The following is a 53,251-nucleotide window of genomic DNA, read 5'->3' as shown; positions in this document are numbered from 1 at the left end:
AGGGAATGACTGCTGTTATGTCCACGATCAAGCGAGTTTCTAACGATCCATACCAGTGGATCATTGAACCTGAGAATGTATCTCTCATCGCCAACCAGGCTAAGACAATTCCGCTTGAATGGATCACACCTGAGAAGAATGACGTCACACCTGAGATGGAAGCATATCTCAGACCTCTTATAATCGGCGAGGTTTCCCTTCAGTACAAGGATGGACTTCCTATGTACCTGCCGGTAAACCACCTGCTTTAAAGGATAAAATATCCCTAACACCTCAATATCTGTGGTATTAGGGATATTTTTTATAATTCACTCAAGGAACGAACCAAATACGTCTATCCTTTACTGTAGATTCGTGTATCCGAGCAGCAGCTCTTCTACTGCCATGGCGGCCTCGCGGCCTTCGCGGATGGCCCATACGACCAGTGACTGTCCTCTGTGCATGTCTCCGGCTACGAATACCTTTGGAACATTTGTTGTATATGAGTTTGGACATGGAGTCTTGACATTTGTTCTCTCGTTGAGTTCCACGCCAAAGCTCTCTGCCACATATGTCTGACATCCGAGGAATCCGGCTGCGATGAGTACCACATCACAGTCAACGATATACTCGCTTCCCTCTATCTCTGTCATAGTCATTCTTCCTGTCTCAGGATTCTTCTTCCAATCGAGCTTCACACACTTGGCTGCCTTGACATTTCCGTCCTTGTCCTTGATGAATTCCTTGACTGTAGTCTCATATATTCTAGGATCATGTCCGTATACTGCTATTGCCTCTTGCTGACCGTAGTCTGTCTTGCAGATCTTCGGCCATTCTGGCCATGGATTGTCTGGTGTTCTTGTATCAGGTGCCTTTGGCATCATCTCAAGCTGTGTAACGCTGACAGCGCCCTCGCGGACTGCTGTTCCCACACAGTCATTTCCTGTATCACCACCACCGATGACGAGAACATTCTTGCCTTTACAATTCACGAACTGCTTGTCAGCAAAGCCCGAATTTACAAGGCTCATTGTCGTAGTCTTGAGGAAATCAACAGCGAAGTAGATTCCCTTTGCATCCCTTCCAGGTGCTTTTATATCTCTTGGATTGGCTGCACCACAGGCAAGCACAACTGCGTCGTATTCCTTGAGCAGATCCTCAGCCTTCACATACTTGAGGTTCTTGTTCTTAAGATAACCTGTCATCTGATCATCCTTCGGACACACAGCCTTCGCAGATGCCTTTCCGGTTGCAACCTCTGTGTTCAGTACGAACTTTATTCCTCTCTTCTTCATGACATCTATTCTTCTGTCTATGATCTGCTTCTCAAGCTTCATGTTTGGGATACCATACATGAGAAGTCCGCCCGGTCTGTCACTTCTCTCATACACAGTCACGTCGTGGCCTCTGCCGATCAGCTGGTCTGCCACGGCCAGTCCCGAAGGACCTGAACCTATGACTGCCACCTTCTTGCCTGAGTGAACCTTTGGCTGTTTATCATTTACAAGGTCATTTGCAAATGCATACTCTATGATGGCTCTCTCGTTCTCACGGACCGACACTGGATCACCGTTTAAGTTACAGGTACATGCCTTCTCACAGAGAGCCGGGCACACACGGCTTGTAAACTCAGGGAAACAGTTGGTCTTGCTGAGTCTTGCAAATGCCTGCTCAAGATTGTCGTTATAGAGCATATCATTCCACTCTGGGATCAGGTTGTTCAGCGGACAGCCCGATGTCATTCCGCATATGTTCATACCTGCCTGGCAGAATGGAACGCCACAGTCCATACATCTTGCAGCCTGCTTTCTCTGCTCATCACGGCTAAGCGGAGTGTGGAATTCATTGAAATTCTTGATTCTGTCCTTAGGAGCAAGCTCTGCGCTTGTCTTTCTCTCATATTCTAAAAATCCAGTTGGTTTTCCCATTCCTACTTACCTCCGTTCTTAACCTTGTAGAATGCTTCGATAGCTGCCTTCTCGCGGCTCAGACCCTTCTCCTCAAATGCAACTATCATATTCATCATCTTCTTGTAATCCTTTGGTATGATCTTCTTAAACTTTGGAAGATATCCCTCAAAGTCCTCAAGAATCCTCTTGCCTATCTCTGAATTTGTATAATTTACATGATCCATGATGAGCTGCTTCAGCTCGCTCACCTCGTACTTGTCTGTCACAGCCTCTATGGATATCATCTCTTTGTTAAGTCTCTTGTACAGATCGTTGCCCATATCAAGTACATATGCGATACCACCGCTCATTCCGGCTGCAAAGTTCTTGCCTGTTGTTCCAAGAACTACTACTTTACCACCTGTCATGTACTCACATCCGTGATCGCCAACACCCTCAATGACCGCCGTGGCACCAGAGTTACGAACTGCAAATCTCTCGCCGGCAACACCGTTGATGAATGCCTTACCACTTGTGGCACCGTACAGTGCAACGTTTCCTATGATGATGTTATCCTCATGCTTGTACTTAACTGAACGAGGCGGATAAACTATCAGCTTACCACCTGACAGACCCTTGCCGAAGTAATCGTTGCTGTCGCCCACCAGCTCAAGTGTAAGTCCCTTTGGAATAAATGCTCCAAAGCTCTGTCCGCCGGCGCCGTTGCATTTGACGATGTATGTGTCCTCATCAAGTGACTCGCCGTACTTCTTTGTGATCTCTGAACCGAATATCGTTCCAACAGATCTGTCTGTGTTGACCACATCAAGCTCAACGCTCTTCTTCTGTCCCTTCTCAAGTGCAGGTCCAAGCTTCTTCATGAGAATTCTCATATCTACTGTCTTCTCAAGCTGGAAGTCATAGACATTCTTCTCGTGATACTTTACCTTGTTCTGTGGCATATCTATATAAGGATTGTTAATTATCTTATCAAGGATGACATTTCTCTCATCTGCTCTGTCGCTGCTCATGAGGAGATCTGAACGTCCAACCAGCTCATCGACTGTTCTGACGCCGAGCTTGCTCATGTACTCTCGAAGCTCCTCTGCTATGAACAGCATGAAGTTCTTCACGTACTCAGGCTTACCTCTGAATCTCTTTCTGAGTTCTGGGTTCTGAGTTGCTATTCCGACAGGACATGTGTCAAGGTTACATACCCTCATCATGACACAACCCATTGTTACAAGCGGTGCTGTTGCAAATCCAAATTCCTCAGCTCCGAGCATTGCAGCTATCGCAACGTCACGGCCTGTCATCAGCTTACCGTCTGCCTCAAGGATGACCTTATTTCTGAGATCATTCATGATAAGTGTCTGATGTGTCTCTGCAAGTCCAAGCTCCCAAGGGAGTCCTGCGTAATGGATGGAGTTGTTAGGTGCTGCTCCTGTTCCTCCGTCATAACCTGAGATCAGGATGACCTGTGCTCCGGCCTTTGCAACACCGGCCGCTACTGTACCTACACCAGCCTCAGACACAAGCTTTACTGATATTCTCGCATCACGGTTTGCATTCTTGCAGTCGTAGATGAGCTGTGCAAGATCCTCTATCGAATATATATCGTGATGTGGTGGTGGAGAGATAAGGCTTACTCCCGGTGTCGAAAGTCTTGTCTTTGCGATCCATGGATATACCTTTCCGCCAGGGAGATGTCCGCCCTCTCCAGGCTTTGCTCCCTGTGCCATCTTGATCTGTATCTCCTTGGCACTCACAAGGTATCTCGATGTAACGCCAAATCTTCCTGATGCTACCTGCTTGATGGCTGAGCATCTATTCTTGCCATCCTTGCCGATCGTAAGTCTCTCTATCGACTCACCGCCCTCTCCTGAATTGGACTTACCGCCCAGCTCGTTCATGGCGATGGCCATACACTCATGTGCCTCCTGTGATATACTTCCGTAACTCATGGCACCAGTCTTGAATCTCTTCACAATCTCGCTTGCAGGCTCGACCTCATCGAGTGGAACCGGCTTGTCAGCGAACTTGAAGTCCATGAGACCTCTCAGGTGGAATGGCTTCTGCTCATCGTGGAGCGCTGCTGTGTACTGCTTGAACAGCTTGTAATCGCCGCGCCTTGTAGACTCCTGAAGAAGATGTATAGTAACAGGATTGTACAGGTGCTCCTCCTTGCCGCTTCTGAACTTGTGTGCACCGATGCTTGTAAGGGCAAGGTTTGTGTTAAGTCCAAGCGGATCAAATGCTGATGAGTGAAGATCATCAACTGTCTTCTCAAGCTCCTTTATACCAGAACCGCCAACACGGCTTACTGTATTTGTAAAGTATCTGTCCACAACGTCCTTTGAAAGACCGATACACTCAAATATCTGTGATCCCATGTATGACTGGATCGTTGATACACCCATCTTGGATGCGATCTTTACTATTCCGTGACATATTGCACTGTTGTAATCATCGACAGCCGCATTGAAATCCTTGTTCAGCAGATGCGAATCTACCATCTGCTTGATCGTCTCTATTGCCAGATATGGATTGACTGCACATGCACCATATCCGAGAAGTGTTGCAAAGTGGTGAACATTTCTTGGATCAGCACTCTCAAGGATGATCGCAACCGCTGTTCTCTTCTTGGTTCTTACCAGGTGCTTCTGCATAGCTGATACTGCAAGGAGTGATGGTATTGCAACATGGTTCTCATCCACACCTCTGTCTGAGAGGATGAGGATATTTACACCGTCCCTGTAGAGCTTGTCGGCCTCGATAAACAGTCTGTCGAGAGCCTTCTCCATGGATGTATTCTTATAATAAAGAATAGGAAGTGTCGCAACCTTAAGGCCAGGAACATTCATATTCTTGATCTTCAAAAGATCCGTATTTGTCAGTATTGGATGGTTGATCTTCAGCACATGACAGTTCTCCGGCTTCTCCTCGAGGATGTTTCCGTCCTTTCCGAGATATACCGATGTGGATGTGACAACTTCCTCTCTGATCGCATCGATAGGTGGGTTTGTAACCTGTGCAAATAACTGCTTGAAGAAGTTGAACAGTGGCTTGTGGCTGTTCGAGAGAACTGCAAGTGGTGTATCAGTACCCATGGCACTGATTGCCTCTGCACCTTTCTCTGCCATAGGATATATGGTATTCTTGAAATCCTCGTAGGTATATCCAAATGCCTTCTGAAGTCTTGCTCTCTCCTCGTCTGTATACTCCTGAACTCTGATATTCGGAATCTTCAGATCAGCGAGATGTACAAGATTGCTGTCTACCCACTCTCCGTAAGGCTTTGCCAGCGCGTATTTCTCCTTGATCTCCTCATCAGATATAAGACGTCCATTCACTGTGTCGACAAGAAGCATCTTGCCAGGTCTGAGTCGGTCTTTCTTTACGATCTTGGATGGATCTACGTCCAGAACTCCGACCTCTGATGAAAGTACAAGGTAATCATCATCTGTGATATAGTATCTCGATGGTCTCAGTCCGTTTCTATCAAGAACTGCTCCCATGAGCTCACCGTCTGTAAATAATATAGAAGCAGGGCCATCCCAAGGCTCCATCATGGTTGCATAGTACTGATAGAAATCCTTCTTCTCCTGACTCATGGCTCTGTCGTTCTCCCATGGTTCAGGGATCGTGATCATGACAGCCATAGGAAGCGGTATTCCGTTGAGCACGAGGAACTCAAGACAATTGTCAAGTCTTGCTGAATCCGATCCATCCGGATCAAGAACAGGCATAACCTTGTACATCTCATCCTGCATGATGGTCGACTCCATAGTCTCCTCACGGGCGATCATCTTGTCCTCATTTCCTCTTATTGTATTGATCTCACCATTGTGGCACAGATATCTGTATGGATGAGCTCTGAGCCATGATGGTGTTGTATTCGTTGAAAATCTTGAATGAACAAGTCCTATGGCTGACTCATAGTCAGGATCCTGAAGGTCGTTGTAGAACTTTCTGAGTTCACCGACAAGGAACATTCCTTTATATACTATAGTCTTGCTGGAAAGTGATGGAACATACGTGTCATCATTGCTCTCCTCAAATATTCGTCTGACGAAGTAGAGCTTTCTGTCGAAGTCCATACCGGCCTTCACTGTCTCAGGTCTTCTGATGAATGCCTGCATGATGCATGGCATGACATCTATTGCCTTCTTGCCAAGGATTCCAGGTGTTGTAGGAACCTCTCTCCAGCAAATGAACTCCAGTCCTTCCTTCTCCACTATGACCTCAAACATTTTCATAGCCTGCTTGCGCGCCAGCTCCTTCTGTGGAAAGAAGAACATTCCTATTCCATAATCGCCTTCCTTTCCAAGGTCATATCCAAGCTCTGCTAAAGCCTTGGTGAAGAACTTATGTGATATCTGAAGGAGTATACCTACACCGTCTCCGGTCTTGCCCTCTGCGTCCTTTCCTGCTCTGTGCTCAAGATTCTCAACAATCTTGAGTGCATTGTTCACTGTGTCATGTGTCTTTATACCCTTGATATTGACAACGGCACCGATACCACAGTTATCGTGCTCAAAGCTTGGGTCGTATAATCCGGTATTCTCCGCTCTCTTATTCTCAATCATGTCCTGTTCCGTCCTTTCCATGTTTTTGTCATTCACAACGATATTTTGCTTTTAGCTTTTGTTTCTCAAGTAAATATTGTTATTTTTGTGTTTTTCTCAAGTCGTTTATCGTTTTTGATATATTACTACCATTTACACTGTTTGTAAACAACTTTTTTCAATAAATTATCTGACAGTTTTCGATTAAAAAACAATGATCTGTAATGTATATACAATTCTTTATGTTGTAGCCTTTCTTTAAGCATCGGATGTCTCATATCCCAATGTCTCCGATGCATAAAAAAAGGAAGCCCCATATCTGAAGCTTCCTTGCTTAATTATTATGTTTAGTTTTTTATTCCTCGACGATCATTCCCTTTGGAGGAGTTGTTATCGTCCTAAGATCTCCATCCTCGTCGCTTCCATCTGATATTCCATCACCCGGAGCCTCCGTCGTCACCTTGACCTTCTGTGACTTAACACCTGATATGCTCTCTATATTGCTGCTTATCTGCTTTACTGTGCCTGATATGACGTATTTGTCAGCACCATACAGATATTCATGTAATGCCTCCACATTGGATGCCATATCAGCAGCCACAAGGCAGTTACCCTTGTCCGAGAGTTCCTTTGCCTCATATGCAAATGGGAATCCTGCGGTATCTACAACCTTATATCCAGCCACACTCTTGACAAGAGCATGTATATCGTCCTTGTTAAGACTTGTTGATATACATTTAAATGAAACATCAACAAATGAATCAAGTGAACCTGTGTCTGCGCTAAGCAGCTTGTCTATAACCTTCATGAGGACTATTCTCTGTCTCTCGGTTCTTGTTATATCTCCCTGGCCAGTGGATCGTATTCTTGAATATGCAACTGCCTGCTGTCCATCAAGAGTATACTCTCCTGCCTCAGTTATTCCTGATGAATATTTGCCTGACAGGCTTATCTGCTCTGCAAGGTTCTTATTGAAGTTGTTCACCTCTTCATCAATGACCTTGACATCAACGCCTCCAACAGCATCGATTATACTTGCCATTGCACTGAAATCAACTGCCACATAATCTGTGATATTCAGGTCGAGATTGGTATTCAGTGTGTTGATGGCTGTAACCGCACCGCCGAGCTGGTATGCGTAATTCACCTTCTGTGTGGTATCCATGGAACCGCTTGCTATCTCCATCAGAGTATCTCTGTATACAGATACAAGCTTGATCTCCTTGGTGCTCTCATTGATGCTCACTATCATTATACTGTCACTGTTAGTTCCTGAATTCATATTCGAATCTCTGGAATCCACTCCGTAGAGTGCAATGGCACGATATCCCTTGGTCGCATCCTTGACACCGTCATTGACAAGTATCTGATCTGCACTTATCTCATTGATATCCATCTCATTGTACTTCATTCTGGCATAATTCTTGACATATATTATACATATGAGTATAAACAGTGCAAGCAGGACAAAGAACGCTATCGCCCACACTCTTGTACTGATGTTAAGCTTCTTTCTCTCCGGATTGACAACCTTTGGATCAGCCTCATCGAGAAGGTTCTCCCTGAAGAACTTTTCGCTGTCTGACTCCTCGTCCTCCTCAGGCTCTTCCTCATCATCCTCAAGCTCCACTTCATCGAAGCCCAATGCTTTGCCTATGTCTCCAAGTCCCAGATCAGCCGTATCTGATTCCGAATAACTGAGCTTATCCTCATCAATATCCTTCTCCATACGCTCAAGCTCATCCATGTCCAGCATGTCATCTGTTCTTCGGGATGATACTGTCGAAGCCTCTACCACAGGCTCTGCCTCTGCAGCTTCCTCGACCTCATCGTCAAGGACAGGCTCCGTATTCTTCTCCAGAATATCTGCCGGCTCAGTCTTCTGTTCATGCTCTTCTACTGGCTGTGTGGCAGTTTCTACAACTTCCGCATCACTCTCCTGCGGCTCAGTGATCTTGTTATCTTCCTCAACAGGCTCTTCCTTTTTCTCAGCTTCTTTCATCTGCTGGCGGCGCTCAAGCTCCTGCTGAACCTTAAGCTTTCTTGCCTCTTCGCGGGCATTCTGCTCTCTCTCGAGCTCCAGCCTCTCAACCTCAGCCTTTGCCTTTGCAACATTTCTCTGGGTGCGTTCCCACGCCTCACGTCTAAGCTCCTCATGTCTTGTCTGCACATCTGTCTCAATATTGTCAACTTCTCTGAGCAGATTGTCCACAGATGAGCTTCCTGTGCTCTGTATACTCCTGCGTGGTCTCTGGGCAGCTTTTGAAGGTCTCTGCACGGTACTCTGATTGCTCTGTGTCCTCGGTACAGTGCCCTGTGTCCTCTTCACCGGACCTCTGTCCACAGCTCTGTCTGCTACAGGCTGTCCGGTCTGTCTCTGCTTTGCCCGGGCCTCACTCTTCACTCTTCTTGCCCTGCTGTCCTCGTGATAATACTCGTCATAATTCTCTTCCGGCTTCACAGGTCTGGAAATATTCTTCTGAGTCTTCTTCTCCGGCTTCTTTTCCGGTCTCTTATCAGCCTTTCTCTCCGGCTCAGGATCACGCCTTTTTTCTTTCTTCTTTTTATCCCCGAACAACAATGATCCTATCAATCCACCATCATCAAGATAATCATCATCGTCATCCAGCCAATCCATGTCCTCATCGTACCTGGATCTCATTCCATTTTTCTTCTTATTATCCATTGGAACTCCTTTTTCAAATATCTAAAAATGTCGTTACCTCGCTCTATAATACATTATATTTTTTCCTTTTACAACATGTATTATATCTTAATTAGTATAAACACCTTCATATTAACACTATTTTATTTGACACATGATGTATAAAAAAGTATACTCGTATTAATAATGTCTAAATATCAATGCTTATTTTTTAAGGAGCAGGAAATGGATAATAACAATATTACTTTGTCGGTGGTTATGCCCGCCTACAATGAAGAACAGCACATCATAGATAATCTTCTTGAGACTAGCCGAATACTCAGCCGTTTTCTTCATCGTTATGAGATAATCGCTGTGAATGACGGCAGCAAGGACTCCACAGGCAAACTTATTGCCGAGGCAGCCGAAATGGATTCTCATATTGTAGATACAGGATATGATGTCAATCAGGGAAAGGGACATGCTATCACAACCGGAATTGCCAAAGCTTCCGGCAAATATATAGCATTCCTTGATTCAGACCTTGAACTGAGTCCATCTCTTCTCAAGCCATTTATGAAGCAGATGAGGGACACCGGTTCTGACATAGTCATAGGATCAAAGCTTCACCCTGAATCCAAGCTTGATTATCCTCCTATTAGAAGAGTCATGAGCTACAGCTATTATATTATGCTCAAAATGCTGTTTCATCTTGGTATCCATGACACCCAGACCGGTATAAAGCTTTTCAAAGCAGAAGTCATAAAGCCGATTGCCGAGAACCTTTCCATATCGGGCTATGCTTTTGATATTGAAATTCTTGTGGCTGCACACAGACAGGGATATTCGATATCCGAAGCTCCTATCGTCCTGAATTACAGCAGGGACGATGCAGCAGATGGAAGAAGGATCAAGATCAAGGACATTTGGAAGGTATTCACAGACACTATTGAGATCAAGAAGAAATATCATTAATTTAGGGATTATACACGGATAGAGAAAATAAATACAAACTACACATTTATTAAGGAGATTTTTATGAATTACGAAAACGCTTACAAGCTTCTCGAAGAAAAAGGACAGCTACACTTATTAAAGTATTATGATACTCTCAGCGAGGCTGAACAGGCAGCACTCATGAACCAGATCAGTGAAATTGATTTCTCACTTATCGATATGATCGGACACAATTCATCAGGAAGTGATTCTGATATCGCTCCCGTTGCAGCTCTCCAGATGGACAGCATTGCAGAAAAGTATGATATATACAAGAACGCAGGCCTTGAAGCCATCAAAGCTGGCGATCTGGCACTGGTCCTCCTGGCAGGTGGTCAGGGCACCCGTCTTGGATTCTCCGGTCCTAAGGGAACCTTCAACGTCGGTGTCACCAAGGATATGTTTATATTCCAGCTTCTCATCGAGCACACCCTCGATATTGTGAAGATGGCAGATACCTGGATCCATTTCTTCATCATGACCAATGAGAAGAACCACGATGACACAACATCATTCTTCAAAGAGCATGACTACTTCGGTTACAATCCTGAATATGTTCATTTCTTTAAACAGGAAATGGTTCCTTCAGTGGACTTCAACGGCAAGATATATCTCGAGGAGAAGGGAAAGGTTGCCATGTCTCCTAACGGCAACGGTGGATGGTTCTCATCCCTCTGCAAGGCAGGCCACCTCGACAAGCTCACGAAATACGGAATCAAGTATATAAATGTATTCTCAGTTGACAATGTACTTCAGAGAATTGCAGACCCAGTATTCCTCGGAGCAGTTCTCACAGAGGGCTTCCTCTCCGGCGGAAAGGTTGTCAAAAAAGCATACCCTGACGAGAAGGTTGGCGTCCTGTGTACTAACCACGGAAAGCCATATATCGTCGAGTATTATGAACTCACAGATGCCATGCGTGATGAGCGCGATGCCAACGGCGATTACGCTTACAACTATGGAGTTACATTAAACTATATCTTCCCGGTTGACAGACTGATGAAGATCATGAATGAAAGTATGCCTCTCCACATCGTCAAGAAGGCTATCCCTTATGTCGGTGAGGATGGAGAGATCGTCAAGCCATCAGAGCCAAACGGCTACAAATTTGAGACACTGGCCCTCGATATGATCGCTTATATGGGAACATGTCTTCCATTTGAGGTCGACAGAGAGAAGGAATTTGCTCCTATAAAGAATGCTACAGGAAATGATTCTATAGACTCAGCCAGAGAGCTCCTCAAAAAGAACGGCTACACACTTTAATCCATGAATATATAACAAAATAACAGGTCGATGGTATATGCCATCGACCTGTTATTTTTATTCTGCCTCATTCTTCTGCTGTTTTTCTTTTTCTCTTCGGAATATCTCATCTATCGCTTCCCTGACAAGCTCTGACATAGATACCTGTCGCACCGCCGCACATTCACTGAGCTTCCGATGAGTATCTGTATCTATCCTAAGTCTCAGGATCGTATCTTTTCTCTTTTCCGTCGGCCTTCCCGGGCCTCTCTTCTTATTGCCATCCGTCATTTCTTTTCTCCGCCATATAATTTATTCCTATCAGAACAGATATTTTACAACACCATTTACCGCATAACACATGAAGTAAAAGCAGCTTCTTATAACTCCATATCCAACTTTTCTGTATACGGCAAATGTCTTTTTTGCAGACGACAGTTTTGAACCAGACTTACTGTTTCTCATCTGCCTGTATAATAGCAACGGCTCATTTATCGCAACCGAGCTTCCGTATTCCTTCAGTATCTGCAACCAGCAAATATAATCCTCATGGATATCGTCGTTGCCCATCGGATATCTGAGTGCAACCTGTCTGTCCATCACAACCGATGAACAATTGATCACATTTCCTCTGAGCAGCATCTTATAGGTGACCTTTTCAGGAACTCCGATCACTTTTCCCGTTCTGGATCCGTCTTCGTTCACAAGCTCCCTGGCCGTAGAACACAGAACCGCACCTGTCTGCTCCATAAGCTTCAACTGTTTAGCCAGTTTATCAGGCTGCCACTGATCATCCGAATCTATAAATGCAACGTATCTGCAAGTTGCAGCCGCAACCCCGCGGTTACGCGAAGCTGCAACTCCCATATTTTTTTCATTTCTGATGATATTCACACGGTCATCTTCCGCGTATCCATCAAGTGCTCCTGTCAGATCATCCGTCGAACAGTCATCAACTATTATGACCTCCACAGGAATCCCCTGCTTCATAACTGAATCCACCGCAGAATAAATGGTTCTGCTGCTGTTATACGCCGGAATTATCACCGATACTTTTTCTCCAGTCATCACACACACCTACATCGATATATATCGCTTATTATTTATCTGTTTTCTGCACAGTCTTTCCGAGGTCATAGAATGCATCCTCAGACTCATCAAGCCCTTCCGGCTTCACATTTACAGGTGAAGGTATCTGTACCTTCTCGCCATCCCTGAGTGCCGTGGTCATATTTGATGCGATTCCCTCTGATGTCTCCTTCTGGAACATGATCTTTACCGTCAGGAGCATCAGCTTGAGATCAAGCCATATTGAATACTGCTCATAATAGGTAAGATCCAGCTTAACCTTATCTCTAGGGGTTGTGTTGTATTTGCCGTAAACCTGTGCATATCCCGTAAGTCCGGCCTTCATCTTGAGTCTGTAGTCAAACTCAGGGAATGTCTTTTTATAAAGCTCGGCGATCTCCGGTCTCTCAGGTCTCGGTCCGACAAGTGACATATCACCCTTGAGTACGTTGAAAAGCTGTGGCAGTTCATCAAGATGCAGCTTTCTGAGCCATTTTCCCACAGGGGTTATTCTGTCATCATCCTTCTTTGCAAGCTGTGCTCCACCTGCCTCGGAGTCCATCTTCATACTTCTGAACTTGATGATCTTGAACACCTTGCCATTCAGTGTCAATCTGTCCTGCTTGTAGAATATCGGTCCTCTGTCATACAGCCATATCGCAAGTGCTGATATGAGCATAAATGGTGAAGCTATGACAAGCAGTATAAATCCACATATAACATCCATGATCCTCTTAATGATCATATCGTCACCGGTAAGTCCCTGATTTCGTGATAAGAGGATAGGCGTATCGAACAAATGAATAGGCTCAGCTCCTAATATGATTATGTCGGAAAGCTTTGGCACAACATACGATCTGATGGAGTGTTCAAAACAATACTTCACAAGCTCATTTCTTATATAAGCCTTTGTCTCGCAAATGATTACTCCATCGTACTGGAGTATCTTCTCCTTGATCGCCTGCTCGCCCTCGCTGACATGTATTCTGTCTTCTATTACATACTTGTCCTTACGGGCATTGATCTTGTCTATGAACTCTATCGGAGTCTTATATCCATATACCAGCAGCAGATGCCTTGGCGGATACATCTTCGCATACAAAAATCTACACGCAAATATCCAAATCAATATCACTATCGTTTCAAGCCCGGTTACCTTTAACAATGGTACCGGATTTACATAGTCACGACAGATTATACAGAGCTGCAGGTAACCAACTACATTGGCACACACGAGAGCCAGCAGCTGTGAGTAAACTATATCAAGCAGTCTGAAGAATCCGACTCTGTAACCACCATAAAGCTTGGTGAAAAGTATGATGATTATTCCATACATTCCGATAACTGCCCAGTTTCCTCTTCTCCAGAACGGAAGCGTAAGCGTTACCTCATAGTCCCGGTACCACATGAGTCCAAACAGCACCAGCTCCACAGCGATGAGTACACAGGCCTCACCCACTGTTATGAGACGTTTGTATCTGTCCCTCTTTCTAACTCTTCTGTTTTCTTCCATATTTATAGCATCTCCCTAAGCATCTTGTTGACAGATCCAGGATCTGCTTTACCCTTCATAGCTTTCATAACCTGTCCGACAAGTGCTCCGAGAGCCTTCTCCTTGCCGCCTCTGTAATCATCAACAGCCTTTGGATTGTTATCTATGGCTACCTGACATGCCTCCTTAAGTGCATTGTCATCCTGAACAGTTGCAAGTCCGTTATCCTTGACATACTTCTCAGGATCTATATTATCTGCAAATATCTTTTCGAACACTTCCTTTGCAACACCGCCATTGATAACCCTGTCATCAACAAGCTTGATGAGCTTCGCAAGATTCTCCGCTGAAAACTTCAGGTCTTCCGCATCAACACTGTTCTCCTTCATCAGTCTCATGGTCTCTCCCATGATCCAGTTGGAAACCTTCTTTGCAGGTGCTCCCAGTGCAATCGCGTCCTCAAACAGATCTGCCAGCTTCTTGGAGGCCGTGATGATGTCTATATCATAGTCAGGAATCGCATATTCCTCTTTGTATCTTATCTTCTTCTCGTCTCTGAACTCAGGCTGTGCATCCCTTACCTGCTGGAGCCACTCATCGCTGATGTGGATAGGTACAAGGTCAGGATCAGGGAAATATCTGTAATCCTGTGCATCCTCCTTGGATCTCATAGGATATGAATACTCCTTAGTATCATCCCATCTTCTTGTCTCCTGGACAACATTTTCACCAGACTCGATGAGATCGATCTGTCTCTCTCTCTCATTCTCTATGGCTCTGGCAATGGCCTTGAATGAGTTCAGGTTCTTGGTCTCTGTACGTGTGCCAAACTCCTCTGAGCCAACCTCTCTGATCGAAAGATTGACATCAGCACGCATGGATCCCTCATTCAGCTTACAGTCTGAAGCTCCGAGATACTGTATCGTCTCCCTGAGCTTTTCAAGATATGCTATTACATCCTCCGCAGATCTCATGTCAGGCTCAGATACTATCTCTATAAGAGGCACACCTGAACGGTTGAAATCCACAAGTGAGCTGTCTGTATATGGATCATGGACAAGCTTACCTGCATCCTCCTCCATATGTATCTCATGGATCCTCACATATTTCTTAACTCCGTCAACCTCTATCTCAACCTTACCATCCCTGCATATTGGATAGTAGAGCTGTGATATCTGGTAGTTCTGTGGGTTGTCCGGATAGAAATAGTTCTTTCGGTCAAACTTGCAATTCTGTGTGATAGTGCAGTTTGTTGCAAGACCAACCGCAATCGCTTTATTCACAACCTCTTTGTTAAGTACCGGAAGTGAGCCCGGCATTCCTGTACATACAGGACATGTATGTGTATTAGGAGCTCCTCCAAATGCTGTGCTGCAGCCGCAGAATATCTTTGTCTTGGTCGCAAGCTCTACATGGACCTCAAGTCCGATGACTGTCTCATATGTCTTTGCCATCTCTTACAGCCCCCTTTCTGAAACCTGTGCAGGTCTCTTGTACTCTCTAGTCTGCTCAAATGCATACGCTGCCCTAATAATGGTCTTTTCGTCAAATGCATCTCCAACCATCTGCACACCTATAGGCATTCCATCCTTATCAGTTCCACATGGAAGTGATATTCCCGGAAGTCCTGCAAGATTTACAGGGACTGTGTACACATCTCCCAGATACATCTTGATAGGATCTGAGAGTGACTCTCCCATCTTCAGTGCTGTTGTAGGTGCAACAGGTCCGAGAATGATATCATACTTCTCAAACGCCTTGTCATACGCCTGTTTGATGAGCGCCTTTGCCTTGAGGGCCTTTACATAATATGCATCGTAATAGCCTGAACTCAGCACAAATGAACCGAGCATGATTCTTCTCTTGACCTCAGGGCCAAATCCTTCTGAACGGCTCTTCTTGTACATGTTGTGAAGATCTGTGTACTCTGGTGTTCTGTAACCATATTTTACACCGTCGAATCTCTCAAGGTTAGAACTTGCCTCCGCCGATGCAATGATATAGTAAGCAGGAATAGCATACTCAACCATTCCAAGATCAAACTCCTCAACAATAGCTCCCTTTGCCTTCAAAGCCTCAGCTACTCCATACACGGCTTCCTTTATCTCAGGCTCAAGTCCCTCTGTGAAATAGTCTCTTGGAAGACCGATCTTAAGGCCTTTCACATCATCCACAAGTGCGCTTGTAAAATCATTGTCATCTCTGTTAACTGATGTTGAATCCTTCTTGTCATACTGTGATATGATCTCAAGGATCGTCGCACAGTCCTCTACATTCTTCGCAAGTGGTCCGATCTGGTCAAGTGATGAACCGTATGCTATAAGTCCGTATCTTGACACTCTTCCATAGGTTGGCTTGATTCCGGTAACACCGCAGAATGAAGCCGGCTGTCTGATAGATCCACCGGTATCTGAACCGAGGGCACATGGCACCTCCTCACCGGCAACTGCTGCCGCTGATCCACCTGATGAACCACCTGGAACTCTATTTGTATCCCATGGATTTCTTGTCTCACCAAAATATGATGTCTCGGTTGTACTTCCCATGGCAAACTCATCCATGTTGGTATGTCCTACTATAACCGCTCCTGCTTCCTTGAGCTTCACAACGGCCTCAGCTGTATATGTCGGAACAAAATTTGACAGAATCTTGGATGAACAGCTTGTCTGCACACCCTCCTGGCACATATTGTCCTTTATTGCTATCGGAACTCCTGCAAGAGGACCATTGAGCTCTCCCGCATCTATCTTCTTCTGCACTTCCTCCGCCTGGGCAAGTGCTCCTTCACGATCAACCGTGACAAAACTATTATAATCTTTCTCGCACGCCTCGATGCTGTCAAGACAGGCCTGTGTCGCTTCAACTACGCTCACCTGTCCATCTTTAATAGCTTTTCCCAGCTCTACAGCCGTCATACCCATTAAATTCACTTCAGCCTACCTCCTAGTCAAATGTCTTTGGCACCTTGTAGCAGCCATCCTTCTGCTCTGGCGCATTCTTCAGCATGTTCTCTCTGTCGTCTCCATTTACAACAACGTCCTCACGGAACACATTGTTGTATGGGAATGTATGGCTCATAGCCTCCACACCGTCTGTATTAAGTTCATTCAGTTTGCTGACATAATCAAGCATGTCTGACATATCCTTCTTTGCCTGCTCCTTCTCCTCCGGGGAGAGCTCAAGCTTTGCAAGGATTCCAACATAATCAATTGTTTCATCAGTTATCGTCATGTTCTTGTTCTCCTATCTTTAATGAGCAAAAATAAAGAATGTGCCTTCTTATTATTCTGTGTCAAATAATGTAAACACATTCTCCCGCCATGGTATTTTGTACTACAAAATTCCCCTAAAATATATCACATCCTGGGATATTATGCAAGACTATGGGCATTTTTACCTGTATTACGCAAAACACCGCCATGTAAAACGCTGCATACATGGCGGTGCTGTAACTCTATTTAAATTATATACAGTACTAACTGTATTTTACTAATGTCTCCCTGGCCTGACTATCTCCTGAACACGACCAAGCTGTAGCCCAGCTCTATGTCCTATTTCAATAGAATATGTCTACTTTCTTATTTTTTTATATATTAATATCCCCGCACTTCCCATAAGCGCCAGAATGACCACACCTGCCACTTCTTTCACGGGCAGCCTGTCACCAGTATCTGGATGTCTCACCGGCGGAGTGCTGCGCGTAGTTGTCATGGTTATTGTCGTTCCTGTTGTGCTCCATGTAGTACGTTCCGTGGTCGACTCTGTAGTTGTACCCGTCGTAGTTTCTGTTGAGGTATCCTCTGTTGTTGTTCCTGTTGTTGATTCTGTTGTCGTGTCTTCCGTTGTGGTATCTTCTGTTGTGGTATCTTCTGTTGTGGTATCTTCTGTTGTCGTGTCCTCTGTCGTCGTGTCTTCTGTTGTGGTATCTTCCGTTGTCGTATCCTTTGTCGTTGTGTCTTCCGTGGTTGTGTCTTCGGTTGTCGTGTCCTCCGTTGTCGTATCTTCGGTTGTCGTATCTTCGGTCGTCGTACCCTCTGTCGTTGGCTCTTCATCCAGGAAATCATTTCCCGGTACTCTGTGGAACTCTCCTCCGTTTGAGAATACTTCACTCACCACACAACCATCCCAGTTGTGTCCGAGATTTACCGCTGCCTCTGGAGCTATCACTGTTCCAAATCCCCTGCCCGCAAATGTTATGCTTCCGCCAAATTGTCCATCTGCTGCCGAGCTGTCATAGAAGTTAAAATACATTCTGTTGTAGGCATTATAAAAATTACCATTATCGTTTGCCTTTGCATCGCTCTTGCTTCCAAGTATCAGATCGCCCAGAACAGCATTCTGGATACCTGCCAGATCAATATTCATGAGCAGCACCGTATCATCACCATAATCCGGGAACTCAAAATATATCGGATTTGTGCCCGCGGCGAGCTGACTGTAATCCATGGATACCACATGCAGTCCGCTACCATTTACTGACACACTTCTATCGTTCATATCACCTGTTATATCAACATCCACAGTACCCTCTGTGTCTGCATAAGTCCTAAGTTTCTGACTATAGTCAATAAACTTTCTCTGTATATCAGCCATATCTGCATATTTAGAATATTCACCATCATCTTCAATTTCTGCATCGGTTCTGACATTTGCCGGACTGTCAAGCTTTGTCTGGGTACCATCATTCATGCGGATATATATTTCACCGCCATCTGCTCTCCTGACTTTCGCTCCTGTATAAAGCATATCAGTTCCTGCATCCGACACACAGCCACACATCCGTTCAGCATTTTCAAAGTAGAATTCCTCATATACTCCATACGAATTTCTGAGTCCCGAGTTTGAATTTGCACTGAGTGTCCTTGTGATAAAGTTACTGTGAAGATGTGTCTGTGCATACAGTGTGTCAAAACATATCACACCAAAGTCCCCCATTAGCTCCGTTGCAGAGCTGCTTTGCAGCATATAACTGCCATCATCCGCCTTTGCAAGTGCTCCTATAGTCCCCGCCGTCACGCAAAGCACAAAAACCATCGCCACTGCAACTGCTATGAGCTGCATAGTCTGAAAGCACATCCCATTATCATGGTTACCTCTCATTCAATGTCCGCCTTAACTATTTCGTCTCAAATACATAGTATTCAACAGACTTCCCGCATATTCGTTATAATAAAAAAATCCCCGAACAGATTCGACATAATTTTCACTATGTCTTATCCATCCGGGGATGAGCCAGGCAGGTCAGAATGGTCTCTCAGGATCAACAATATGCCTTATATTCCTATCCACATATATCGATGTCTCCACTGACCAGTCGTATGCCGGTCTGTCATGAAATGGTCCCACATAAGCATATCCCGCAATCTGTCATGACAGCTCAGCCACCAGATACGGATATCTCTCAATATCTGAATTTTTATCCTTACCAGGCTTTGACTGCTTTGTCACTTTTGCCCGCCTCCGTGTTCTTAAGTCTTTACTCTATGATACTCACTATCTCCTCAGAGTCAGCCCTGACTTTATATGTCTCACCTATGTCAAGTTTGTCATATATAGACTTTTCAACTTTATATGTCTTTTCCTTATCCTTCACTTCACATGTGACTTCATATTCAACTGATTTTTTCCTTAGCCTCTCCTTGTCTGTGAGCTGGGGATCTGGGTATTCCGGTGTCTTTCCACCGCCCTCGGCGGTCTCCGTCCTGTCGTACTTCCACCGCCATATTGTATAATAATACTTCGTCCTGTATATAGGCTTATCTCTATACACCGGAACAGACCTCGTTCTCGTCACATATCCATAATCGTCCACATCATTTGCAACTTCAGAGAAGGTTCCATCTCCATTGTCCTCATAGCTGTACTCCACATGGGAACCTATCACCTCATATGAATCATAGGTCTCCTCACGCTCACCAACATATTCCTGTTCAGTATGGTGCACCTCTTGTTTCGTGGTCTTTAGCGTGGCACCCTCGGGGAGTTCCCAGTCGTCTTCATCACACAGAATATATTTCTCCACATCAACACTGGTCTTCCATGTCATATCCCTGACTGTGACTGTCCTCTTCTTTGGCATGGCTATGATCGCCGTAAGTCCGATTATAGCCGCTATCACAAGCATGCCGATCAGCACTATCTTCCATGCTCCAAATGAATGTCCTCTTTTCCGATTGCCCTGCCCGCCTTTTTGTCCGTCGGCAGCCGTTCCTGTACCTGATGCATTCCTGGCATTCCTTGCGTCCTGCTCTTTCCTGACGTCAAAATACCCCTTATCCTTCGCACCTCGTTCAGCACCGCAGCTGCTGCACCGTGTGTTAAGAGCTGAATTGTAATTGCCACAATGATCACATAACCAGTCGGCACCTTTTCCCTTTGTCTGACTCTCCTCCGCGGGCAAATACCGCACTCCATCCATATAGAACTTAACTTCCTGTCCCCTCGGCTTTCCGCAGGACGGACACTCACGCTTCGTTCCTTCTATATGTTTCGTACTACAATATGGGCAGTCTCAATACCCCATTACAAGTTTTCCCATACGCAATATCCTCCCCATATATACTACAGATAACTTACCTGCGCAGCAACATCGTAATCATGTGGTGTCTTGTTGTCAGTCTTGTGTCCAACGGCAAGAGCTATCTGGAATGAATATCCCTTCGGTATTGCAAGTGCCTTGTCAAAATATGCTTTCTTCTCCCCGTGAAGTGCATCATACACGCAACCGATTATCAGATTTCCGAGCCCCATGCTCTCTGCCGCTATAGCCATATTCTGAACTGCAATTCCTGAATCCACCTTGCTCCACTTGAAGTCATCCTCAGCGCTTAAGAATATGAGCACCGGAGCCTCATAATAGAAATTGTGAGGCTGCTTATCCTGTCCGCGAAGTGCACGCTTCTCTGCATCAAGCTCTTCCAGAATTGGAGCATCACCCTTAACAACTGTAAAATGTATCTCTTTCTTATTCATACCTGTAGGTCCCTGAAGCCCAGCCTCGATGACCTTCTCAAGCTGCTCCTTCATAACCTCTTCATCACTGTATGCTCTCGCTGAGCTTCTCTTTTTTATTACCTCTAATACCTGATTATCCATTGTCTTTTACCTCCTATTCTGTCATTCCTATACCGTTATCTCTATCTGATTATCCTCTATGCAGACCACACAGCTCTCATAGTATCCATCGCCTGTCGTCCGCGGTCCACTTGTCACCTCATAGCCATCCTCCGCAAGCTGTCTGGTAAGCTCATCAACTTTTTCTTTGCTTCCCACACTGAATGCTATATGTATCAATCCGGTTCTGTTAAGTGTCTTTTCAGAATCATCCATTCCCTGCCTGTTCATTATCTCAAGCCTTGCGCCATCATCAAATGTGAGAAAATATGAACGGAAGTCCGTCGTTTTATTATGATATCCCTCATTTGCTGATGCTCCCAGATATTTCTCAAAAAAATTCTTCGCAGCTTTAAGATCATTCACATACATCGCAACATGCTCAATTCTCATAAATGCAACTCCTCATTATCTTATACGCTACACTCAGATAGACAAACTACTATATGCATGCTGCTATAGGCATGCTATATAAGCTATTTTAACCCAATGCCACATTTTACACAATGGCATAAAAATATCACCTTTATCCATTTGTATGAATAAAGGTGATATCCCGTTAAAAGCAACGTCTGTAATCAGCCCGTTACACAATTTCATTCTTAGAGCATACCCTCAAGTGTCTCTCTGATAGCCTTGATAAAGTTCTCACTGTTGAGGACTGTTGGGTTCTCGAGAGTTGTGATGAGAGCCAGATCCTTTGTCATCTTGCCATCTTCTATAGTCTTGATGGTTGCAGCCTCGAGCTTGTCTGCAAAATCCTGAAGTGCCTGGATTCCATCAAGCTCTCCACGCTTTCTGAGTGCTCCTGACCATGCGAAGATAGTTGCAACTGAGTTGGTTGATGTCTCCTCACCGGCAAGGTGCTTGTAGTAATGTCTCATAACTGTTCCGTGTGCTGCCTCGTACTCATACTTTCCATCAGGGGATACGAGAACTGATGTCATCATGGCAAGTGAACCAAATGCTGATGAGATCATATCACTCATTACATCTCCATCATAATTCTTACATGCCCAGATGTAACCGCCTTCACTCTTCATAACACGGGCAACCGCATCATCTATAAGTGTGTAGAAGTACTCAATACCTGCTGCATCGAACTGCTCCTTATACTCTGCATCGAATATCTCCTGGAAGATATCCTTGAATGTATGGTCATACTTCTTTGATATGGTATCCTTTGTGGCAAACCACAGTGTCTGCTTGGTATCAAGCGCATACTTGAAACAGCTTCTTGCAAAGCTCTCAATAGACTTGTCCACGTTGTGCTGTCCCTGAAGAACACCAGGGCCATCAAACTTATGTATAGTCTCCTTTATAACCTGTCCGTCATCGCCTGTGAATACAAGCTCTGCAGTTCCAGGACCTGGAACATCGATCTCTACGCTCTTGTATACATCACCATATGCATGTCTTGCGATGGTGATAGGCTTCTTCCAGTTCTTAACACATGGCTCGATTCCCTTTACTACGATAGGTGCTCTGAACACTGTACCATCAAGGATCGCTCTGATGGTTCCGTTAGGGCTCTTCCACATCTCCTTGAGATTGTACTCCTTAACTCTTGCCGCATTAGGTGTGATAGTAGCACACTTTACAGCTACGCCATACTTCTGTGTTGCGTATGCTGAGTCAAATGTTACCTTGTCATCTGTCTCATTTCTATGTACAAGTCCAAGGTCATAGTACTCTGACTTGAGATCGATAAATGGATAAATAAGCTCATCCTTTATATACTGCCAGAGAATTCTGGTCATCTCATCTCCATCCATCTCTACAAGTGGTGTGGTCATCTGAATCTTTTCCATGTTTATGTCCTCCATTTTTATATTTCTTTTTTGAATTTTATTTTTGAATGTTTTTATAATTCTTTGAATTTTCTAAGTTATATTATATACCCTCTGCCGATTATAAACCATAAGTGGCTATATTTCTAGTTTTTTTGAATCATGCCTGCCATTTATTAATATTATTAAGCCCCATATGCTGACATGAAAACGAATGTTTATCATATATCATACATATCCATATATGCCTCTGACGGATACTTCACCTGATATTATATCGCGCACAGCTCCATCAGCATCCCTGACAAGAAGTCCGCCGTCAGGGGAAAGTCCCAAGGCTGTATACTCAGTTTTCTGATCTCCCTCTATGACATATACCTGCTTATCCTTGTTCACAAGATAACTGTTGTACTCATCAACAAGAAATCCCAGATCTTTATTTTTTACAAACTCATCATATAGTTTTTCAAACTCATTTGACACCTGCGCTATGAACCATGACCTGTCACATCCCCTGCCGTTCTCCAGAAGAATTGATGTCGCCTTGTCCGCAATGTCCTCCGGGAAACTCTGGTTATATACATTTATACCAATTCCCACGACAACATAACTAATATCAGTTCCCTCTGAACTCATCTCTGTAAGTATTCCGACAAGCTTCTTTCCATCTGAAAGTACGTCGTTGGGCCACTTTATCTGAGGCTTGACACCATCCACTTTGCCGAATGCTCTTGCAAGTGCAACCGCCGACACCAGAGTTATCCTGGATACGCACGAGATATCTATATCCGGTTTTAGCAGATACGACATGGATATCGTTGTTCCCTTATCTGAATTCCAGCTATGTCCCCTCCGGCCTTTTCCTGCCGTCTGCTCATTTGCAACAAACAATGCGCCGTGTACAGGATCCGTCTCACCAACAATCTTAGCGCGGGTGTTTGTTGAATCAGTTTCATCATAGTAGTAGAGTTTTCTTGCAAATGTCTTCGTGTTGAGGTACCTCGATATATTTTCCTCAGACATGACATCAGGAACGCTAACCAGCCTATAGCCTTTATTATTAACTCCTTCTATGACATATCCATCATTTTTCAGAGCCTGTATATTTTTCCACACTGCGGTTCTTGACACACCCAGCAGCTCACATAATTCCTGTCCTGATACAAAACCATCCGTACTCTGGAGTTTTTCAAGAATTTTCTTTTTCATCTGTTCTTACCTTCTCTCTGAAAATATTGTACACTGCCTCACATTTTGCCTTCGCCCCGGCAAACGGCACTACATAACTCTCCTTCCCCCTGTCGAACTTTAAAATATAATACTTCATCTCAGGATCTGGTTCTATCATTGTATAACCCGTCACTGCTTCATATGGTATGATCTTACTTCCACCCTTTTGAAGTATCGTTATCCTGTCCTGTCCAAACAGATATGTAGCATCATATGCTGCACTCCTGAATGACGCCCTTACAATATAAAACCCATATGCCATGGCTGCTATAGAAACCGCCGCCTTCAAAAACCTGTAGTGACCTCCCATGGCCCACCACATACACGCGATTCCAATCAGTATAAATACTATTCCCACAATACGATAGGCAGCCCTGGTATTCTTTCTCTTGATAACCTTCTGTCTGATTATTCCATCAATCTGGGACTCCTGCTCCTCTCGTCTCGCCCGCTCAAGCTCATCCACTAGCTTTCCTGCCTGATTCACAAGAACTTTCTGCCTGTAAGATTTTGCTGTGCCACCGTTCATACTATTTATATTTCTGATTTCTTCTCTGCCCGTTTTATTATTCTTGCCAATCTTTTTATCGTTCTTTTTTTTATTATTTTTTTTATCGCTATCTCTGCTCATTCCATATCCCCCGCCAGGTCATTATCGTTATCGACATTACCCTGGTTTGTATCCATGCGCTTTATGCACAATTATTTTCTCTTTTTTCATCACTTTTACGACTATACTTATATTAGTTCAGAGACTAATATATATCAAGTTTCCAGCATTACAAAAGTGTTTACATTTTACCACGTTTAATCACCTTTTTCCATATATAAAATCATTAAAAGGTGATTAACTAGCAAACACACGATATCGTGAAAACAAGCAATTTATAAACAAACAACTAGATTTTTGAGAGGTGAATCACATGAAGAATTTTATTGCGCGCATCAGTGGCACAAAAGACCTAACTGAAGGAAAGCCTTCAAAGCTTATATTGAACTTTGGTCTGCCCCTTCTCTTTGGTCTGATATTTCAGCAGTTTTATAATATGGTAGATTCTGTCATAGTCGGGCAGAAGCTTGGAACTGACGCGCTGGCGGCGGTGGGTTCCACCGGAAGCATCAACTTCATGATACTCGGTTTCTGTATAGGAATCTGCAACGGATTTGCAATCCCTGTTGCACAGGCTTACGGTGCGAAGGATTTCAAGGCTCTTAAGGCATATATAATCAACAGTATATGGTCATCCGTTGCACTGGCTGCTGTTATAACAGTAGCAGTAAGTATCTTTACCATGCAGATACTCAAGGCTCTCAGAACACCTTCGAATATCATCGATGATGCATATATATACATATTTATAATATTCCTGGGCATTCCGGCAACCTTCCTCTACAACCTGACTGCCGGAATACTGAGATCACTCGGAGACAGTATCACACCTGTCATATTCCTTGTGGGTTCATCAATTGTCAACATAATACTTGATCTTATACTTGTTGTTCCTATGGGCGTCGCCGGAGCTGCAGTTGCCACAGTAGCTTCACAGGCAGTGTCAGGAATCATATGTACGATATACATGACAAAGAAACTGAAGTATCTTGAATTCAGTAAAGAGGATTGGACATTCAGCATGCGCCACTGCCTTAAGCTCTGCGGTATGGGTCTGCCTATGGGCCTGCAGTACAGCATAACCGCCATAGGCAGTGTCATTCTTCAGACCGCAGTCAATGATATGGGTTCAACATATGTTGCAGCCGTATCAGCAGGAAGCAAGATTTCCATGTTCATGTGCTGTCCTTTCGATGCAATGGGCTCCACCATGGCAACATACGGAGGTCAGAATGTTGGTGCCAGACGTCTTGACCGTGTTGATCAGGGACTTAAAGCCTGTATCAAGATGGGAATCATATATGCCCTCGTGGCTCTGGCTTTCTCCATCGTATTCGGAAAGCAGCTTGCACTTCTCTTTGTAAAGAAGGAACAGATTGAGCTTATCGGCTACATATATGAATTCGTAGTTATCAACGCCGCATTCTACATATTCCTGGCTCTTGTGAATATCGTAAGATTCATGATACAGGGGCTTGGATACTCGACTTTCGCCATACTTGCAGGCATATGTGAGATGATTGCCCGTTCTGTTGCCGGTTTCGTGCTGGTGCCTCATTTCGGTTTCATCTGCGTATCACTAGGAAGTCCGCTTGCATGGGTATGTGCTGATCTCTTCCTGATACCTGCGTACCTGTGGGTTATGAAACAGCTGAGACGAAAATTCGGGGGAAATAAAATCAGCCGTGCAAAGTCCGCAACGGCAACAATATAATCGGTTTATGAACAGACTCACTTGTGTCTCGATCACATGTGAGTCTGTTTCATTTGCACCCTATTGGGATACTAAAGTCTGTTCTGCATCCTTTCCTGTTTCGGAGTGATCCCCCTCCATTTTTTATACACCCGGATAAAATAACTGCTGTCCGAAAAGCCATTTTCCTGCGCAATATATTCCATGGAATAATCCGAATACAGCAGCATGTTCTGCGCCTTATTGAGCCTTATATACAATATGTATTCCTTACACGATCTTCCATAACGAGCCTTAAATGATCTGGCAAAGTGTGAATAACTCATACTGCACATTTCTGCCAGATCTTTAACCTCAATCTGTTCTGACGAATGCGCATCTATATATTCCAGTATGTGATTGAAATACACATCACCATCCGACCTCTTATACTTAAAATCTCCATTTGTTTTCATTTGTCTTGCCATGATGATGAGCAGCTTATATATCCCAGACTGAACCGCAAGCATGTACATCTCCCGTTTTTCCGTATACTCCTCAAATATATCCTGAACAATATCTGCCATACTTTCTTTTAGTTTTTCAGACCTTATAACCATACAGAAATCTGTAGTCTCCGTCCTGTATACAAAGCAATCATACATTTTCCTTATATAAGTCTGGGGAATGCCCAGTGTATACATATTAAACTTTATGACCGCATACTTCACCGATTCCGTACAGGTCTTATCCGCCTTTATACTGTGAAGCTGCAGCGGATATAGGTAGCACATATCCCCTTTTCTGAGAACCGTCTCTCCATCATTGCAGATCACCCGGATAGATCCGCTGACTATATAAAGCATCTCACTGTAATAGTGCCAGTGCAATTCAGAATGCACACAATCTGTGTAAAATATATCATATGGCTGTTTCATCTCATCAATGTACTCAAATATTTCCATAGCAGTCTCCCCCTACGATCCAAGTTGTATCATGATAGGTTTATACAATTTTTTGCTCTTTATATAATACAATTATTACATTTATTTGTATATGATAAAAGCATATCAAACACATACTAATGAAGGAGAAAATAAGATGCAGAAAGCAGCAAACAAGCACATATCGCATTCAGCACAGAATCTGTTGGATTATTTATCGGAGATTTCTGGTAAAAAAATAATAACAGGTCAGCACACACAGACCAATTCTATGGAGGAGATTGACTATATATACGAACAGACAGGCAAATGTCCGGCACTCAGAGGTTTCGAGCTGCTTGGATACTCGCCAAACATAAACTATAATGATGCATCCGCAGAATGTCTCACAGAGGTATATGAAAATCAGGATACCCTTGACACCGCTCTCGAATGGGCAAAGAAAACAAATGGCATTGTCACTTTCACATTTCACTGGTTCTCTCCGATTGGAGGTCGTGACAAGAGTTTCTACACAGAGCACACTGACTTCGACGCTGAAAAGGTGCTCATTCCAGGAACAAGAGAACGTGATGCTTTCTACCACGATATGGACATCATCGCAAAGGAACTCCGAAGATTCCAGCTTGAAGATATCCCGGTTCTGTGGAGACCTTTCCACGAGTCCGAGGGCACCTGGTTCTGGTGGGGTGCCAAAGGTCCTGCTGTTGCGGCAAAGCTCTACAGACTCATGTTCGACTACTATACAAATGTACTGAACATCAACAACCTTATATGGGTATGGAACTGTCCTACAAAAGGCGTATACCCTGGAGATGACTTCGTTGATATTGTCTCCATGGACATATATCTGCCGGAATACACAGCAACCGATTACAGTGAAGAATATACAAAGCTTGTAGAAGCTACCTCTCCGAACAAGGTTGCTGCCCTTACCGAAGTCGGATATATACCGGATATACATCTTCTGGAGAAGTCACACACTCCATGGGCATACTACATGACATGGTCTGAAAAATTCTGCATAGGAGAAAAATTCAATTCCAACGAAAATCTTAAGGCTATGTATGACAGCCAATATGCTGTTACCGGAAAGTAAGTGGGTAAGTCTGTTATATGTAACGGCTGTAATGCTCACTTTATAAAACGACTTCAAAAATCGTTCCTCCAGACGGATTAGACTTAACTGCAATATTACCATCATGCACTATCACGATCTCGCGGACAAGAGCAAGTCCCAGTCCTACGCCGCCAAGCTCACGGCTTCTGGATTTATCCACGCGAAAGAAAGGTTCAAACACGCGATCCTTCAATTCTTCCGGGATACCATTTCCGGTATCCTCTACTGACAGGTAAACGTGTTTTTCCTTCTGACGCGCTGTCACTGTAACCCGTCCTCCTGTGCGGTTATATTTTATAGCATTCTCAACAAGATTGTATAACATCCTGTAAATAAGGATGTCACTTCCTATCATCGTTACATCCGTACATTCTCCAATAAGTTCTATATCCTTTTCCTGTGCAAGAGGTTCCAGATCCGCCAATACCTCATCAACAAGCGCGTCGACCATTATTTTATCATCCCGGCTCACAGTTTGAAGCTCACTCATATCAAGAAGTGTCTTTACCATTTTGCTGAGTCTCTCATTCTGTTCAGTTACCATCTTTATCGTCTGCAGAGTGACTTCATCATCTCCCGGATGCCGGGAAGAATTATATGAATCAAGCTGTATCTGCATTAAAGACAGTGGAGTTCTGAGCTCATGTGCTGCATTTGCAGTAAACTGTCGCTGTATCTCAAATGCATCCGAGAGGCGTTCAAGCATCTTGTTATATGAAACGCTGAGCTGGTTCAGTTCTTTAACATTGTTTTCTTCTATTCGTGAATCTGCCAGATTCTGTGCCTGTACCTCTTCAATTTTATCAGAAAACTCACTGATAGGCTTTAGTGCATGCCCACTTATAAAATATGTAGCTACTCCGCCAAGCAGGGCCAGCAAGGCAGAAATTATCAGGCTGTTTTTCTTGTAATCTGCCTTATTATTGTACACCTTAACAGAAAAATCATTTGCAAATTCATCCCACTTATCCTCCGGAATACTGATATATATTTCATCAGTACCGCTCCCATTATCATCTCCCTGGGCATCAACGGTTTCTTGCAGAGAATCAATATAATACACTCCATTTTTATAGACAAGCAAAGTAAGGCATCCACATATAAGCGCAATATATAATGTGATTATACAGGTAAGCCTCCACTGCAGCGACATTCTTTTCATCTGTCGGACTCCTCTCGTATTTTATAGCCTTCTCCCACCTTGTTCAAAATCGGATCATATCCAAGCACTGCCTTAAGCTTTCTTCTCAGCGAAGACATATGTACTCTGATCGCTCCACTGAAACTGTCAACCGAAGCATCCCAGACATGTTCCATCAATTCCTCCTGGCTTACCGGTCTGCCCAGATTAAGAAGCAGATATTCCAGGATTCCATTTTCTTTTCTTGTAAGGGGAACCTTTTCTCCTTTTGCGTATGCCTCACGTTTTATCGTGTCAAACTTTATCCCGCCACTTTCCAGACATACATCCTTCTGTACAAATTTTCTTCTTGTAAGACTTCTGATACGCGCCTCAAGCTCCTGCAAATGAAATGGTTTTTCCATATAATCATTTGCACCTGCATCCAGCCCTTCAACCTTATCCGCAATTTGTCCCCTCGCAGATAATATGATAACCTTTGTCTCCTCATTTTTCTGTCTGAGTTCCTTTAAAATCTCCATTCCATCCATACCCGGCAGATTCAGATCCAGAACGATCAGGTCATATTCCTCTGACAGAATGCATTCAAGAGCCTCTTCTCCGTCATAACAGGTATCCACCTCATACCCGGCATCATACAGGCTTTTCGCAACCATATCACATATCTGCTTCTCATCTTCAACTATCAATAATCTCAAAACTGTCACCTGTTTCTTAACCAAAATCCTTCTTAACAAAAATTTTACAACAGCTATTGTATAATAACCAAGTCAGCTGGTCAACAAACACAATCATGAAAGGAGCTGCAATATCTTGAAGTACAGGAAAATATCTCAGATCATTTTACTCATCACGGGTATAGCTATGATCAGCTATGGTGCAGTCAGAGGTGAAGCGGCTGCCGTGCTCAGCAAAGCAATAAAATTATGTCTGGAGTGTGTAGGAATTGGATAAGAACAAATCACTGTCAAAAAAAACAGCCAGAATACGCGGATGGATACAGGCAGCAGCCACGCTGCTTACCAATATTCACATCCCCAATTTATTTAAAGGCAAGATCTATCAGGGCAATGCAAAAACAGTATGCGTACCGGGACTAAACTGTTACTCCTGTCCTGCTGCAACAGGAGCGTGCCCCATTGGTGCATTTCAGGCGGTCGTCGGATCATCCAAATTTAAATTTTCTTACTACATAACCGGTTTTTTCATTTTAATCGGTGTGATCCTCGGAAGATTTATATGTGGGTTTTTGTGTCCATTTGGATGGTTTCAGGATCTGCTTCACAAAATCCCCGGGAAAAAGTTTTCCACAGCCAGGCTGAAACCACTAAGATACCTGAAATATATAATCCTTATTGTTTTCGTTATACTTCTGCCGATGCTTGTAACGAACTCCATAGGAATGGGAGACCCGTTCTTCTGTAAGTATATTTGTCCACAAGGTGTTCTGGAAGGTGCTATACCACTTTCACTCGGAAATGCAGCTATACGCTCTGCACTCGGAAAGCTGTTTTCATTTAAATGCCTTATTTTAATTACAGTTGTCGTTCTGAGTATTCTGTTCTACAGACCCTTCTGTAAATGGATTTGTCCTCTCGGCGCAATCTACTCATTATTCAACAAGGTCAGCCTTATGAGTATCAAGGTTGAAAGCAGCAAATGTGTCGGATGCGGTAAGTGTTCAAAGGCATGCAAAATGGATGTAGATGTATGCAAAACACCAAATCATCCGGAATGTATACGATGCGGAGCATGTATAAAGGCATGTCCAAAAGACGCGATCCACTATCAGTTTATGGGAAAGCCATGTTCCCAAAAGGGACATAAGCAATCTTCCAAAACCAACATGTAACAATCAACCACATTAATATTATTTAAAGGAGCAATTATTTATGAAGACAAAAAGAACATTAATATCTATTATCACTCTCTGTGCAGCATTATCCCTCACTGCATGTAACGGATCAGGATCTGCCACCACTGAGAACTCACAGAAAACCCAGACAGAATCCACAACTGAAGCTGTGGACAATTCCAACACAAAGCTGGATGATCTATATCAGCAGGAGAACCAGATCTTTGCAGATCACCAGGATGTATGGAACAAGGTGTTTGGCATGATGAATAAAAGCGATGCTGATCCAAGCGGAGATTATGCCGATTATCTGGCCGGTATAGTTGAATCAAACAAGGAATCCTTTACGGATGATGAACTGAAAACACTTAACGATGATATTGAAACTATCAGACAGATTGAAAAGCAGATAACCGAAATCGAAAATAAAAATGCAGGATCAAAAAGCACCGACCAGAACGACAGTTCCGAGGAAATCTCACCTTTCAAAAGTTTCTCCAGCAAGGATTTTGACGGTAATTCTGTTGACGAAAGCCTGTTTTCCAATAATGCAGTAACTGTCGTTAATTTCTGGTTTACCGGCTGCAAGCCTTGTGTCGCAGAATTGTCCAAGCTTAATGAATTAAATGATGCCATCAAATCGATGGGCGGCGAAGTAGTAGGTATCAACACAGAGACATTTGACGGAAACGAAGATGCTATCAAGGAAGCCGCAGCCGTTCTTGACAGCCAGGGTGCAAAATACCGCAATATCTCCGTTGACTCTGATTCCAGCATAGGCAAATATGCCTCCGACATCATGGCATTTCCTACAACCATACTAGTCGATAGAAATGGTAATATTGTCGGAGAGCCTATGCTTGGAGGGATCGACGATCAGGCTAACTACGACTCTCTCATGAAACAGATCCAGTCAGTGATCGACGCTGATAACAAGGATAAATAATTATAGTTGACTTTAAATTGAATATACTAATGAAAGGACAAGAAGCCTTTCTGCTTTTCAAAAAAGGTCATCCGGTTTTCAAGAAACCAGATGACCTTTTCCCGTGCAATAAAATTTCATATGCTTACTCCCTTCTTTTTGCCCCCCGTCTTTTACACTTCGATTCCCATCGCACGTATTGCGTTTAAATTTTTTTCTGCGCGCTCTGCCTTTAATTGTGAAACTTCTTTTTTGGTTGCTTCATCTCCAAAAAATTTCCCATATCTTTCAATATTGTCACAAAACCGCCTTTCATACCAAAGCAGTTCCTGTTTACCTTCTTCTTCTGTCATTTTCCCTTCTGAAACACGTTGCATCACTATTCTTTTTTCCTCATGAAAATCACTTTGCACTTTCACTCTATAGGATTCTTTATTCGGATACTTTGCCGGCAAAATAAATACATCCCCATTACATTCAGTTTTTCTGCTGATATACAAATTACTAAAAGCATATAACTCTAAATAATCCACGCATGTCTTTAAATCCACCACCTTGTCAAATGCCGGAATTACATAATGCTCAATTCCTGTCATGGCAAACGCAATCTGTTCTCTGAGAGAAGCTTCATCTCCCTTTTTGATGATATAATCAACCCCCGGCTGTTCATTCTCATACACCGGTATGCCATTGTATTTCGCCTTAACATACATATCCAGATGCGTAGTATTTATCCAATCCATGCTGGCATACACAGACCGGTTCAGATTGATCTCCGGGCGGTATATACTGCCGACCGCACAGTATACCTCAAACCGTTTTTCTTCCAACTGCGGCGACAACGCCTGCTCCAGCCGATAGTTGATGACTTGAATAATCTCAGGAGTTGCCATCCTCACAAAGTGCGGATACCTCCCCTTTACTTTCTTGAACCCATGCGGTTCCAGCGTTTCCTTAAACGCCGCTTTAAGACTCTTGTCCACTTCCAATGTTCCCATTTCTCTTTCTCGCACACAACAGATGTACGATACCCCCTTTACGTTAATTGAACAATATAACTCTGACTATGAAAGTATTTTCAGTGGCTTCAAACTGTATCTCGCCATTATTTTGATTCACAACATCCTGTACTCTCTGTAAACCCATGCCATGATTATACGAATCATCTTTGGTGGTAAGGAAATGTCTCCCTGATTTACGCAGTTGACCATATACTGATAATCGGCACAATTATCAGAGCCACACTCGGCACTATCTGCTGCTCATTCCGGCTCTGCATTATCCTTCTCAGAAGACACATAAACACAATCTCCATGCTGTAATTATTCAGTCTATGCCGAATATACTGTCCTATATCTACGCCGCTGGTCGTAATCAAATCAATATCCAAGAATAATAAATCAATCGCATTTCCATCAACCCCTATAGTTAAGCAAAATATTTACATTTCAGATTACATCACCCATACCATCTTAAATCAAATGCTTTGTAGTAGGCTGCTAATCAGAACCGCCGCCATCATCTCCACTTTCAGATAAGCTCCGAGTATCACACCCGGAAGATGTATTCCTCAATGATTGCCGGTACTATTGCAAAACAGACATTCCTTTGCACCAAACCGATCATTCGCCAATTGTTTTATCAACCGGCCACGACTTTCTGAGAGCCATATAAGAGATCAGGAAGTTTGCAAGCCATCCCGCCGGCACCGCAAGCCAGACAAATTCGATACCAAAACGGGGAGCACAAATCAGGGCAACTGACAGACGAATCGCGAGGTTGACCATATTTGCAATGAGAAATGGGCGCATGATCCCAAGTCCTCGAAGGACCCCGTCGGTTGCCATCTTGATTCCCATGAAGATGAAAAAGTAGCCAATCCATCTCATATAGCCCCCAGACACCTGATATGCCAAAGCGGTTCCATCTTTGCCAAGGAATAAAGATGAAATCTGAGTATGCAGTGTTTCAATGACTATAAATGCGATGATCGCAAAGCACACATCCAACACCAACGCAGCCCGATATCCTTTTTTGATACGTTTGATTTTCTTTGCGCCAAGATTCTGAGAAACATACGGTGAAACTGCATTTCCAATGGATACAAATATCAGTGAAAAAACATTCTCTACCCTCATCGTTGCTGAGTAACCTGCAAGTGCCTGTGTACCGAATGGATTTACAACTGCCTGAACGATCATCATACCAATCGACACTGTGGACTGCTGAAGAACCGATGGTACGGCAATTCTAAGCATGAAATGTAACTCGTGCCTGTCAAACCAATCAAAACGGCCTTTATATTGGCACATACGCCAAAGAAAAATCAGCAGTGAAAACACTGCGGATATTCCCTGGGCAATAAGAGTTGCAAGAGCTGCACCGAAAACGCCCAGGCCGAGGCCTGCCACCATCCAAAGATCCATAACAATATTCAAGACAGAAGAAAATATCAAAAGACCCAACGGTATCTTTGATTCACCGATTGAATTGAACATTGTTGAAAGAATATTATACATAAACAAAAATGGAAATCCGGCAAAATAAACACGAAGATACAGCACCGCTTCATCCAGTATGTCAGCAGGTGTCTGAAGCAGCGTCATCATCGAACGTGAAAAGATAAGACCACATACACCCAAAAGTATACTCAAAACCATAAAACTTATCAGCGATGTTGATACTATTGTTTTCATTTTACTATAATCCCTGGCTCCAAAATAGCGGCTCACAAGCACGCCCGCACCTATGCCGGCACCGAGTGCCACACAAATGAATACATTTGTAAGAGCGGCACATGCGCCAACAGCCGCAAGTGCAGATGATCCGACATACTGGCCAACTATTATTGAATCAGCCATATTATACACTTGTTGAAAAAAGCTGCCCAAGATCATAGGCATTGCAAAGACTGTCAGCGCTTTAAGCGGTGCATCTGTGATCAAATACTCATCTTTTGACATTATGTTATTCCTCCAAATTGAATATTAATCCACTTGTCCTTATTTACAACAAATACCATTTTTTAAATTCACAGCCAACAAATTCTGCGTCCTCTATTGTTTCATTTTCCAGTATCACATTTTCAAACATCTACAAGTGGAATCTATAAAATTCAAAACGATGAATCAGATTCCGCCTTATTAAACAATACCCTTTCTTAATTCAAAAAGTCTTGCCATAACAGGCTTTTTAAAATGCACCGTTAATACATTTCCTTTGAATTCAAAATCAACCGGTTCCTTCTTAGGATAAATGCAGGATACTTGCATATCGTCTATGATAAATGGAATACTGTCCAATGGTATGGACAAACTATCATCTGTGCAGTTTATGCCGGCTTTCATGTACCTGTCATTATTTTTTCCTTCCATTTGCCGCTTCCATACTGCAAGATATGCTTTGTTTTCAAGCTGAAGGCCTCCGCATACCCACATATCCTCATTGTCAGCAATATCAATCGGCCAATAAGGTATCGCATATTTGATATCCTGACGAATCGTCTTATAACAGGCAATTCCCTCTTTCACTAATGCAAGACGTTCCGGCGGAAGTTGTGCCAAATGACCACTCTGATGAATACGAAGCAGCATGGCATTTATCATATTATAAATTACTTCTTCCTTGTCTCCCTGGCGCATCGGATACGACCAGACTGCCGCCTGTTCCGGAGTAACTCCTGCCACAGCATTTGCTGCTATCGTCGCATAATTCCGGTAATCTTCCTGATCCGATGTAGACTGAATACTATATCTGGAGAGCAACGCATAATCAATGCGAAGGCCTCCGCTGGAACAGTTTTCAATTACCAGATCCGGATAACGTGCAAATACATCATCAAGCCAGTTTAGATATGCTTTTTCATGTTCAAGCAGTCCCTGCCCCACACTTTCCGCGCCAAGTTCAGTACCTATGCCCGGTTCAATGTTATAATCCATCTTGATATATCCCACTCCGTAATCTTTGACTACCCGATCGATCACTTCATTGACATGTTCGATGACTTCCGGATTTCTAAAATCGAGCTGATATCTGCTACGGTCATATACACGCTTTCCATGACGGATAAAGAACCAGTCATCCGGAGCATTCTTTGCTTTCTCACAATTGATTCCCATCACTTCAAGTTCCAGCCAGACGCCCGGTATCATTCCCTTTTGACGAATGTAATCTGTTACTTCTTTAATTCCATTCGGAAAACGCTCCCTGCTTTCCTGCCATTCGCCGACACTGTCCCACCATTCTCCGGGAGCATACCAACCGGCATCTATCACATAGTATTCACAACCGCATTCCGCAGCCGCATCAATCAGCGGAAGTTCTTTCTCCGTTGTCGGATCACCAAACAGGCAATTCATATAATCGTTGAAAATAACCGGTAAATTCTCATCATCTTTATTTGGTCTTCGAATCATACGGCGATATTTTGTCAGCTCACCCATTGCTTTTTCAAAGCTGTCATCTGCCACACCCACAGCAACCGGTACCGATTCAAATGATTCGCCCGGCGCGAGATTTTTGAACCAGTGAGACTGTACTTCGGTCGGTCCGCTGACACAGACATAAAAATGCGTATTCTGATCACTGATCTCATAATGCCAGGAACCGTTATGTTCAATCTGCCAGAATAAGCTTGTATGTGCCTCTGTATTTTCTACATACCCTAATGGTAAATACTTCTTCGTAGACCAGTTTCCGGTATTCGATACTTCAAGCACCTGTGAAGTACGCTGGTATACCCCGGGTTGTGTTTGCGCCAGTCCTACATCTCCGAACTTATATTCTTTGATACTCATCTCTTTCTGCCATCCATTATAAGGAATGCGCACTCTCATTTTCGCATCGGAATTGCTTTTTCCCTCTTTTTCAATTCCTGTATAGCAAAATGAAGATAGATATTCCAGACACTGTGTACTATCGCCTTCATTGATTACTTTATTGACCATACGAACGATAGAAGTGCCCTTATAAAACTGCATTCTTGTTTCTACGCGGACATGTGTCTCTTCCTTATCTTCCTGATAAATGGTTATCTTACGTCCAATCTCATTCCAACTGTCTTCCATCCCCGCATAGGTCAATAAATATCCCGGTGCTGTACAAATATGTTTATTTCCATGCTTTTCATATGGGCGATTATATCCGGCAAGGTTTACCTGTACAAGTTGAAAAGCCTCATCGATAAATTGCTCTTTTCTTACCAGATCTTCTGCCTTACATTCCTTTCCAAATTTACAAATATCATTTTCATCAAATTCTGCTTTTGAAAAATGCAGCAATTTGATCTGATTTTTATCTGTAATTCCAAATACAATATGAATTCCGTTTTCATTGATTTTGATGTATTTCATTTTTCTCCTCCATGCAATAAATTTGCAATATGCTTTTTTGCACATCGCCCTATCCACTAGAACTTTTATCGGAAAGCCGATAAAATAATCATAACAAATATAATAATATTCCGCAATCTCCTCACACCACAAATAGAACTCCATTTCCAACAACAAAAGGGACACTCCCCAATAATCTCTCATCGGAAAGTGTCCCTGTTATTTTTCTGTTATTTGATTTCCCTGTGAATCAGGTCAAATTACTTTGCGTTTCTGTAGATGATATCGTTTCTTCCAGGACTTCCTATTGTTGCACCGTACTCACCACCATTGGATAGATTCCGTGATCTGGATCCTTCAGTGAGCCAAGCTAACCCTCAAGAATGATGTTCTTCTGTACTATAAATTACCTGTAAACCGATCTTTGCATATTTATCTGAATAGAATGGAGCGATTCCTGACTTTGTTGATCCGAATGACTTGCCAGCAAGTCTCTCCTCCTCGTATTCGTCGTCATCTGCACCTGGCACCTTAAAAATCATTCAGATTACTTAACAACACTCATCTTCATAGGCGACCATTCCGAAACATAATTCTTTCCTGAAACCTTCTTATATGTACGTATTCTTACATAATATTTTTTCTTTAATGTTAATTTTGTAAGCGTCTTTGACACGATTGTATTCTTTGTAACTGTTATAGTCTTCGCTCCTGCAAAATTTGACTTTGTTGCGTACTGAATCTGATAACCTGTCACTTGTGCAGTCTGCCTTGCCCACTTAATGATTAGGTTACCTTTTTTCGGTGTCATTGAAACTAATTTTGTTTTCTTTGGTACGATTGTAAATGTCTTTGTTATTGAACCATTATAATTGCCTTTAAATGCAATCATAACTTTGTAAATGCCAACTTTGGTACATCCTACCGAATATCTAAGTGTATAATTACTAGACGCTATTGTCTTTCCATCCGCACCTACAACAGTAATCTTAGGAGTCTGCTTTCGTCCGTTATATACAAAACTTGTTCTACTAATTTTCACAGTCTTTGGATGGTACACAACTGTTTTTGACGAAACCACTCCACAATTCTTACATTTTACAGTAACAAGCCCATTTCTAGATACAGTTGCTTTTGATACAGTTTTTTCATAAACATGTGCTTTCTTTGCTATATTTTTCTGAGCAACTATAACTTGACCACATACCGAACAATGACTTCCTTTAGTAAGGCCTGTGTTTTTACAAGTTGCATCTATCATTGGATCATTAACTGCAGTATGATTTTTCATAGGAATAACTGTTACATGCTCAGTCTTAGCACATTTTTTACAATGAATTGATTTAAGTCCGTCCTCTGTACATGTTGCAGCCTTGTCTACTGTATAATTCTCATTCCATACATGTCCCGTTGCTGGAATAGTTTCAATTTTATCCTGTCCGCACACTGTGCAATGATATGCCTGCTCGCCCTCACCTTCACACGTTGCGACTTTAATTATTTCTCCTTCATTCCATGTATGCCCAAGAGCAGCTATAGATCTGCTACCTTTTGTTTTTTCACAATTTTGACAATGTATAGACTCAAGGCCTTCCTCTGTACATGTTGCAGCCTTATCTACTATATAATTCTCATCCCACACATGTCCTGTTGCTGGAATAGTTTCTGTTCTATCCTGTCCGCATACTGTGCAGTGATATGACTGCTCGCCTTCACCCTCACAAGTTGCAACTTTGATTATGTCTCCCGCATCCCAATTATGTCCCAAGGCCGATATAGCTTCTTTATCCTTAGTTTCCGAACATCTTTTGCAATGTATGGATTTCTCTCCATTTTCTGTGCATGTTGGTTTAGTGTCTATAGTATACTCACTACTCCAATCATGCCCCCTTGCTGGAATTTCTATAGTTGTCCTTTTTATCTCTGTTCCGCCTAAGCTAGCATAATCAACTTTCTCATATGAACCATTTTTTAAACACGTTGGTTCTATTCTATTGGCAATTTTTGAATAAACTCCATCATTATATGTATATTTCTCAACCGGAATTGTAGTCTTATAAACTACCTTATTATTTAACCATGAAGAACTATGCAATCGCCATTCTAATGTAATCACATTATCATCACCTATATCCAACGAGTAATCACTAAACTTGCCAAAGCTCTGTATATCAATCTGTTTTCCATTTACAAACAAATATAATGTATTTAACGTTATGCCATCCAGATACAATTTTCCATCAATATTATATGCCTCTCCATTTGATAACTTATAGGGAATAGCATATGTAACATTTGATGAAATTACAATGTTATTAATATGATTTTCACCTTTTAACAATACAGAACCTTCATATTCATCAAGTGTACTATCTACAGCTGGATCAACTAAATGCCAACCATATATTGCTTCTGCTGTTACATTTTCAATAACAGCTGTTCCCATAACATAAATTTTTCCCTGTACTGTAACATCGGTTAAAAAAACAAGAGCAGAGTTTCCTATATACAAGTCTCCATCTATCACTGTTGATTTCACTTCTTTATCATAATCTGATATTTCTGTTACTCCCTCAAGGTTATAATCATCATCATAAAAGCAAAAATAAACATTATCAATATTTTCTTCTGTTGCAATATTTCCAACACAATCTGTAGCCTTTATTGACTTAACTTCCCATTCCCCTATTAAATCATTATCTTCACTAGATGATATAATTCCACAATATAAACTATCACTTTCTGAAGTCATTTTTATCTTGATAGTTTTGTCTAGTGATGTATTTACTATATCAGCTTCTACTGACTGTACTCCACTTTCCTGATCTAATACAGAAACATACAATCTATTTATATCAGTACGTGAAACGCGTTTATTTTCCCATCTCAATGATTCAATATTAATAACAGGGCCTTGACTATCAAAAATAGTACCACTAACACTAAAGTCTCCTGCAGATAAATCAATAGTATTTTTTTCATTTGATATTTCCGAATTATATATTATATTTGAATTGCCATAATCATCTTCCAACTCAATGTACCAAATTTTCCAATCTCCATTTTCGCCATAATCCGAAGTTTCGAAATCTCCTGAATAAATTCCATCACCAACTAATTTGGTCTCAATAACTTGTTTACCCAATGATAATGGCTTTCTATAAATAACATAAGCTTTAGAAACGATATTCTTATCATACACACCCATTTTTATAGTTAGTTTTTGATTTTTCATAATATTCTTTGTAGACAATTCAATTGTATTAACATCTAGAATTGGTGCGCTTGCATCTTCGCAAACTTCAAACATCACATTTTCATAATTAACACATATTCCCGGCACCAAGCCATAGTATGCATTTCGCTCCACATAAATATTTCCATCAATATCTTCTACTTTTATCATCTTAAGATTATATAAACCAAAATTAAAATCATCTGTAATTAATATCTCTGCCTCATATGCATCATTCTCCTTATTATATTTCATTTCTATCTCACTTGTAGTTTCATTTTGCATGCACTCATATTCAATTATAACACTAGCTATATCTGATTCTCCCTTTGAGACTCTTGCACTATAGATTACACTACTTCCTTTTTCCACCTTATTTTTATCAACATTTACACTGCTACTTTCAACCTTTGGTCCACAACTTTCATTCTCAGCAAGTGCCTTGACTGGTAAAATAAAAAAGCAAAGACAATACACCAACACAAATATTATTTTTCTCATAATAATTTCTCCCATTTACCGTCCATTTACCTAATTTCTCATTTTCATAAAACTTCCAACAAGCTATTATTCTAATTACTCACCTAGCGCTTTTCATAATACCTTTTATTTATATTAACTTTCTTAGTAGAACCATCCATAAATGTTATAGTTGCCTTTGATATTCTGATACTATAAACACTATAATTATAAAATACCGGATTCCATGAATACCAATCACATCCCCATTTTTTTATCGGTCCAATTATTCTCATTTTGGCATATGGATAACCAGTAATCTGGTTGTACTCCAGGTCACCAACCCTATTATAAAAATACAAATCAAAGTCTATGTATTTTATCGTTTTACTCCATTTATTCAGTATCAAAAACTCTGGTTCAACTCCACCAGCTGAATCAACATAAAACTGTCCTAATTCAAACGGCAAAAATGAAGCTGCACTATTCACTGTTCTAAAACTATATCCATTGTACCCCTTATTCTTCTTACATATAAGAAGCTTATAATTTCCCTTCTTTAGGGTAATTTCATAATGAGTTTCTTTCTTGACTGTTCTTTCCCATACCTTCTGATTCTTTGAATTAAATATGGCACATTTAAATGTACTCTCCGGAAAGAACGAAAATATTATTTTAGAAGTTTTCATAACCTGAAACGGATGGGATATTGTATCTCCATAATTATTATTTGTATCTCTTCTATCCACATACCATACAGTATCTGCCTTCAATAACTTCTTTCTATATGTTCTCTTAACTGTATCATAAGTTGTATCCTTTACTGTAACTAAACACTTTAAGGTTTTTCCCATAAATTTTGCGGTGATCGTTGCTTTACCAGGCTTTTTACCCGCAATCAAATTACCAGAAGTTCCGACTTTAACTACATTTCTATTTGATGAACTCCATGTTATTTTCGCAGAACAATGATAAACCTCTAAATAATCCCTTTCGCCAAATCCCAATATCATTTTTTTTGAAGAAATTGTCGGTTTTCTTATCTGAACTTTACACTGCAACTTGTTTGCACCAATTATCGCATATACATTTGCTGTACCAGTACCCTTACCACAGATCTCACCTTTAGAATTTACACTTACAATTTTATTATTCGAAGAACACCATTTGATATTTCCCTTGGAGTTTCCGACACGCAGAGTGTATTTTCCTCCTATGTTCAAAGTAACACTATTTTTGTTCAAATACGGAGTTTTTACTGTAATTTTACAACTATATTTTTTCCCAGCATAAACAGCCGAAATCATTGCACTTCCTGGCTTTATCGCCTTCACAATTCCAGAACTACTAATAGTTGCTATCTTACTATCAGATGTAGTCCATGAAAGATTTATATCTTCTGGTCCAATATTCTGATCATTCTCATCACTCAGTATTAAATGAAGCTGTTCTCCAACAACCATATTAGATGTGGATTTATTAAGTGACTTATCTTTGTACTGAGCTATCACCGAAAATATGTAGTCAAATCCCATATATTCAGCTGGATTACTAATTTCTATCATATATGCTCCAGCGTTTAAATTGACAGATAATGTTTTATTGGTGAATGATATTGAACCACTATTTTGATATACAGACTCCCCTTCTGAATTATATATAGACAAATCATAATCCCCATATGTTCCTTCTATTCCATATTCTTCATATATATCATAATCATCATCATATCCTTTAAATATAATTTTTACACATGCGTTTTCTGGCACTACTATTCTAAATGTCTGAGATTCTCTTTCTCCGACTGTTCCATATCTTGTTTTAAGTATAGTTTTAGAAACAGTAGCTGCACATATAGGAATCTGGCAGCATATTATAAAACAGCATACAACAATTAACACCATACCAACTTTTTTGATTTTTCTACTCATACTCTTCCCCCATTTCTTATGTTTACAGCAAAAAAACATTACAGACTACCCGTAATGTTTTGTCAGGAAATGCAACTGGCTACCATTTTACAGGTCCTATAGCTTTGCGTCACATCCTTTCGAATGCTTTGCCTAATTATATTATTGTCTTATAATATCTACATGTTATTTATTATATATCTTTCTCTCAATTACATCAAGTCATATCTTATACATATGTGTATTAAAAGTGCCAGGTGCACATGAACATATTTATTTATATTTTGTTCATCTCTCATTCATCTGCACCTGATACCTAAAACAGGCTCTGTAATTAGTAGAAAAAGCTCAAAAAGTGAGAATTACACTTATTTCACTTTTTACACTTACCATCACAGAGTGTAATGTCATAAAGTTCAGAGATTAACTAGGCACGAATGGTTTACCGTTTACAATCAAACTCAGAAAATAAAACCTTTTGTTGCATAATTTAACATTACAAATAAATATCTAGGTATTACTCGTAAACGCTCCATAGCTGGTACCTACCCATCTTACCCCAATTTTGCGATAATTACTTCAACTAGTTGGAAAATAAGAGCGAAAAATCCAAATATTCGGGAGGTAGATTATGGCAACACGACTTGCTATTCGGGAAAAGCAGTTAGAGACCTGGACTGCGATTATTCAGGAATGCAGGAACAACGGTATGAAAACAAAGGACTGGCTTGCTGAAAATAACATATCAAAGGATCAGTATTACTACTGGTTCAAGCAGCTGAGACTTGCGGCGTGCATGCAGCCCTCTGGTCCTCAACCAGAATTGCCAGTTGAATCGGAGAAGCCACAGATAGTCAAGTTGGAGTGCGCTGATTATCAGAATAACCTTGATTCATGCAGCAATTCAAAGATAAGGATAAACCGCGGTAGCATACACATAGAAATCGATGGTGGTGCTGCTCCCGCAGTGATCCGCTCCATCATGGAGGTCCTTGTAGATGCTGAATGATGCAGTTGGTTTTTCTGAAATATACATAGTATGTGGCAGAACATATCTGAGGTATGGTATAGACAGCCTTGCCGGAGTTCTCAGATCCCTTGGCATAGAGAACCCTTCAACAGCGGGTACGCTTTATCTATTCTGCGGAAGAAGATCTGACAGGATCAAGGGCCTTGTATGGGAAGGTGATGGATTTCTACTCCTGTACAAGAAACTTGCAAATGGTTCATTTCAGTGGTCGCGCAATGCAGGCGAAGTTAAAAGTCTAACACCAAAACAATTCAGATGGCTGATGGAGGGGCTTACTATAGAACCACAAAAGGCAGTTAAAGAAGTATCTTTCGAATATATGAGCTGATAAATATTTGTGCATAATGGAGAAAAATATATCTTGTGTTTCTAAATCCTAAAGAGCTGTCAAAGATCATCAAAATACAAGTCATACATAGCTGTATTAATTAATTTCAGTCAGATAATGGAAAAATCATCTTCAATCATTTCTAAGATAAAAGACAGCTTACAGACACTATAAAAGCGTATTTATTCATAGTCATTATGACGAATAAGTGACGCCATTGAATTAGCCAATTCTCAGCATATAGAGTATAATAGACCTCAGGAAACGGAGGACTGTTATGGCAAAGCTATATGATGAGGAACAACTGAATAAGTTTGATAAAGAGACGATTACCCAGCTGTTTCTTATGCAACAGGATCAGCTGACAGAGATAGATAGAAAGCTACAACTGGTAATTGAACAGCTGGCAGTATCCAACCGTAACAGATATGGAAGATCTACAGAAAAAATGGAAAGCAGTCAGCTTTCTTTTCAGGAAGTAGATGGTGAACTGGTCATCATCTTTAATGAAGCAGAAGCACTGGCGGATGAAAATGCCGATGAACTTACAGAAGAAGTGATACAGAAGAGATCAAAAAAGCGGAAAGGCAAACGTGCCGAGGATCTGTCCGGACTTCCAAAAGAGATAATCAACCACGATCTCAGCGAAGATGAACTTAGAGCATTATACCCTGACGAAGAATGGAAGAAACTGCCTGATGAAATATACCACAGATACAGCTTCACTCCGGCAAAGATCGCACTAGAGGAACATCATGTTGCTGTATACTCGGGGAAAAAGACAGAACATATGGAAAAGGCAAAACATCCGGCTTATCTGCTAAGAGGCAGTCTGGTATCCCCGTCACTGGAAGCAGGTATAATAACAGGGAAGTATGTGAATGCAACTCCGCTTGCACGGCTGAAAAAGCTTTATCAGCAGTATAATGTACCAATCACCAGACAGAACATGGCAAACTGGACAATACTCTGTGCAGAAAGATACCTTTCAATACTGTATGATTATCTGCATAAATATCTATATAGATGTCATGTGATACAGGCAGATGAAACTCCTCTTCTGGTAAACAAAGATGGCAGGCCTGCAGGAAGTAAAAGCTATATGTGGATATATAGGACAGGGAAATATCAGACGGACAGGCAGGTAATACTTTACGATTATCAAAAGACAAGGAAGGCTGATCACCCAAGGGAATTCCTTAAGGATTTCAGAGGAGTATGTGTAACAGATGGATATCAGGTATATCATACACTGGAAGAAGAACTGGAAGATCTTGAGATATCAGGCTGCTGGGCACACAGCCGCAGGCGGTATGATGAAGCAGTTAAAGCACTTCCAAAAAGCGAACAGAAAATGAGTCTGGCCTATCTTGCCCTTTCGCAAATACAGCAGATCTATCACTAAGAGGCTAAGCTTCAGGATATGACACCGGCGAAGAGACGAAAACATCGGCAGAAGTTTATCAAGCCACTTGTAGATGCGTATTTCAACTGGATCCGTATAAACATAGATAAGGTCATGCCCAAGAGTAAGACTTATAATGGGATGACTTATTCAATTAACCAGGAAAAATATCTCAGAAGATTTCTGGATGACGGAGAGGTTCCGATAAATAATAATGCCGCAGAACAAAGTATCAGAAGTTTCTGTATTGGTAAAAAGAACTGGGTCATATGTGACACGATAAATGGAGCCAAGTCCAGTGCCATAATATACAGCCTGGTAGAAACAGCAAAAGCAAACAAACTCAGACTGTATGAATACTTTAATTATCTTCTTACAGAAATCCCGGAACACATGGATGATAAGAACAATGATTTCTGCGAGGAACTTCTGCCCTGGTCAGATGAACTCCCTGCAGAATGCAGGAAATAATACAGAAATAAAGCCGCTCAGACGAGCGGCTAATTATAGTGGGGATACCCACGGCGGAGCGTTTACTATTTCTCTTCAATATTATCAATGAAAACACTTTGGGAAGATAAGATTAAGAGAGAGTATGACTCGTTCCAAGTCACACTCTCCCTGTTTCAAAAACGCCTATTTTCAAACAATTCCTTTTCGTTATCCCCTATTTATGCATTAACATCCTTTTTCTACACTATTCTAATCGTCAGCTCATGAAGAAATGCTTGAAAACTTGGAGAAATATTTTGATCTAATTCCAACATTTTTCCAATTCTATCAGCCCATTCAGCCTTCATCTCTCCAATTAGTCCATATGAACCGGAGGACTTTTTCTGTAGTTTATTAGCACCTCCGGGATATATCATATTTGCAAGTATTTGCCATGTATCTCCTATTTCGTCTTGAACGTAATCTTTAATTGCACTCTTTTTTACATTTGGATATGCTTTTTCGATTGCTTTTATATCCCCCAACAACCAAGCTTCCATTTCCTTAACCGCAATACAAAAAGCATGATCTATCAATACATTATTTTGCTCCGACAACTCTTTAAGCTGTTTTTGAAATTCAGTGTGATCTCTTTTATCGTTATCCAAAACAACTATAATAACTGCTCCTGGCAAGTTACGTAGCTTTTTATCAAACGCACGAAGAAACATTGGCAAGTCATTTAACAATTGACCTGTTTTTCGCTCGATTGCAGTCCCCTTTTTGGGTATATGTCCAATTCCTTTAAATGCTCTCGTGTCATAATCAATATATTTATCACTATAACAAACTTTTAGTTTATCCATAACATGGCACACTAATTTTTCAGTTGATTTATCCTCAATCAAAAATTGAACGTACATTAAGCTACTCCTTATCCGAAATATTGACTATACCACATATCTCCCAATTCAACGCCCTCATTAGCCAGCTCTTGCACAAAATCATACTCAGATGCACGTTTCACTGTTGAAAACCCACTTTCATCTTTTGATAATACCCATACATCATCTGGTAAAAGTGTGTTAACAAAAAAAGGACTATGTGTTGTCACAAATAGCTGCTTCACGTACCCATTTCCAACACTTTTCTTCATTTCCTCTGCAAGTTTTCCTAAATAGTGATGATATAAACCATTTTCCGGTTCTTCTATAAATACAAGCTGACGCGGATTCTTCTCATGCAACAAAAGATAATATGCAAACAATTTTAACGTACCATCAGACATTCTTGGTGAATAAAACGGTTCTTCAAATCCCTCTTCCCAAAATCGTAATGTAATCTGTCCGTTTTCTAACTTAAGAGGCTCTATCTTTCGGATTCCTGATAATTTGGTTTGAATTTCTTTCAATACTTTCTCAAAATCTTTTTTATTTTCACGATACATATACTGGGCAACATTATTGATATTACTCCCAATTCGGTCTAAATAAGGTGCTGGTGCTGATGTCTGTATTTTTCTTGCAGCATCCGGGGAAAAATAACATAAATACCAGCTTTTTAAAAATTGTAAAAACTTTTCAATACGGGAATATTGCTTCATTGCACCCAAAGTTACAATTCCAGGTTTACGAATATCTGTCAATTCTACTTCTATCTTTTTCCCTGTAATTTTTCCATCATCATCCTGCCCTCCTTCTGTTCCTTCAAAAGCATATCCTTTACCTTCTTGTAAATGCAAGAAAGAACGAGGCCAGCCTCTTTTTTCAATACGCTGTCTTAATCTCTCCTCTTTTACATAAGGCCTTCCCATATTATCAACATCAATGTCTAATTGATATGTAATTGGTTTTGTATTGTACGTCTCTCTATAATATATTTCAAAAGATATCGGATCTTTTGCCCCCTGAGAAATCAGTTTTTCATATCCTCCACGATTACCTGCATCACAAGCCGCTTCTACCCCCATCTCTAAACAATCAGCAATAAAGCCAAATACATCCGCAAGCGTACTTTTACCATTCCCGCTTGGGCCAATAATTGTCACTAAATTACTTAATGCTTTTTCATTCTGATGAGTGCGTGTTTTTCCTAATATCACATTCCTTAATGGACCATAATTTTTTATTTCAATTCCTTCTATTTTGCCCAATTTTCGGCCTCCCAAAACTCTACTGAAATTTACTGCCTATACCTATATTTACTCATAATATTGTACAATATCATCTGATATTGTACAATATTATTATAATCATTTTACAGAACATTTAAAATCTTCACCAAATAAATTTCTGATGGCGGGGACCATTAATTATCGTTCTGCCAATCTAATTTGATCATTTGTACAACGAGTTTTCACATTGCCCCCATCCGCCAAAACTTTTATCGGAAAATCCGATAAACTAATCATAACAAATATTACTTTGTTCCACAATCTCCTTACACCACAAATAGAAATCCATTTCCAACAACAAAAGGGACACTCCCCAATAATCTCTCATCGGAAAGTGTCCCTGTTATTTTTCTGTTATTTGATTTCCCTGTGAATCAGGTCAAATTACTTTGCGTTTCTGTAGATGATATCGTTTCTTCCCGGACCGTTTGAGATCATGGTGATTGGGAATCCGATATGCTCTTCAACGAACTCAATATACTTTCTGCAGTTCTCTGGGAGATCCTCGTACTTCTTGATTCCTCTGATATCTGTCTTCCAGCCTGGAAGTGTCTCATATACAGGCTTTGCTTTCTTGAGCTTTGATGTTGTTGGGAAGTCTGTTGTAACCTCACCGTCGATATCGTAGCCTACACATACCGGGATCTCATCGAGATATCCAAGTACATCAAGTACTGTAAATGCAACGTCTGTTGTTCCCTGGATACGGCAGCCATACTTTGATGCCACACAGTCGAACCAACCCATTCTTCTAGGTCTTCCTGTTGTTGCACCAAACTCACCGCCATCACCGCCGCGGCGTCTGAGCTCATCTGCCTCGTCGCCAAATATCTCACTTACAAACTCGCCTGCTCCTACTGCGCTTGAGTATGCCTTACATACAGTGATGATCTGCTTGATCTCGTATGGAGGTATACCTGCACCGATGGCACCGTAAGCTGCCAGAGTTGATGATGATGTAACCATAGGGTAGATTCCGTGATCCGGATCCTTCAGTGAACCAAGCTGACCCTCAAGAAGGATGTTCTTGCCCTCCTTGATCGCCTCATAGAGGTATGCTGATACGTCACATACATAAGGAGCAACCATCTCCTTATACTCCATGAGTGTGTTGAATATATCATCAACCTTTAAGAGTGGCTTATGATACAGGTTCTCAAGAAGAACGTTCTTCTGTACTATAACTCTCTCGATCTTCTCCTTCAGTGCTTCCTCATCAAAGAGCTCGCTTACCTGGAAACCGATCTTTGCATATTTATCTGAATAGAATGGAGCGATTCCTGACTTTGTTGATCCGAATGACTTACCTGCAAGTCTCTCCTCCTCGTATTCGTCGAAGAGAATGTGGTATGGCATAACCATCTGTGCTCTGTCAGATACAAGGATCTTAGGCATTGGTACATTTCTGTCTGTGATGGACTTTATCTCCTTGAAAAGAAGAGGGATATTGAGTGCAACACCGTTTCCAATAATACTTGTTGTGTGACTGTAGAACACTCCTGATGGAAGTGTATGTAAAGCAAATTTACCATAGTCATTGACAATTGTGTGACCTGCGTTGGCACCACCCTGGAATCTTACGATTATGTCTGACTCCTGGCCTAACATGTCTGTGATCTTACCTTTTCCTTCGTCGCCCCAATTGGCTCCTACAACCGCTCTTACCATAATACTTTTCCTCGCTTTCGCAGCATTTTGAAATATTTTCTGATATCCGTATTGTGGCTGTTCAAATGCTTCTGTTTTGCAAATTACTCACAAGCCAGATAACCACAATACTTTCTTATTATAGCACTATTATGTCATAAGTAAAATCAATATTATTTATATTTATTATAAGTGTATCTTATATTTATCTTTACATTTTGCGGAAACCAACATAAACTGTAAATACGATGGATTTTGTCCACCTCAAACACCATTTTACTTATATTATATATGCATAATTTTTTAAGCAAAATTATTTCAATCGTACCATTATAGAACGGTAAAAAGTCCTTAATTATTTTGCAATAAAACATATTGTTGACACACACATATTAAACGATCTCTATTGAATCTGGAGGAAATTATAAATGAACATAAATTTCGAATATTACAAGATCTTCTACCACGTTGCCAAAGCATCCAGTATATCCGCTGCAGCCAGAGAGCTGTGTATATCCCAGCCAGCCGTAAGTCAGGCGGTCAAAGCTCTGGAGCAGGCGATCGGCATAGAACTGTTCATCCGAACCAAGAAGGGCGTCTCACTGACAAATGCCGGAGAGATCCTCTACTCCCACGTCGCAGCGGGATATGAATCCATCTCCCTGGGTGAGCAGCAGCTCTTACAGCTCCTCCACATGGAGACCGGCGAGATAAGGATAGGTGCAAGCGATATGACACTGCAGTTCTATCTCCTGCCATATCTGGAGCATTTCCACCAGCTATATCCGGGGATCAAGGTTCATGTCACAAATGCTCCGACTCCCAGCACGATAAACCATCTGCTCTCAGGCAACATAGACTTCGGTATCGTCACCAGTCCTCTTCCCGCCGATCCTCACATGGAGATCAAGCAGGCAAGGGAGATTGAGGACATCTTCATCGCCGGACCAAGGTTTTCATATCTTCAGGGCAAAACTCTGGATTACCACGAGCTTGACGAGCTTCCGATCATTTGTCTGGAGCATGACACAAGCACACGCGCATATGTCGACACATTTCTGAGCCATGAGGGCGTGACTCTGCAGCCCGAATTCGAGCTTTCTACCAGCGATATGATTGCCCAGTTCGTCATGAGAAATCTCGGCATCGGCTCCATCATGGCAGACTTCGCCCAGAGCTATATAGACCGCGGCGACCTGTTCCGCCTGCAATTTAAAAAGCCCATACCAAAGCGTCACATGTGTATCATCAGTGACAGGCGCCGTGGTATGAGCGTTGCTGCAAATAAACTTATGGAGTTGTTGTAAGAATCATCCCCACACCCATATACCATAGTAAAATAGAGCATGTTCGTCCATTTGAACACGCCCTATTCTTATCACATATTTCTATAATCTGGAATCAGTTCATCGCACAGCCCTGTCTCTTCAAGCAGTTCTCTCGATGAGTCGCCGTAAATTCCAACTATATATCCGGCTCCGGCTGCCGCCGCTGCCCGGATTCCCGACGGTCCATCTTCTATGACCATGGTTTCTTCCGGCACTGCTCCGATGCGCTCCATGGCCCGGATGTACATATCAGGAGCCGGCTTAGCATTCATGGTTCCATCGTCGTATGCGCACAGCGTTATGTCAAACCATCTTCCGAGATCAAACTCTTTAAAATAGAATGCGAGATTTGTCATATTTGACCCTGTGGCTATGTTCATATTTATCCCCTGTTCCTTAAGTTTATCAAGGTATGCCACCAGGCCGTCCACCAGCTTGAAGTTTGCAGTATCTTCCATGTACATCTCTCTGTACATAGCCTCCTTCTCCTCGGTAAGTTCAAGTATCCTCTCCTCGGTGAGCGTGCCCTTTCCCATAAGGTATTCCAGAATATCCTTGTTCGTGTGCCCCAGCACATGATGCTGAAACTCCTCCGTGCTCATCTGTCTGCCAGCAAGCTTCTCCGCATAATCCTTCCATGCTATCTCATGATACTTTCCGTCAAATATCATTGTGCCGTTCATGTCAAATATAATGTTCTTTATCTTATTATTCATCTTATTCATCCTCACTAAGCAAATGCTTGTATGTTCCGTCTATTCCTATCGCTCCAAGCGGCGCAGTCACCACGATCGCCAGCACAGCAACCGACAATACTATATTACCACATGCCAGCCCTGCCGCAAGCGGAACTGATCCGATGGCTGCCTGAACTGTAGCCTTCGGAAGATACGCGATGACACAGAACAGCCTTTCCTTCCATGTAAGTGATGTATGTGCCACGCAGATCAGAACACCAACCATTCTAAATGCCAGTGCGACAAATATCATAAGGAGCGCCGGAAGTCCTGCTGCCAGGGTGTATCTGATATCCACAGCCGCACCCACAAGCACGAACAATATGACCTCCGCCGCAAGCCACAGCTTTCCAAATTTCTGTGAGAGTCTTCCCGACACCGACTCTGGACATTTGAGTTTCAGGACACATGCCATAGCCATCACCGCAAGGAGTCCCGACACCGACACCTTTCCCTCAAGCCATCCCTCTATCGCTATAAGCAGGAACGAAAATCCCAGCACGATGATGACCTTCATGCTGTTTCTCACGCAGTGTTTCCTTGCATAGGAAGTCTCAAAGAACAGATAAAGTCCATATCCAACGTCCACGCCAAGCAGTACTCCAAGCACGATGGATATTGGTATATTCACGAAATCCATGACATGAGCACTTCCGCCCTGCGCCATGCTGAGAAATGTGGTAAAAAGCACTATGACAAATATATCATCGCAGGACGCCCCCGCAAGTATCATCTGCGGAATCGCCTTGTCAGTTCCGTACTTTTTCTCTATGAGATTCACCATTCTCGGAACAACGACCGCCGGTGATACCGCGCCTAGCACCGCGCCCATGACCGCTGCCTCTGTGCGGTTTATTCCAAGTATAACAGGTGCGCACAGTATATATCCGATGATCTCGAATGATGCCGGAACAAATGATAGCAGCACCGCCGAGCGTCCCGACTTCTTCAGATCC

General features: G+C 42.0%; 41 protein-coding genes, 2 pseudogenes and 1 riboswitch. Of the genes and pseudogenes, 12 read left to right on the top strand and 31 right to left on the bottom strand.

The annotated features are described in order from the left end of the window. Positions 1 to 251 (top strand): annotated as a pseudogene (locus tag ABUA34_RS04885) (6-phosphofructokinase); the annotation flags it as partial. Positions 252 to 341: 90 nt separating this feature from the next. Here the strand turns inward: ABUA34_RS04885 and ABUA34_RS04880 are convergent. The 3 genes from ABUA34_RS04880 to ABUA34_RS04870 form a co-directional block, all read right to left on the bottom strand. Next, entirely contained in the window at positions 342 to 1,907 is a 1,566-nt protein-coding gene (locus tag ABUA34_RS04880; protein WP_015533221.1) for a glutamate synthase subunit beta, read from the bottom strand. A 2-nt stretch (positions 1,908 to 1,909) separates the two neighbouring features. Next, on the bottom strand, positions 1,910 to 6,457 hold the full coding sequence (gltB, locus tag ABUA34_RS04875; protein ID WP_349822937.1) for a glutamate synthase large subunit: 4,548 nt from the start codon (positions 6,455 to 6,457) through the stop codon (positions 1,910 to 1,912). A 334-nt stretch (positions 6,458 to 6,791) separates the two neighbouring features. Further along, positions 6,792 to 9,122, bottom strand: coding sequence for an LCP family protein (locus tag ABUA34_RS04870; RefSeq protein ID WP_349822936.1), 2,331 nt, complete (start codon positions 9,120 to 9,122; stop codon positions 6,792 to 6,794). Between the two features lie 204 nt (positions 9,123 to 9,326). Between ABUA34_RS04870 and ABUA34_RS04865 the strand changes: the two genes are divergently transcribed. Both ABUA34_RS04865 and ABUA34_RS04860 read left to right on the top strand, forming a co-directional pair. Then, the gene (locus ABUA34_RS04865; protein WP_349822935.1) at positions 9,327 to 10,055 is read left to right on the top strand and encodes a glycosyltransferase; all 729 of its coding nucleotides are present in this window, start codon (positions 9,327 to 9,329) and stop codon (positions 10,053 to 10,055) included. Positions 10,056 to 10,118: 63 nt separating this feature from the next. Continuing rightward, positions 10,119 to 11,342: a UDPGP type 1 family protein gene (locus ABUA34_RS04860; protein ID WP_349822934.1), complete on the top strand. Its 1,224-nt coding sequence runs from the start codon at positions 10,119 to 10,121 to the stop codon at positions 11,340 to 11,342. A 57-nt stretch (positions 11,343 to 11,399) separates the two neighbouring features. On the opposite strand, the gene ABUA34_RS04855 is transcribed toward ABUA34_RS04860, so the two are convergent. The 13 genes from ABUA34_RS04855 to ABUA34_RS04795 form a co-directional block, all read right to left on the bottom strand. After that, a complete protein-coding gene (locus tag ABUA34_RS04855; protein WP_022217155.1) occupies positions 11,400 to 11,612 on the bottom strand; it encodes a toxin-antitoxin system HicB family antitoxin in 213 nt (70 codons plus the stop codon). Between the two features lie 30 nt (positions 11,613 to 11,642). Further along, positions 11,643 to 12,389, bottom strand: a complete 747-nt coding sequence (locus tag ABUA34_RS04850) for a glycosyltransferase family 2 protein (RefSeq protein ID WP_022217156.1) — start codon at positions 12,387 to 12,389, stop codon at positions 11,643 to 11,645. Positions 12,390 to 12,420: 31 nt separating this feature from the next. Then, complete coding sequence (locus ABUA34_RS04845; RefSeq protein ID WP_022217157.1) at positions 12,421 to 13,902, bottom strand: sugar transferase; 1,482 nt, start codon at positions 13,900 to 13,902, stop codon at positions 12,421 to 12,423. 2 nt (positions 13,903 to 13,904) lie between these two features. Next, entirely contained in the window at positions 13,905 to 15,335 is a 1,431-nt protein-coding gene (gene gatB / locus ABUA34_RS04840) for an Asp-tRNA(Asn)/Glu-tRNA(Gln) amidotransferase subunit GatB (protein ID WP_022217158.1), read from the bottom strand. A gap of 3 nt (positions 15,336 to 15,338) precedes the next feature. Beyond that, positions 15,339 to 16,802 (bottom strand): Asp-tRNA(Asn)/Glu-tRNA(Gln) amidotransferase subunit GatA, encoded by a 1,464-nt coding sequence (gene gatA / locus ABUA34_RS04835; RefSeq protein WP_172676629.1) that lies wholly within the window; start codon positions 16,800 to 16,802, stop codon positions 15,339 to 15,341. 22 nt (positions 16,803 to 16,824) lie between these two features. Continuing rightward, entirely contained in the window at positions 16,825 to 17,112 is a 288-nt protein-coding gene (gatC, locus tag ABUA34_RS04830; protein WP_015533226.1) for an Asp-tRNA(Asn)/Glu-tRNA(Gln) amidotransferase subunit GatC, read from the bottom strand. Between the two features lie 339 nt (positions 17,113 to 17,451). Continuing rightward, complete coding sequence (locus ABUA34_RS04825) at positions 17,452 to 18,981, bottom strand: hypothetical protein (protein ID WP_055143907.1); 1,530 nt, start codon at positions 18,979 to 18,981, stop codon at positions 17,452 to 17,454. Positions 18,982 to 19,357: 376 nt separating this feature from the next. Continuing rightward, positions 19,358 to 20,299, bottom strand: a complete 942-nt coding sequence (locus ABUA34_RS04820) for a zinc finger Ran-binding domain-containing protein (protein ID WP_349822933.1) — start codon at positions 20,297 to 20,299, stop codon at positions 19,358 to 19,360. 143 nt (positions 20,300 to 20,442) lie between these two features. Then, entirely contained in the window at positions 20,443 to 20,976 is a 534-nt protein-coding gene (locus tag ABUA34_RS04815) for a nitroreductase family protein (protein ID WP_015533229.1), read from the bottom strand. 27 nt (positions 20,977 to 21,003) lie between these two features. Next, the gene (locus tag ABUA34_RS04810; RefSeq protein WP_022217162.1) at positions 21,004 to 21,387 is read right to left on the bottom strand and encodes a VOC family protein; all 384 of its coding nucleotides are present in this window, start codon (positions 21,385 to 21,387) and stop codon (positions 21,004 to 21,006) included. A 209-nt stretch (positions 21,388 to 21,596) separates the two neighbouring features. Beyond that, the gene (locus tag ABUA34_RS04805) at positions 21,597 to 22,805 is read right to left on the bottom strand and encodes an NADP-dependent isocitrate dehydrogenase (protein WP_015533231.1); all 1,209 of its coding nucleotides are present in this window, start codon (positions 22,803 to 22,805) and stop codon (positions 21,597 to 21,599) included. Between the two features lie 207 nt (positions 22,806 to 23,012). Beyond that, positions 23,013 to 23,993, bottom strand: coding sequence for a biotin--[acetyl-CoA-carboxylase] ligase (locus tag ABUA34_RS04800; RefSeq protein WP_119203105.1), 981 nt, complete (start codon positions 23,991 to 23,993; stop codon positions 23,013 to 23,015). Next, a complete protein-coding gene (locus ABUA34_RS04795; protein WP_022058839.1) occupies positions 23,974 to 24,645 on the bottom strand; it encodes a hypothetical protein in 672 nt (223 codons plus the stop codon). The genes ABUA34_RS04800 and ABUA34_RS04795 overlap by 20 nt, the downstream gene beginning before the upstream one ends. A 292-nt stretch (positions 24,646 to 24,937) precedes the next feature. On the opposite strand from ABUA34_RS04795, the gene ABUA34_RS04790 reads away from it, so the two are divergent. Next, positions 24,938 to 26,338, top strand: a complete 1,401-nt coding sequence (locus ABUA34_RS04790) for an MATE family efflux transporter (protein ID WP_055273615.1) — start codon at positions 24,938 to 24,940, stop codon at positions 26,336 to 26,338. A gap of 71 nt (positions 26,339 to 26,409) precedes the next feature. Here the strand turns inward: ABUA34_RS04790 and ABUA34_RS04785 are convergent, their stop codons facing one another. Continuing rightward, the gene (locus tag ABUA34_RS04785) at positions 26,410 to 27,261 is read right to left on the bottom strand and encodes an AraC family transcriptional regulator (protein ID WP_022217166.1); all 852 of its coding nucleotides are present in this window, start codon (positions 27,259 to 27,261) and stop codon (positions 26,410 to 26,412) included. 136 nt (positions 27,262 to 27,397) lie between these two features. Between ABUA34_RS04785 and ABUA34_RS04780 the strand changes: the two genes are divergently transcribed. Further along, a complete protein-coding gene (locus ABUA34_RS04780; RefSeq protein WP_349822932.1) occupies positions 27,398 to 28,339 on the top strand; it encodes a glycosyl hydrolase in 942 nt (313 codons plus the stop codon). A 40-nt stretch (positions 28,340 to 28,379) separates the two neighbouring features. Here ABUA34_RS04780 and ABUA34_RS04775 read toward each other — a convergent pair whose 3' ends face one another. Continuing rightward, a complete protein-coding gene (locus tag ABUA34_RS04775) occupies positions 28,380 to 29,522 on the bottom strand; it encodes a HAMP domain-containing sensor histidine kinase (protein WP_015533238.1) in 1,143 nt (380 codons plus the stop codon). Beyond that, entirely contained in the window at positions 29,519 to 30,157 is a 639-nt protein-coding gene (locus ABUA34_RS04770) for a response regulator transcription factor (protein WP_238050552.1), read from the bottom strand. Before ABUA34_RS04770 ends, ABUA34_RS04775 begins: the two co-directional genes overlap by 4 nt. Before the next feature lie 154 nt (positions 30,158 to 30,311). Here ABUA34_RS04770 and ABUA34_RS04765 point away from each other — a divergent pair, with 154 nt between their 5' ends. From ABUA34_RS04765 to ABUA34_RS04755, 3 genes are read left to right on the top strand one after another with little or no spacing between them, the layout of a single operon-like run. Then, on the top strand, positions 30,312 to 30,455 hold the full coding sequence (locus ABUA34_RS04765; protein WP_349822939.1) for a CD1871A family CXXC motif-containing protein: 144 nt from the start codon (positions 30,312 to 30,314) through the stop codon (positions 30,453 to 30,455). Further along, the gene (locus ABUA34_RS04760; protein WP_349822931.1) at positions 30,448 to 31,353 is read left to right on the top strand and encodes a 4Fe-4S binding protein; all 906 of its coding nucleotides are present in this window, start codon (positions 30,448 to 30,450) and stop codon (positions 31,351 to 31,353) included. The genes ABUA34_RS04765 and ABUA34_RS04760 overlap by 8 nt, the downstream gene beginning before the upstream one ends. A 40-nt stretch (positions 31,354 to 31,393) precedes the next feature. After that, on the top strand, positions 31,394 to 32,302 hold the full coding sequence (locus ABUA34_RS04755) for a TlpA disulfide reductase family protein (RefSeq protein WP_349822930.1): 909 nt from the start codon (positions 31,394 to 31,396) through the stop codon (positions 32,300 to 32,302). 152 nt (positions 32,303 to 32,454) lie between these two features. On the opposite strand, the gene ABUA34_RS04750 is transcribed toward ABUA34_RS04755, so the two are convergent. From ABUA34_RS04750 to ABUA34_RS04720, 7 genes are all read right to left on the bottom strand, one after another. Beyond that, positions 32,455 to 33,279: a hypothetical protein gene (locus ABUA34_RS04750; RefSeq protein ID WP_349822929.1), complete on the bottom strand. Its 825-nt coding sequence runs from the start codon at positions 33,277 to 33,279 to the stop codon at positions 32,455 to 32,457. Between the two features lie 43 nt (positions 33,280 to 33,322). Then, the gene (locus tag ABUA34_RS04745; protein ID WP_120000172.1) at positions 33,323 to 33,511 is read right to left on the bottom strand and encodes a GHKL domain-containing protein; all 189 of its coding nucleotides are present in this window, start codon (positions 33,509 to 33,511) and stop codon (positions 33,323 to 33,325) included. A 392-nt stretch (positions 33,512 to 33,903) separates the two neighbouring features. Continuing rightward, complete coding sequence (locus tag ABUA34_RS04740) at positions 33,904 to 35,244, bottom strand: MATE family efflux transporter (RefSeq protein WP_349822928.1); 1,341 nt, start codon at positions 35,242 to 35,244, stop codon at positions 33,904 to 33,906. 180 nt (positions 35,245 to 35,424) lie between these two features. After that, positions 35,425 to 37,815 (bottom strand): glycoside hydrolase family 36 protein, encoded by a 2,391-nt coding sequence (locus ABUA34_RS04735; protein WP_349822927.1) that lies wholly within the window; start codon positions 37,813 to 37,815, stop codon positions 35,425 to 35,427. 173 nt (positions 37,816 to 37,988) lie between these two features. After that, positions 37,989 to 38,153, bottom strand: a complete 165-nt coding sequence (locus tag ABUA34_RS04730) for a hypothetical protein (protein ID WP_502880163.1) — start codon at positions 38,151 to 38,153, stop codon at positions 37,989 to 37,991. Between the two features lie 5 nt (positions 38,154 to 38,158). Next, positions 38,159 to 41,347, bottom strand: coding sequence for a fibronectin type III domain-containing protein (locus ABUA34_RS04725; protein WP_349822926.1), 3,189 nt, complete (start codon positions 41,345 to 41,347; stop codon positions 38,159 to 38,161). Between the two features lie 83 nt (positions 41,348 to 41,430). Further along, positions 41,431 to 43,236: an Ig-like domain-containing protein gene (locus tag ABUA34_RS04720; RefSeq protein ID WP_349822925.1), complete on the bottom strand. Its 1,806-nt coding sequence runs from the start codon at positions 43,234 to 43,236 to the stop codon at positions 41,431 to 41,433. 67 nt (positions 43,237 to 43,303) lie between these two features. Beyond that, positions 43,304 to 43,379: riboswitch (cyclic di-GMP riboswitch) on the bottom strand. A gap of 467 nt (positions 43,380 to 43,846) precedes the next feature. Here ABUA34_RS04720 and tnpA point away from each other — a divergent pair. From tnpA to tnpC, 3 genes and pseudogenes are all read left to right on the top strand, one after another. Further along, entirely contained in the window at positions 43,847 to 44,224 is a 378-nt protein-coding gene (tnpA, locus tag ABUA34_RS04715; protein WP_349822924.1) for an IS66 family insertion sequence element accessory protein TnpA, read from the top strand. After that, on the top strand, positions 44,214 to 44,573 hold the full coding sequence (gene tnpB, locus ABUA34_RS04710; RefSeq protein ID WP_349822923.1) for an IS66 family insertion sequence element accessory protein TnpB: 360 nt from the start codon (positions 44,214 to 44,216) through the stop codon (positions 44,571 to 44,573). Before tnpA ends, tnpB begins: the two co-directional genes overlap by 11 nt. Positions 44,574 to 44,850: 277 nt before the next feature. Next, positions 44,851 to 46,449: pseudogene (gene tnpC / locus ABUA34_RS04705) on the top strand (IS66 family transposase). 221 nt (positions 46,450 to 46,670) lie between these two features. Here the strand turns inward: tnpC and ABUA34_RS04695 are convergent. The 3 genes from ABUA34_RS04695 to ABUA34_RS04685 all read right to left on the bottom strand — a co-directional run bounded on the left by ABUA34_RS04695 (position 46,671) and on the right by ABUA34_RS04685 (position 50,251). Continuing rightward, the gene (locus ABUA34_RS04695; RefSeq protein WP_349822922.1) at positions 46,671 to 47,333 is read right to left on the bottom strand and encodes a DUF4276 family protein; all 663 of its coding nucleotides are present in this window, start codon (positions 47,331 to 47,333) and stop codon (positions 46,671 to 46,673) included. Positions 47,334 to 47,344: 11 nt separating this feature from the next. After that, a complete protein-coding gene (locus ABUA34_RS04690) occupies positions 47,345 to 48,562 on the bottom strand; it encodes an AAA family ATPase (RefSeq protein ID WP_349822921.1) in 1,218 nt (405 codons plus the stop codon). A gap of 405 nt (positions 48,563 to 48,967) precedes the next feature. Continuing rightward, positions 48,968 to 50,251, bottom strand: coding sequence for an adenylosuccinate synthase (locus ABUA34_RS04685; RefSeq protein WP_004849677.1), 1,284 nt, complete (start codon positions 50,249 to 50,251; stop codon positions 48,968 to 48,970). A 407-nt stretch (positions 50,252 to 50,658) separates the two neighbouring features. Here ABUA34_RS04685 and ABUA34_RS04680 point away from each other — a divergent pair, with 407 nt between their 5' ends. Continuing rightward, complete coding sequence (locus tag ABUA34_RS04680) at positions 50,659 to 51,537, top strand: LysR family transcriptional regulator (RefSeq protein ID WP_349822920.1); 879 nt, start codon at positions 50,659 to 50,661, stop codon at positions 51,535 to 51,537. 71 nt (positions 51,538 to 51,608) lie between these two features. Here ABUA34_RS04680 and ABUA34_RS04675 read toward each other — a convergent pair whose 3' ends face one another. Both ABUA34_RS04675 and ABUA34_RS04670 read right to left on the bottom strand, forming a co-directional pair. After that, positions 51,609 to 52,274 carry an HAD family hydrolase gene (locus ABUA34_RS04675; RefSeq protein WP_070099120.1) on the bottom strand — a complete coding sequence of 222 codons (666 nt, stop codon included), beginning with the start codon at positions 52,272 to 52,274 and terminating at the stop codon, positions 51,609 to 51,611. A 1-nt stretch (position 52,275) separates the two neighbouring features. Continuing rightward, positions 52,276 to 53,251 (bottom strand): cation:proton antiporter domain-containing protein (locus ABUA34_RS04670; RefSeq protein ID WP_349822919.1); only part of this gene is annotated, 976 nt, incomplete at its 5' end.

Source organism: Coprococcus sp. RTP21428st1_C9_RTP21428_210409, from assembly GCF_040227395.1.
Lineage (GTDB): Bacteria > Bacillota > Clostridia > Lachnospirales > Lachnospiraceae > Coprococcus > Coprococcus aceti.
Note: the sequence above shows the minus strand (reverse complement) of the source record. Positions and strands in the feature narration are given on the sequence as shown.

Bases quoted from the DNA above. Each gene is read 5' to 3' on its own strand.
- ABUA34_RS04880 (WP_015533221.1), bottom strand. From the start codon at position 1,907: ATGGGAAAACCAACTGGATTTTTAGAATATGAGAGAAAGACAAGCGCA.
- gltB (WP_349822937.1), bottom strand. From the start codon at position 6,457: ATGATTGAGAATAAGAGAGCGGAGAATACCGGATTATACGACCCAAGC.
- ABUA34_RS04870 (WP_349822936.1), bottom strand. From the start codon at position 9,122: ATGGATAATAAGAAGAAAAATGGAATGAGATCCAGGTACGATGAGGAC.
- ABUA34_RS04865 (WP_349822935.1), top strand. From the start codon at position 9,327: ATGGATAATAACAATATTACTTTGTCGGTGGTTATGCCCGCCTACAAT.
- ABUA34_RS04860 (WP_349822934.1), top strand. From the start codon at position 10,119: ATGAATTACGAAAACGCTTACAAGCTTCTCGAAGAAAAAGGACAGCTA.
- ABUA34_RS04855 (WP_022217155.1), bottom strand. From the start codon at position 11,612: ATGACGGATGGCAATAAGAAGAGAGGCCCGGGAAGGCCGACGGAAAAG.
- ABUA34_RS04850 (WP_022217156.1), bottom strand. From the start codon at position 12,389: ATGACTGGAGAAAAAGTATCGGTGATAATTCCGGCGTATAACAGCAGC.
- ABUA34_RS04845 (WP_022217157.1), bottom strand. From the start codon at position 13,902: ATGGAAGAAAACAGAAGAGTTAGAAAGAGGGACAGATACAAACGTCTC.
- gatB (WP_022217158.1), bottom strand. From the start codon at position 15,335: ATGGCAAAGACATATGAGACAGTCATCGGACTTGAGGTCCATGTAGAG.
- gatA (WP_172676629.1), bottom strand. From the start codon at position 16,802: ATGGGTATGACGGCTGTAGAGCTGGGAAAAGCTATTAAAGATGGACAG.
- gatC (WP_015533226.1), bottom strand. From the start codon at position 17,112: ATGACGATAACTGATGAAACAATTGATTATGTTGGAATCCTTGCAAAG.
- ABUA34_RS04825 (WP_055143907.1), bottom strand. From the start codon at position 18,981: ATGAGAGGTAACCATGATAATGGGATGTGCTTTCAGACTATGCAGCTC.
- ABUA34_RS04820 (WP_349822933.1), bottom strand. From the start codon at position 20,299: ATGGATGGAGTGCGGTATTTGCCCGCGGAGGAGAGTCAGACAAAGGGA.
- ABUA34_RS04815 (WP_015533229.1), bottom strand. From the start codon at position 20,976: ATGGATAATCAGGTATTAGAGGTAATAAAAAAGAGAAGCTCAGCGAGA.
- ABUA34_RS04810 (WP_022217162.1), bottom strand. From the start codon at position 21,387: ATGAGAATTGAGCATGTTGCGATGTATGTGAATGATCTTAAAGCTGCG.
- ABUA34_RS04805 (WP_015533231.1), bottom strand. From the start codon at position 22,805: ATGGAAAAGATTCAGATGACCACACCACTTGTAGAGATGGATGGAGAT.
- ABUA34_RS04800 (WP_119203105.1), bottom strand. From the start codon at position 23,993: ATGAAAAAGAAAATTCTTGAAAAACTCCAGAGTACGGATGGTTTTGTA.
- ABUA34_RS04795 (WP_022058839.1), bottom strand. From the start codon at position 24,645: ATGAGCAGAGATAGCGATAAAAAAAATAATAAAAAAAAGAACGATAAA.
- ABUA34_RS04790 (WP_055273615.1), top strand. From the start codon at position 24,938: ATGAAGAATTTTATTGCGCGCATCAGTGGCACAAAAGACCTAACTGAA.
- ABUA34_RS04785 (WP_022217166.1), bottom strand. From the start codon at position 27,261: ATGGAAATATTTGAGTACATTGATGAGATGAAACAGCCATATGATATA.
- ABUA34_RS04780 (WP_349822932.1), top strand. From the start codon at position 27,398: ATGCAGAAAGCAGCAAACAAGCACATATCGCATTCAGCACAGAATCTG.
- ABUA34_RS04775 (WP_015533238.1), bottom strand. From the start codon at position 29,522: ATGAAAAGAATGTCGCTGCAGTGGAGGCTTACCTGTATAATCACATTA.
- ABUA34_RS04770 (WP_238050552.1), bottom strand. From the start codon at position 30,157: ATGGTTGCGAAAAGCCTGTATGATGCCGGGTATGAGGTGGATACCTGT.
- ABUA34_RS04755 (WP_349822930.1), top strand. From the start codon at position 31,394: ATGAAGACAAAAAGAACATTAATATCTATTATCACTCTCTGTGCAGCA.
- ABUA34_RS04750 (WP_349822929.1), bottom strand. From the start codon at position 33,279: ATGGGAACATTGGAAGTGGACAAGAGTCTTAAAGCGGCGTTTAAGGAA.
- ABUA34_RS04740 (WP_349822928.1), bottom strand. From the start codon at position 35,244: ATGTCAAAAGATGAGTATTTGATCACAGATGCACCGCTTAAAGCGCTG.
- ABUA34_RS04735 (WP_349822927.1), bottom strand. From the start codon at position 37,815: ATGAGAGATTATTGGGGAGTGTCCCTTTTGTTGTTGGAAATGGAGTTC.
- ABUA34_RS04730 (WP_502880163.1), bottom strand. From the start codon at position 38,153: ATGATTTTTAAGGTGCCAGGTGCAGATGACGACGAATACGAGGAGGAG.
- ABUA34_RS04725 (WP_349822926.1), bottom strand. From the start codon at position 41,347: ATGAGAAAAATAATATTTGTGTTGGTGTATTGTCTTTGCTTTTTTATT.
- ABUA34_RS04720 (WP_349822925.1), bottom strand. From the start codon at position 43,236: ATGAGTAGAAAAATCAAAAAAGTTGGTATGGTGTTAATTGTTGTATGC.
- tnpA (WP_349822924.1), top strand. From the start codon at position 43,847: ATGGCAACACGACTTGCTATTCGGGAAAAGCAGTTAGAGACCTGGACT.
- tnpB (WP_349822923.1), top strand. From the start codon at position 44,214: ATGCTGAATGATGCAGTTGGTTTTTCTGAAATATACATAGTATGTGGC.
- ABUA34_RS04695 (WP_349822922.1), bottom strand. From the start codon at position 47,333: ATGTACGTTCAATTTTTGATTGAGGATAAATCAACTGAAAAATTAGTG.
- ABUA34_RS04685 (WP_004849677.1), bottom strand. From the start codon at position 50,251: ATGGTAAGAGCGGTTGTAGGAGCCAATTGGGGCGACGAAGGAAAAGGT.
- ABUA34_RS04680 (WP_349822920.1), top strand. From the start codon at position 50,659: ATGAACATAAATTTCGAATATTACAAGATCTTCTACCACGTTGCCAAA.
- ABUA34_RS04675 (WP_070099120.1), bottom strand. From the start codon at position 52,274: ATGAATAATAAGATAAAGAACATTATATTTGACATGAACGGCACAATG.